This is a genomic window from Caballeronia sp. INML3B (assembly GCF_023631305.1).
Classification (GTDB): domain Bacteria; phylum Pseudomonadota; class Gammaproteobacteria; order Burkholderiales; family Burkholderiaceae; genus Caballeronia; species Caballeronia turbans.
Window position 1 is genome coordinate 171,297 of record NZ_JALQDI010000051.1, and the last position, 56,361, is coordinate 227,657.

Here is a 56,361-nt window from a genome sequence, read left to right on the forward strand (position 1 = left end):
ACCCCGAGCGCTATCTGGAGCTATCGCGCGCCGTCGTCGCCGATGTGATCGGTGCGGTGTTCTCGGAGTGGCGTCGCGAAGGATCGACCTGTGCGGGCGGCATCGTATGGAATCTGCTCGACGTGCGCCCGGGTGCGGGCTGGGGCGTCATCGACGTGCTCGGTGCGCCGAAGAGTGCGTTGCACGGACTCGCGCGCGTGCTGCGACCGGTGCAGGCGCTGATTATCGATGAAGGACTCGACGGCCTCGACGTGCATCTCGTCAACGAGACCGCGCGCGAGATTCGTGCGCGCGTCGAACTGACTTGCCTGCGTGAAGGCGCGGTCAAGGTCGCGGGCGGTTCATGCGATGTCGTGTTGCAGGCGCGCAGCGTGCAGCGCGTGTCGTCGAATGCGCTGATCGGTGCGTTCTTCGACATCACATATGCATACCGCTTCGGCCCGCGTGCACACGACGCAACGCATGTCGTCTTGCGTGATGCCGATACGGGCGATGTGATGTCGGAAGCGTTCCATTTCCCCGATCCGTCGATTGGCGAGCGCCGCGATATCGGCTTGAATGCGACTGTCGAAAAAGACGACGAGGGCTTTTGTCTCGTCGTCGAAACGGCGCAGCTTGCGCGCTGGGTGCACGTGGTCGATCCGAACTACTTCGCGCGCATCGACTGGTTCCACCTCGCGCCAGGCAGCACGCGGCGCGTTCCGCTCATTGCGCGGCACGCGAACGTGAGCGCCGCGCCCGAGGGCGATGTATGCGCGATCAATGCGATACGGAGCGCCGCCTATCGCGCCGTCTATCGCGCCGTCTAACGCCCGAATGCGTCCGTTTCAACGCGCCGTCCGTTGAGAAACGCATCGGCCACGAGACGCAGCGGGCGCACGTCGACATCGCTCGTCTTCGTTTCGATGAGCGCGTGAAAGTGCTCGTATAGCGCGGGATATTCGCGCTCGCGTCCGATGTCGATGTCCTTGCCCGCGATGGACAAGCGCTTGCCGCCCTCGCGCATCGACAGACGGCCCGCGTCCGTTTCCACGTCGATATCCCATTCCTCGACCGGCCCGTGACGCCAGTCGAACACAGCGCGCACCGGCGCGCCGTTCGTTGCGATGCAATCGAGTTGCGCCGCGATCGGCGTGGACGTATCGCTCGGCATGGTCAGCGTGGCTCCGCGCAACGCGACTTCATGCGGCAAGATGCGCGTGACGATCGACAGCGCGTTGATGCCCGGATCGAACACGCCGAGCCCGCCCGGTTCCCAGATCCATTGCTGTCCCGGATGCCAGCGGCGCACGTCTTCCTTCCAGCGCACTTCGACAGAACGAATCGCGCCTGCGTTCTTCGCAAGCCACTCGCGCGACGGTTCTACGGCGCTCGCCGCGCGCGAGTGCCACGATGCGAACAGCGTGCAGCCATGCGCCCGCGCGACCTCGTCCAGGGCCGCGACTTCGCTCACGCTCGCGCCCGGCGGCTTTTCCAGCATCACGTGCTTGCCCGCTTCGAGCGCGGCCAGCGCCTGCGCGTAGCGAACTTGCGGCGGCGCGCAAAGCGACACGGCATCGATTGCGGGCTCGGCGGCGAGCAGCGCGTCGATATCCGGATAGTTGCGCACGCCATCGACGCTCGCATTGCGGCTCGCGCACGCGACGAGTTCGAATCCTGGCTGCGCCGCGATCGCGGGCAAGTGCTGATCCCGCGCGATCTTGCCGATGCCCACGACGGCGAGCTTATAAACGCCTTTCATGCGATGTCTCCTTTCGCTCCGAGTGTGTTCGAGCGTAAAGATACCCTATCGCATCCATCACGCTGACACAGCCATCTCCACCCGCGCGCGATATCGTTCGATCAAACGCTCGCGCTTCTTCGCGACCGCCGCCATGTTGCGCTCCTTCACATGGCCAAAGCCGCGGATTTCATCAGGCAGCTTCGCGAGTTGCAGCGCCGTGTCGAAGCGGTCTTCATCGAGCGTCGAACAGAATTCGTCGACGAGCGCGAGATAATCCGCGATCATCCGGCGCTCCGTGCGGCGCTCGGCCGTCTTGCCGAATACATCGAGCGACGTGCCGCGCAAGCGTTTCATCTTCGCGAGGACGCGGAATGCGGGCAGCATCCACGCGCCGAAGGTCTGCTTCACGAGATGACCGTGTTCGTCACGCTTTGCGAACAGCGGCGGCGCGAGATGGAACATCAGCTTGTAATCGCGGCCCGGTTCGCCTTCGAACTGCTCGCGCAACTTGTCGAGATACGCGGGATCGGCATAAAGACGCGCGACTTCGTACTCGTCCTTATAGGCCATGAGCTTCGCGAGATTCACCGCGACCGCGCGCGTGAGCGGCAGCTTCGCGTTCAACGCCTTTTCCTTCTCGCGGAGGCGCTCGACCACCGTGCGATACGAGCGCGCATACGCTTCGCTTTGATACGCCGTCAGCAAAGCCTCACGCGTCGCGATCACGTTGTCGAGCGACTCGGGCATCTTCATGACGATCGCATGCTGCGCGGTTTTGAGCAAATCGCCCGCGCCATGTTGCGCGACGTATCGGCCCCAGTCGAATGCGAGCCAGTTCTTCTCGACCGCAACGCCATTCAGTTCGATTGCGCGCTTGAGGCTTTCGAGTTCGAGCGGCAACCAGCCCTTCTGCCATGCGAAGCCGAGCAAGAGCGGATTCGAATAAATGGTATCGCCGAGCAGCTTCAGCGCGAGCGCGTTGGCATCGACGAATGCGCAGCCCGCGCCGATGCTGTCCGATAGCGCCTGCTCCGTTTGCGCGGCGGGAAACGTCCATTGCGCATCGGTGACGAAGGCGGCGGTCGGCGTCGCGCCGCTGTTGATGGCGGCCTGCGTGATGCCATGCCGCGTGCGCGAGAGCACATCGTTCGATGCCGACACGATCGCATCGCAACCGATCACGAGCCGCGCCTCGCCCGTCGCGATGCGCGTCGCATGCAGCGCCTGCGGCTCCGGTGCGATCTGTACGTGGCTCAGCACCGCGCCACCCTTCTGCGCGAGACCGGCCATGTCGAGCACCGTGACGCCCTTGCGCTCGATATGCGCCGCCATGCCGATCAATCCGCCGATCGTCACGACACCCGTTCCGCCGACGCCGGTCACGAGAATGCCGTAAGGCTTCGACAATGCGGGCAATGCCGGCAACGGCAAGGCATCGAAATCGGGCTGCGCGCCCCCGGCCGCTTTCGGCTTGCGAACCTGTGCGCCTTCGGCCGTGACGAAGCTCGGGCAAAAGCCCTTCACGCACGAAAAATCCTTGTTGCACGACGACTGATTGATCTTGCGCTTGGTGCCGAGCGGCGTGTCCATCGGTTCGACGGACAGGCAATTCGATTGCACCGAGCAGTCGCCGCAGCCTTCGCACACGGCGTCGTTGATGAACGCGCGGCGTGCGGGGTCAGGATACGTGCCGCGCTTGCGGCGACGGCGCTTTTCCGTCGCACATGTCTGGTCGTAGATCAGAATGGTCGTGCCTTGCGTATCGCGCAACTCGCGCTGAATGCGATCGAGTTCATCACGATGATGCACGCTCACGCCTTCAGGCAATGCGACTTTCGCATCGTATTTCTGCGGCTCGTCCGTCACGATGACGATGCGCTTCGCGCCTTCCGCGAAGACCTGATGCGCGATCTGCGGCACCGTCAATACGCCGTCGACGGGCTGTCCGCCGGTCATCGCGACCGCGTCGTTATAAAGAATCTTATAGGTGATGTTCGCATTCGCAGCGATCGCCGCGCGCACCGCGAGCAAGCCCGAATGGAAATACGTGCCGTCGCCGAGATTGACGAACACATGCTTGTCGCCCGAGAAATGCATCTGACCGATCCATGCGACGCCCTCGCCGCCCATCTGGCTGAAGGTCTCGGTCTTGCGATCCATCCACATCGACATGTAGTGGCAGCCGATGCCGGCGAGCGCGCGCGAACCCTCGGGCACGCGCGTCGACGTGTTATGCGGACAGCCCGAGCAGAACCACGGCTTTCGTTCGACCTCGACGCGCGGCTTGATCGCCTCGCGCTCTTTTGCTTCGATGGTCTCGACGCGCGCGAGCATGCGCGCGCGCACATCGGCGGGAAGATCGGCGCGCGCAAGACGCCGCGCGATGGCCTTCGCGATCAGCGCGGGCGATAGCTCGTAGTGCGCGGGCAACAGCCAGTCGCCGCGCGGCACGGACCATTCGCCGCCTTCGTTGTCGCGCTCATCGAACTTGCCGTAGATGCGGGGACGCACATCCTCGCGCCAGTTATATAGCTCTTCTTTCAGCGCATATTCCAGGATCTGCCGCTTCTCTTCGACGACGAGAATCTCTTCGAGACCGGTTGCGAATGCGCGTGCGTCCTGCGCATCGAGCGGCCACACGCAGCCCACTTTCAGCACTCGAAGGCCGATCTGCGCGCAGGTTACATCGTCGAGGCCGAGGTCGACGAGCGCCTGACGCACGTCGAGATAGGCCTTGCCCGCGGTGATGATGCCGAAGCGCGGCTTGTCTGAATCGATTACTACGCGATTGAGCTTATTGGCGCGCACATACGCCAGGGCCGCGTACCACTTCTCGTCGAGCAGACGCGCTTCCTGCGCGAGCGGCGAATCGGGCCAGCGGATGTTGAGGCCGCCATCGGGCATTGCGTAGTCGGTCGGCGTGACGATCTCCACGCGGTCCGGATCGAGATCGATCGATGCGGTGGATTCGACCACATCGGTCACGCATTTCATCGCGACCCATAGACCCGAGTAACGGCTCATCGCCCAGCCGTGCAGACCGTAGTCGAGATATTCCTGCACGTTCGACGGATACAGCACCGGAATGCCCGCCGCAATGAACGCATGATCCGATTGATGCGCGACCGACGACGACTTGGCCGCGTGATCGTCGCCCGCGAGCACGAGCACGCCGCCGTGCCTGTCGGTGCCCGCGGAATTCGCGTGCTTGAAGACATCGCCCGTGCGGTCCACGCCCGGGCCCTTGCCGTACCACATGCCGAACACGCCGTCGCGCGTCGCGCCGGGCCACAGGTTGATCTGCTGCGTGCCCCAGATCGAGGTCGCCGCGAGATCCTCGTTCACGCCCGGCTGGAACACGATGTCGTTGTCTTTCAGATGCTGCTTCGCCTTCCACAGCGACTGATCGAGCGCGCCGAGCGGCGAGCCGCGATAGCCTGAAACGAAGCCCGCCGTATTCAGCCCGGCCTTGCGATCGCGCGCCTTTTGCAGCATCGGCAGACGCACGAGCGCCTGTGTGCCGCTGATATAGACGCGGCCTTTCTCCAGCGTGTATTTGTCGTCGAGGGAAATGGTTGCGGCTTCCAGCGCGGCGCGGTCGGGTGCATTCATCGGGGCTCGTCTCCGGGTTCGGGAATTTTGTTTTTTGCCGAGTATAGGAAGCCGATTCGACATCGTAAAATCACGAATAAACAACTCTGGTATCTGAAAATCAGATGGCCTTCGACCTCACGCTCCGGCAATTGCGCTACTTCGTGGCCGCCGCACAAACCGGCCAGTTCTCGATGGCGGCGGCGAACGAGCATGTATCGCAATCGGCGATCACCAATGCGGTGCTCGCGCTCGAGAGCGCGTTGGGCACGAAGCTCTTCGAGCGCCTGCCGCAAGGCGTGGCGCTGACGCCCGATGGTCAGGACTTTCATAATCACGCGCGCCGCGTGCTCGATGCCGCCCGCGACGCCATGCACATGCCGCCGTTCCGTGCGCACGACATGCGCGGCGTCGCGCGCATCGCGGCGTCGTACACGGTGCTCGGGTATTTTTTGCCGGAGTTGCTCGCGCGCTTCCGTGCGACGTATCCGTTCATCGATTTCGATCTGCGCGACATGGAGCGGCCGCAGATCGAAGAAGCGGTGGCGAATGGCGATGTCGATATCGGCGTCGTGCTGCTATCGAATCTGCAGCGACCGGACCGCTTCGACAGTCAGGTGCTGATGCGCTCGCGCAGGCAGTTGTGGGTCGCGCCGATGCATCCGCTCGCGCAGCAGCAGGCGGTGTCGCTGAAGGACATCGCCGAGCATCCTTACATTCTCATCACCGTCGATGAAGGCGAGCAATCGACGATGCGTTATTGGCACAAGAAGCGCCTCGAACCGAATATCGCGTTTCGCACGAGTTCGATGGAGGCGTTGCGCGGACTGGTGGCACACGGCTTCGGCGTCACCGTGCTGTCGGACATGGTGTTTCGGCCGTGGTCCCTCGAAGGCAAACGTATCGAGGCGCGGCCCGTGAACGATGCCATTCCTCATATGGAAGCGGGCATGATCTGGCGCAAGGGCGCGACCTTGAGCGCGCCGTCGACGGCCGTGCAGCAGTTCCTGATACACGCGTGCGGGGCCTGACGCACGCGCGATGCGCTCGATTATTGCGCGCCGGCCAGCGACGTGATGATTGCATACGCGGCCTTCACGCGATCCTCGTTCGGTATGTTCCGGTTCGCCAGCATCACGATGCCGATACGCTCCTTCGGCACGAACGCGATATATGTGCCGAAGCCGTTGGTCGAGCCGGTCTTGTTGATCCATACATCATCGCGCGGGGCTTGCGGCGGATCGATCCGCGTGACGGGCGTCGCGTTCAGGATCATCGCCGATGCGTTCCCGTCTAGCAGCGACTGCAATGCGGCCGGATACGGATACTGCTCCCAGATAAGATCCTGCGTCATCGGGCCGGCCTGGAAATAGCCCGTGTGCGTCGCATCGACGGCACGCTGAAATGCAGGGTCGATGCGGACCATCTTCATGTTGATCTGCAAGAAGCGCGTCATGTCGGCGGCCGTCGATCTCACGCCGTAGGCCTCGGACGACAGCACGCCGCCTTTCATGCGGATCGGCGTCTCGTCCTTCGCATAGCCTTGCGCATAGTCGCGCTGCTTCGACGCGGGCACGTCGATATAGCTGTGCTTCAGGCCGAGCGCTGGAAACAGGCGCGTTTGCATCAGCGTATCGAAGTTTTCGTTCATGCTCTTCGCCGCGATCAGCCCGAGCGTGCCGATGCCCGGATTCGCATAGGTGCGGATCGTGCCGGGCGGCCCGGCGGGACGCCACGTCCTGAAGTACTGCATGAGTTGGGCGTCGTTGTGAACCTCGTCGGGCACTTGCAGCGGCAGACCGCCCGGCGTGTGCGTGCCGAGATTCAATAGCGTTACCTTGCCGAACGCCGTGCCGTCGAGCGACGGAAGGTGCCTGCTCACCGCATCGTTCAGGGAAAGATCGCCTTCGATCTGCGCATAGGACGCGAGTGTCGCAGTAAACGTCTTGCTGACCGAGCCGAGTTCGAAAAGCGTATCGTGCGTGACCGGCTGCTTCGTCGCTTTCGACGCGACACCGTAATCGAACACATACGGCCTGCCATCCACGACGACGCCCACCGCCATGCCCGCGATGCCATGCAGTGCCATCAGCGGCCTGATCGTTCGATCGACCGTCTGCCTGATCTTCGCAGTGTCGCGATCGGCGGCGAGCGCGGCGCCGGACATCGCGCCAAAAGAAAATATGGCAGTCGCCAAGAGACTCAGCGCACGAAACTTCATCGTCTTGATCCTTCGTTCTGGTTTGCATGATTGGAACGAAGCGAAATATCCGCTCTTTTTCGTGCTTCGACAATCGAGGATAATTTGCCGCACGCAATAGAAAATCTTATGCGACCCATGCGTCCTCATCTTCCCCTGAACGCACTGCGCGCGTTCGAAGCATCCGCGCGGCATCTGAGCTTCACGCGCGCCGCGCAGGAACTGAACGTGACGCAGGCGGCCGTCAGCCAGCAAGTGCGCGCGCTCGAGGAACGGCTCGGCACACCGCTCTTCCGACGCCTGCCGCGCGGCCTGAACGTCACCGACGAAGGCCGCGCGCTCCTGCCCGTACTGAGCGATGCGTTCGGCCGCATCGAAGCCGTGCTCAAGCAGTTCGAAGGCGGCCATTTTCATGAAGTGCTGACGGTGGGCGTCGTCGGCACATTCGCGGTCGGCTGGCTGATGCCGCGGCTGAAGGCGTTTCGCGAGACGCATCCGTTCGTCGAATTGCGGCTGCTCACGCATAACAATCTCGTCGATCCGGCGTCGGAAGGACTCGACTTCGCGATTCGCTTCGGCACAGGCATCTGGCCGGCGACGTACAACACGCCGCTGCTCGATGCGCCGCTCGCCGTGCTATGCGCGCCGGATATCGCGCGCCGCCTCGGCAAGCCGTCCGATCTCGCGAACGAAGTGCTGCTGCGCTCCTATCGCGCCGACGACTGGACCGACTGGTTCCACGCCGCCGGCCTCGACGCGTGGACGATGAACGGCCCCGTCTTCGATTCGTCGCGTCTGATGGTGGAAGCCGCGGTGCAAGGCGCGGGCGTCGCGCTCGCGCCGCCGCGCATGTTCGTGCGCGAGCTGCAGGCCGGGCTGCTCGTGCAGCCGTTCGACATCGAAGTGAAGACCGGCGGCTACTGGCTCACGTGGCTCAAGTCGCGAAAGCTGTCGCACGGCATGCGGCTCTTTCTCGACTGGATCCTCGCGCAGGCCGCGCAAGCGCCTTGATGGATTTCATGGCGCCTCAACGCCGCGCGCGACGCCTGCCCGCAGCCCAGTCGTCCGCAAGCGGCACTGACGAGAACAGCAAGAGCAACGCGGCGAGCGGCACGGTCGTGGCAAAGCCGAGATGCGCGAAGCCGATCGCGCCCGCGAAGCCGCCGAGAATGAACATCGCGAAGAGCGAGCTCAGCAGCACGAGGCGCGCGTGATTCGCGCGCACATAGCTGGCATCGTGCCGCGCAATGCCGCGGTTCCAGTACAGACTCTTGCCGATTTCTATACCGATGTCGGTGACGAGACCGGTCACGTGCGTCGTCCGGATCTCGGCCTTCGAGATCTTTGTGATCATTGCATTTTGCAGGCCCATCACGAAACACAGCAGCGCGACGGTCAACGGCACGTCCCACACGCGATGCGTCTCGAGATTCGCGCCAAGAATGCCGAAAACGAGCAGGAGCGCGGCTTCGAGCAGAAGCGGCAAGGCGAACACGCTGTGCGCGCGCCGCTGTCGTCCCCAGCTGATCAGCACCGCCGAGGTCGCGGCGCCGCAGAGAAACGCGCCGACTGCGCCGATCGCTGAAAACACGAACGCCACCTGGCCGAGCACGAGGTTATCGGCGATCGAAGACACGAGCCCCGACATGTGCGACGTGTATTGCCCCACCGCGAGAAAGCCGCCCGCGTTCGCCGCACCCGCGACGAATGCGAGCGCGCAGCCCAGGCGCCGGTTGGCGGAATCGGTGCGGCTGGGCGAAGTCAGGCCCCGGAGGTAGGCGATCGGCATGGCGGCGCGGGCATAAGAACTGAGTGGAAAAGATAGCACGACAATTTGCGTGCCCGACCATCCTTTCACCGAACGCGAAGTGAAAAAAAATCATAAGTCGATAGCATGCTAACGAATAGAGTTCTCGTTATAATCCGGCCGCATGACCCATCTCGACATCCTGCGCCGCTCCGTGAGCAGCACGCTCGTGCTTGCCGCGCGACGCTGGCGCCGCACGAGTCACGGCGTGCTCGCCTCGTACGGCGTGTCGGAAGCATGCGCGGTGCCGCTGCTCACGGCCAATCGGCTCGGCGAGGCGGTGCGTCAGGTGACGCTCGCGGAGCATGTCGGCATCGAAGGGCCATCGCTCGTGCGGCTGCTCGATCAGCTTTGCGCGGCAGGCCTCGTGCGACGCGACGAAGACCCGGAAGACAAGCGCGCGAAAACCATCACGCTCACCGATGAAGGCCGCGCGGTCACCGCGCGCATGGAAGAGCGCCTCGTGACGCTGCGCGCGCGGCTGCTGAAGGGCGTGAGCCGCGAGGATCTCGAAACCACGCTGCGCGTGCTCAATGCGTTCAGCGCATCGCCGGATGCAAAACTGCTCGCCGCGCTGGAAGCGCTCGACGACGCCGCAAAGCCCGTCCGCCCAGCCGGCAGGCGCGGAGCATAGCGCCATGTCCTTTCCTTCCGCGCGCGAGTGGCTCTTTTCCGCCAAGACCTTCGCCGCCGCGATGATCGCGCTTTACATCGGCCTCGCGCTCGAACTGCCGCGTCCGTACTGGGCGATGGCGACCGTCTATATCGTGTCGAATCCGTTCGTCGGCGCGACGCGCTCGAAGGCGCTCTATCGCGCGCTCGGCACGATGATCGGCGCGGCGGGCGCGGTGCTGATCGTGCCGCCTTTCGTCGAGTCGCCGTTTCTCTTCAGTGTGATCGTCGCGTTATGGACGGGCACGCTGCTCTATCTCTCCATGTTCGACCGCAGCGCGCGCAGCTATGTCTTTCTGCTCGCGGGCTATACGCTGCCGTTGATCGCCCTGCCCGCCGTCACCAACCCGATCACGGTCTTCGATCTCGCGATCACGCGCACCGAGGAGATTCTGCTCGGCATCGTGGTGGCGAGCATCGTCGGCAGCGCGGTGCTTCCTAGCCGGCTCGCGCCGACGCTCATCGAACGAACGGACGCATGGTTTCGCGATGCCGCGTTCTATGCGTGCGAGACGCTCTCGGGACATATCGCGGGGGCATCGATTTCAGCGGCACGCCAGCGGCTCGCGGCAACGGTCAACGGCCTCGAATTCCTGCTGAGCCAGCTGACTTACGATCACACGCGGCCCGATATCATCCGACGCGCGCGCGCGTTGCAGGGCCGCATGCAAATCTTCCTGCCGCTGATTTCGTCGATGGCCGATCCGCTCATCGAACTGATCGACAAGCACGGCGCGCATCCTCGAGGTCTTGAACAACTGTTGAAGGACGTGGCCGCATGGGTCGGCTCGCCGATGCCGCGCGCGGAGCAGGATGTGGAAGACGAGCGCGAGCCCGATGCGCTGCGCGAACGCATCCAGGCGATGCGTCCCTCCGTCGAAGCGCTGGCGAGCGCCGACGGCGCACTGCTGTCGAATGCGCTGTGGCGTCTCGGTCAGGTCGTCGATGTATGGCAGGACATTCGCGCGCTGCGTGCGGCGATTCTCAACGAGACGAGCGAATGGCGTCCGCACTTCCGTCACTGGCGGCTCGGCGGCACGGCGCGCTTCTTCGATCGCGGCATGATGCTCTTTTCGACGGGCGTCGCGGTCAGCGCGATCATCGTCGCGTGCGCACTCTGGATCGAATCGGGCTGGAACGATGGCGCTGGCGCCGTGACGCTCGCCGCCGTCGCGTGCTGCTTCTTCGCCGCGCTCGACGAGCCCGCGCCGCAAGTGTTCACCTTCTTTCTCGCGACCTGCATGAGCGTCGTGTTGGCCGGCCTCTATGTGTTCGCCGTGCTGCCCCACGTGCACGACTTCCCGATGCTCGTGCTGATCTTCTCCGTGCCCTTTCTCATCATCGGCACGCTCATTCCGCGGCCGCGCTTCACGCTCGTGACGATGCTCACGGCCGTAAACACCGCGACGTTTATCAGCATTCAGAGCGCCTACGAAGCGGACTTCTTCGTGTTCATCAACAGCAATCTCGCGGGCGTCGCGGGCCTGCTCTTCGCGTTCATCTGGACGCGCATGACGCGGCCCTTCGGCGCGGAACTCGCTGCCGCGCGGCTCACGCGTTCGGCCTGGGCGGATATCGTGTTGAGCGCGTCGGCAGCGGAAGTCATTCAGGACCAGCGCGAACTCTATGCACGCATGCTCGACAGGCTGATGCAACTCTTGCCGCGTCATGCCGCAACGGACTCGCATCGTCACCCATCGATCGAAAGCTTTCGCGATTTCCGCGTCGCGTTGAATGCGCTCGATCTGCGCCGCACGCGCCGCAAGCTGCCGATCGAATTGCAGACCTCGGTCGATACCGTGCTCGATGCATTGCGTCATTACTTCGAACTCTGCATCGCGCGCCGCACGCGTCAGCCGGTGCCTGTCGAACTCATTCGCAGCATCGATGCGACGAGCGCGCAGGTCACATCCCGCGCGATCACGCAGTCGCAAGACGTGGTCGCGGAGAAATGGCTGCGGGACACGCTGCACGCGCTCGTCGGCATGCGCCTGTCGCTGCATCCACCCGCGACGCAGACGCAGCCCGGCATCGCGAACGGCGCGCCGCCGCGCGAGGAGCCGGCATGATCTTTAAATTTGCTCTTTCATCGGAACGCCACACATGATCGGCGAAATCGACATTCTCGGCGTGTTCGTGCCTGCGGTGCTCGTGCTGATGTTCATCGCCTATCTCTTGAATCTCGCGATCCGCACCGTGCTCGCGCGCGTCGGCTTCTATCGCTTCGTGTGGCACCGTTCCATTTTCGATCTCGGCATCTATGTTCTGGTGCTGGGCGTTGTCGTCATCGTTTCGCAGCGGCTCATCTCGTGAAAAAAACCTGGTTCTCCCTCGGGCAGATTCTGCTTACGCTCATCGTCGTCGCGATTGCGTGCGTCGTGTTATGGAAGCTCGTCGATTACTACATGTTCGCGCCGTGGACGCGCGACGGTCACGTGCGCGCCGACGTGATCCAGGTCGCGCCCGACGTGTCCGGCCTCATCACCGACGTGAAGGTAATCGACAATCAGCAGGTCAGAAAGGGCGATGTCCTCTTCGTGATCGATCAGGCGCGCTACACGCTCGCGCTGCGCAATGCGCAGGCTACCGCGCAGCAACGCCGCGCGACGCTCGATCAGGCGCGGCGCGAAGATGCGCGCAATCGCGCGCTCGGCAATCTCGTCGCGCGTGAAGTCGTCGAGGAAACGCATTCGCGCGTCGAGCAGGCGACCGCCGCGCTCGCCGATGCCGAAGTCGCCATCGACACGGCGCGTCTCAATCTGCAACGCACCGAGATTCTCAGTCCCGTCGACGGTTATCTCAACGATCGCGCGCCGCGCGTCGGCGAATTCGTGTCGGCGGGACGCGCGGTACTCTCGGTCGTCGACATGCATTCGTTCCGCGTCGATGGCTACTTCGAGGAAACGAAGCTCGGCGGCATCGATATCGGCCAGCCTGTCGATATCAAGGTGATGGGCGAGCCGGGCCTCCTGCGCGGACATGTGCAGAGCATCGTCGCGGCAATCGAGGATCGCGACCGTCAGCAAAGCTCGAGTCTTCTGCCGAACGTGAATCCTGCCTTTAGCTGGGTGCGTCTCGCGCAGCGCATTCCGGTGCGTGTGACGCTCGATGAGATTCCGGCGGACTTTCGCATGATCGCGGGCCGCACCGCGACGGTCTCGGTGCGCGGCATCGGTCCGAAGATCGGCAAGCGCGCGGCGTCGGAGACCTCGCCGGCTTCTGCGCCTGCGCCGACTTCGAGCGTGTCGGCCCCCGCGTCGGGCGCATCGCAATGAAAGCGGTCGCCATCGCTGTTTCGTCTGCCATCGCGCTCTTCGGCTGCACCACGGTCGGCCCGAACTACACGCTGCCCGATCACGCGGCGATCAAAGCGCCCTACGCGAACGCGGCCATCGACGGCGCGGATCGCGCGCCCGTCACGCAAGGCGAAGTGCCCGCCAAATGGTGGCGCCTCTATGACGATCCCGTCGTCGATCAACTCGTGGCCGCGGCGCTCGCGTCGAACACCGACCTGCGCGTGGCCGCCGCGAATCTCGCACGCTCGCGCGCCGAAGTCGAATTTGCGAACCGGCAAGGCGGATTCTCGGGCAAGACATCGGCGGCGTTTCAGCGCGCGCAGGAATCGGCGGAGCAATATCTGTTGACGGAGAAGATTCCTGTCGTCAATGAAGGCGCGCTCGATCTTTCCATTTCATATGAGATCGATCTCTTCGGCAAGCTGAAGCGCGGCGTCGAAGCGGCGAATGCCGACGATGAAGCCGTCGAAGCCGCGCAGGACCTCGCGCGCATCACGGTCGTCGCGGATGTCGTGCGCGCGTATGTCGAAGCGTGCTCGGCGGGCGAAGAGCTGGAGATCGCACAGAAGTCGCTCGATTTGCAGAAGCAGCGCGTGAAGCTCACGCAACGTCTGCGCGACGCGGGCCGCGGCAATCAGTCGGAAGTCACGCGCGGGCAGACTCAGGCCGATACGCTCGCCGCCGACATTCCGCGCTTCATCGCGCGCCGCCGTGTCGCGCAGTATCGGCTTGCGATGCTGCTTGCGCGCGCGCCTTCGGACTTGCCCCGAGCCGCCCTCGCCTGCAAGCGGCTGCCGAAGCTGCGCGCGCCGATTCCTGTCGGCGATGGCGCAGCGCTCCTCAGACGCCGCCCCGACGTGCGTCAGGCGGAGCGGCAGCTCGCGTCATCGACGGCGCGCATCGGTGTGGCCACCGCCGCGTTGTATCCGTCGGTGAGCCTTGGTGCGTCGGTCGGGTCGGTGGGTGTCGTGGAAGATCTTTTCGGCGCGAACACGAACCGCTGGGCGTTCGGGCCGCTCATCAGCTGGAGCTTTCCGATCAACGGTCAACGCGCGCGCGTGCATCAGGCCGAAGCGGCGACGGGCGGCGCGCTTGCACAGTTCGACGGCGTCGTGCTGAAGGCGCTGCAGGAGACGCAGAGCAGCCTCGCCACATACGCATCCGATACCACGCGCGCCGATGCATTGCGCACCGCGTATAAATCGGCGATCGAATCGGCCGATGAAACGAACCGGCTGTATCGCGCGGGCCGCGAGTCGTTCCTCAACGACCTCGACGCGACGCGTACATTGACCGGCGTCGCGGCGCAGGTCGCGGCCGCCGAAGGCCAGGTCGCGATCGATCAGGTGAACCTCTTCCGCGCGCTCGGCGGCGGCTGGGAAACCGACGAAGCAGTCGCGAAGAACTCGAAGCAAAAATGAGGCGATCGTGCGTGCGAGCGAATATCGATTCATTACCGTCTGGAGGATCGCGGCGCCGCTTCAATCCGTGTGGGACGCGATCCACGATCCGTCGGCGTGGCCGCATTGGTGGGCGTGCGTCGAACGTGTGATCGAAGTGGAAACGGGCGCGCGCGATGGCGTCGGCGCGTTGCATCGTTATACATGGAAAGGACGTTTGCCGTATCGCGTGCGCTTCGACATGCGTGTTACGCGCGTCGAGCCGCTGATGTCGCTCGAAGGGGAAGCGAGTGGCGATGTCGAAGGCTCGGGGTGCTGGCACTTTTCATCGCAGAATGACGTGACGATCGTGCGATACGAATGGCGCGTGCGCGGCTCGTGGGCGTGGAGCATCGTGAAGCGCAGAGGTGAGGCGGGCTTGGCACCGGATCACCCCCGCACCGCAATCATGTCCTCGTCGCGGATATTCCACGTATTGATCCTCATCCGTTTTAGCCTTATCCCGCCGGCCTTAACGATTACACGGCAAGCGCCGCGCAATCACGCCGCGCCGCGACGATGCGCCCGCCATTGCGCACAGAAACCTCGTGAGGTCCGCGGCGGGCATCGGCCGGCACAGTCCGTCTGCATCCCATTGCGCGATATTGCGGCACACATTGCGCAACACCCAGTCGCCGATCTGAACGATGAGGCACGAGCGCATCGCGAAAGGGCGAGCTCGCGCAACGGGATCGATTCATAGCGACGTCGCCTGATCCAGCACCGATGCCAGAATCATCGCGCCCGCGTTGCCCGGAACCGGCCGCGGATTCGGCCCGTACACACGGTCGCCCGGACGGATCTCGACGCCGCTCATCGCGCACACGCCGGCGGTGCGCGCGCGCATCGCGCGCCACACCTGATCGCCATAGCAGCAGCGCGTCGGATCGCGCCATTCGATCGTCGCCGTGGTGCTCGACGGACGCTCGATCAGCTTCACGGTGACGCGGCGCTCGCCCGTTTGACTGAAGGGACGCCTCGCCGAAGGCGCCTCGAAACTCACGCCATCATTCAGCGACGTCAATCGAAAGATCGTCTGTGCCCACGGATCGAGCGCGATTGCAGCTTCGGCCATAGCCGGCTCCTTATTGAAGAATGGGGTGAACCGATCCGCTCACGCCGCCTCGAGCGGGTTTGTCTGCCAGTGCCTCGCCGTCGCGGCGACGAAGCGCCTGCGAAGGCCGCAGCGAAGCGCGATATCGAGAATGCGCATCGCGACCACTCCAAATTAATCAAACGAAAATCACGCGCCTAGCCGTACATACGGTTGACGAGACCGCCCATTGGTTGAGTCAACCTATATGAAGGTTTGATTCGCGCAGGGCTCGGCGAGGAGCTAACACCTTCGTATGAGCGCGTCAGACGCGCGCATGAGACGGCTCATCCGCACGTCGCATGCGATGCAGCCGGACGGTTCGATCCACGGCGCACGCGCCATGCGAACGTTTAGCCGATGCACCGATGGTTGGTGCGAGCACGCTCCTTCGTAGGTGTAGTCGAGGCGCGCGCCGGGCGATACATTGTCATCAAGGTCGCAACACGAACACAGACCGACGGCCTTGACCAAGGGAAACCGAAGAGAATATTTATTTCGGATACCCGAATACATACGCATCATCCACCAGGAATAGATCATGAAAAAATACCTCGTCAGCTTCACCCTCGTTGCCGCCACGCTCGCCGCGCCCGCTCTGGCATTCGCGCAGTCGAACGGTCCCGTCACACGCGCACAGGTCCGCGCCGATCTCGTCGCGGTCGAAAAGGCAGGTTATAACCCCGCGCTCGCGAGCGATCCGTACTACCCGTCCGACATTCAGGCGGCAGAAGCGAAGGTCGCCGCGCAACATGCCGACGCAGTGCGGACGTACGGGGGCGCGCAAACCGGCACGAGTGCATCGGGTGCACCGAAGCATGTCTCGATGAACAACACGTGCGTCGGCCCGATCGACTTCTGTCAGCCGTTCTTCGGTAGCTGATGCGCGCGTCCGGATCGATGATCTCTCATTCGCACAAGCGGAGTCCTTCATGAAGCGAATCTTGCAAGCAGCCTCGGTGCTGGCGCTGTCGGCCGGTGTGTTCGCATCGGCTGGCGCAATGGCTCAGAATGCCGCCCCGGCCGCCGATGCCCATGCGCCCGTCAGGAACATCGTCCTCGTTCACGGCGCGTGGGTCGATGGCTCGGGATGGAAGCCGGTCTACGACATCCTGACCCGGGACGGCTATCACGTCACGATGGTCCAGGAACCCCTGACCTCGCTCGAAGGCGATGTCGCCGCAACCAGGCGCGTGCTCGACCTGCAAAACGGTCCGACCATTCTCGTCGGCCATAGCTACGGCGGGTCGGTCATCACGGAAGCGGGCGTGCATACGAATGTCGCCGGGCTCGTCTACGTCGCGGCGCATGCGCCGAATGTGGGCGAGGACGAAGGCGCGCTCGGCAAGAAAACGCCCAGCTTCCTCGCGAAGCAGACGGACGCCGTCGAAAAGACAGCGGATGGCTACACGTACCTGAACCCCGCCGTCTTCCCGAAAGACTTCGCCGCGGATCTGCCGCTCAGGCAGGCCACGTTCGAATCGCGCTCGCAGATTCTGACATCGGCGCAAGTCTTCACGACGCCGCTGACGGCTGCAGCATGGACGTCGAAGCCGAGCTGGGGCATCGTCGCGGGCAGCGACAAGATCATCAATCCGGATCTCGAACGCTGGTACTACGAGCGCGCGCATAGTCACATCACGGTCATTCCCGGCGCGAGCCATTCCGTGTATGAATCGAAGCCGCAACAGGTCGCGGCGGTGATCGAAGATGCCGCGAAGCATGCGGTGCAATAGGTGACGCGATCGCGCGGCCGTCGTGCCCTTGCACGGCAGCCGCGCGTATTCGTCTGCGGTTTTCCCTTCTTGCCGCTTTCGCCGTCGATGCCTTATAACGTGTGTGGCCGCGCATGTGCCGCACGAGGTATCGAATGATGAGACGGAGGAAGCGATGGTTCGGCTGGTGATGATTCTTCTCGGCGTGGACTATCTGCGCACGCGATGGCGCTCGGTGATGACGCTCGGGCTGCTCAGCATCGCGCTCGGCGGCGTCATCTTCACCGACGCGCTCGACGGCTCGCTCTACTTTCCCATCATCCCCTTCGCGCTGATGATGCTGCTCGAAGGCCTCGCCACACTCGCCGTCGCGTGGACCGGCATGGGCGGTCAGCGCAAGCTGCGCTACGTGAAAGGCACGACGTTCTGCCTCTCGGCGCTGCTCGTGCTGTTCGGCGGCGAGCACGGCAACTTCGTGCTGTCGCTCATCTTCGGCACGCTCTTTCTCGTCGATGGCGCGTTGCAGATCGTCTCCGCGCGCGTGGTCCGCTATCGCAAATGGCGTCTCGCCACGGCAGGCGGCGTGCTCGAAATCGCAATCGCAATCTTTTTCTATCAGCCTTATCCCGATCACTATGCGGGCACGGTCGCCTATTGCGTCGCGTTCGGCCTCTTCTTCGGCGGCTGGAACATGATCCTGCTCGCGGCGCGCGTGCGGCGCATGGCGGCGAATCCCGCCGTCGAAGGCGAATCGGCTACGGCGGCGCAGGCAGAACCCGCGCGCGCCGCGCCGTCGTTCGCCGGCGCGGTCTTCGACGGCCCGCCCGCACCCGATGAAGCCGCGCTGACCGTGCACGTATGGACGCCGGTCGGCACGGCGAAGTCGCAGCCGAAGCGGCAGTTGCTGGTCGATCGCTATATCGCCGCTGTCGACAGGAACGGCACCATCTCGACGGGCCACGCGGCGCTGGAAACGCCCGAAGGCGTCTACATCAGCCTGTATCCCGCGGTCGAGATCGACCGCTCGCCGAACGAATTCACGCGCACGCTGCGCGCGACACGCGAGAACGACGTGCCCGGCCTCTTTCAGCCCGACTATGAAACCGAGTCGAAGGCGTGGTGTCCGTCGACGCAACAGGTGCGCATCCGCAACTACGATCCGGTGAGGCTCGCGCGCTTTTGGCAGGCGTATCGGCGTGACACGACCTATAACCTCACTTACCGCAATTGCTCGAGTTCCGTGGCGCGGGCGCTGGAAGCGGCGATCGAGGGTGCGTCGGCGCGCGTATGGGGCAAGGGCGGCGGATGGAAGCCGCTCGTGCGCATCATGACGACACCGGAGCTATGGGTCGCGGCGCAAGTGCGAAAGCGTGCCGCGACGATGGCCTGGACGCCGGGCCTCACGCTCGATTACGCGCGCGCGCTCAGCATGCTCGCCGACCCGCGTCACTCCGGCTGGGTGAAGATGGCGCGCATCGCGGTCGCGACGATGTATCGCTCGCGGCAGCGCTGGCGCGCCGAAGAGCATGCGGCGGCGCGCGCGCAAGGAGAAGCGTCGGTGGAAGCGGAACGGCGCACCGGATGAAGCGATGATTCGATGCGCGCGATTTACTGATCGCTCGCCTTGTCGATGGCCTTGCGCGAGCGGCTGCCGCGCGATGACGATTTGCGCGATGGCTTTTCCGCCTTCGATTCGGCAACCGGTCCGGCGGCGATCACCGCGCTTTCGTTCGATACATCGGCGACGCTCTGCTTCGTCGCAGTCTTGCGCGCACGGCTCCGCGCGGCCGGCTTTTTCGGCGCGGATGCGGGCGCGGGTGTAGCTTCCGCTTGCGGTTCGAACGTCTCGCGTTCGACCGGCATCGGTGCCTCTTCCACGAACGCGACCGGTTCGTGCGCGGCTTTCCTTGCGTCTCGTCGCTCTCTGCGGCTGCTTTTCCCCGCGCCTTCGTGTTCTGTCGGAGCGACCGGCGTCGATGCTTCTTCCTCGAACACGACGGGCTCGGGCGCGGCCGCGTGCGCACTCTTCCTTGCGCCGCGGCGCTCTCGGCGTCGGTTGTTCCCAGCGCCTTCGTTTTCTTTCTGGACGACCGGCGCCTCGGGTTGCCTCACATCGACCGCCGCGGCCTGAGCGGACTGAGCGGAGCGAAACACGAATGCGCCGGATTTGTCGTCGCGGCCCACTTCGAGCAGACCGCGCGACTGCGCTTCATCGAGCAGATTGCCGAACGCACGAAAGCCATATTGCGTTTCGCTGAAGCCCGGCTTGCGGCGCTTGATCGCGCTCTTCAACACCGACGCCCAGATCTTGCCGCTCTCGCCGCGCTCCGATGCGAGCGCCTCGAACGTCTCGACGGTGATCGCGATGGCCTGCGACTTGCGCGAGTCCGTCTCCTGCCTGGGATGCCGTTCTTCATCGGGCGCGCGTTTCGATTCGCGCTGTTCGCGCTTGGCGATGGCGCGTTGCTGCTCGCGCACGAGGTCGTCGTAGAAGATGAACTCGTCGCAGTTCGCGACGAGCAGGTCGGACGTCGATTGCTTCACACCTACGCCGATGACCTTCTTCGCGTTCTCGCGCAGCTTCGACACGAGCGGCGAGAAGTCGGAGTCGCCGCTGATGATGACGAACGTATCGACGTGTGATTTCGTGTAGCAAAGATCGAGCGCATCGACGACGAGGCGAATGTCGGCCGAGTTCTTGCCCGACTGGCGCACGTGCGGAATCTCGATCATCTCGAAGCTCGCCTCATGCATCGCCGATTTGAAGCCTTTGTAGCGATCCCAGTCGCAATAGGCTTTCTTGACGACGATGCTTCCCTTCAGCAGCAGGCGTTCGAGCACCGGCCGGATATCGAATTTCTCGTACTTCGCATCGCGAACGCCGAGCGCGACGTTTTCGAAGTCGCAGAACAACGCCATGCTGACGCTTTCCTGAGGTCCAGCCATATGATTCTCCAGCCCGTGCGGCTTGTTTGGAATGCGCACATGATAGCTTGTCGGCCCGATGGCCGTTCATGACTCGCCGCCCCCGACGTTCAAGGTCTTCTCGCGTCGCGCCAGCAGATCGTCGAGCGTCTCGTTCGCCTCGCGCATCAGACGTTCGACGACTTCGCCCGCGGATGTCCGCTCGCTCACCAGCGCCGACGATTCCCCCGCGAAAAGCGCCATTTTTTCGAGATCGCCGGTCGTCGATCGCAGCGGAGAGATCGTGCTGTATTTTTCGACGGCACCCCATTCGTCATGCGCGATGACTTCGCGCGGCAGCGCATAGGGATCGTTGCCGAAGAGATGATCGCGCGCCGCATCCGTCAGGCTGTTCGCGAGCACGCGCACCGGTGAGCCGGCGGGCCAGTTGATCGCGTAGAGGTCGGTGTGGACGGTGTCGCCCGCGCGCGCATCGATCACGCGTTGCTTGTGATAATCGTGCGCATAGGATTCGTGCGTCGGCAGGAAGACAGTGCCGCAATGCACGCCGCTCGCGCCCAGCGCCAGCGCCGCAACGAGCCCCGCGCCCGTCGCGATGCCGCCCGACGCGACCACCGGCACACGGATATGCGCGGCGATTTCGGGTAGCAGCGTCATGATGCCGGTCGAGCCGCGCACATGGCCGCCCGCCTCGACGCCTTGCGCCACGATCACATCGGCGCCGGCCTTTTCCGCGCGAAGCGCATCTTCGAGCGAGCCGACCTGATACAGCACGAGCGCGCCGCCGTCTTTCGCGCGCGCGACGATATCGGGGTACACGTCCCAGAAAAAGCAGATCGCCGGCACCGCCAGTTCGAGGCAGGCGTCGAGCTCGGCGGCCAGCAAGCCGGGTTTCGTGCCCGTCGGAATGAGGTTGACGCCGAATGGCCGATCCGTCGCGGCGCGCACGGCGGCGACTTCGTCGGCGATCGTCTCGGGCGATTCGCGCACCATGCCGAGCAATCCGAAGCCTCCCGCACTCGACACCGCCGACGCGAGTTCCGCACGCGCGGGGCCTCCCATGCCGGCGGAGATGATCGGATAAAGGCAGCCGAGCACGCGGGTCAACTCGGTATCGAAAGGCGCAGCGTTCGCGGTCATGTCGTCCTCGCGCGATGAACGGCCCGAAAGCAAGTGCCGGACCCTCGCCAAAGCCTAGTCCCGACCGGACTGGCTTTCAAGCTGACTCATGACGGATGGCGCTTCGTCGGCGAGAGCGCTTCGCGGACTGTGGCCTGAGAAGCGCAGTCAGGGCTTCGCATGACGCGCGGCGAGCGCGGCAAGGTCGCGGCGGACCCAGTCGGCGTCGGCGGCGAATTTTTCGTCGGACATGCCGGGCTGGCGGAACAGCGTGAGCGCCACTTCGGCGCCCGCGCCGTTCTGATAAACGCGCAATGGTACGTAGACCTCTTCACCGTTCGGCAGACCGACGTAATGATCCATCACGCCGAGCGCGTTGTGACCGGTGAAGCGGATCGTCACATCGCCTTCGGGACCGCGGGCGCGCCAGTGGTCGCCCAGGTCTTCGAGCGTGGACTGCGCGAGTCCGGACGCCCATGTCGGAAAGACCTCCGGATGCCAGATCGCTTCATAGAGCTCGCGCCAATCGCGATCGATCGTGACGGTGAGGGTCTGCGTTTGCATCGTCACATGAAGATCACGTTTCGATCTTCGACATCACCGCGGTCGCCGGATCGTAGCGATAACCCTTTTGCGCGAGCTGCTGCGCCATCTTGTCGCCGATCATCTTCTGCTGCGACTCGCGGAACACGAGTTCGTGATCCGGCTTCAGGCGCTCCAGCTCGACCGCGAGCCTGCGCATCAGCGCGACTTCGCCGGTGCTGCGAGCATCGATAAAGAGGATCTTCTCGTTGGCCACATCGAGACGCTGGCGCAAGTCCTTCGCGTAGGTGACCCATTGCTCGGCGTTGGCGCGGAGATCGTCATAGGCCTTCGAATGCGCCTTCGCCTGCGCCGAGATCTGACGCTGCAGCGACGCGAGCTCCGACTCGTCGCCCTGCTCCTTCTCGACGAGGCGCTTCGCGAGATCGGTCGCGTTCTTCTCGGCGGCCTCGGCGCGCTCGCGCAACGCGTTGACATCGTTCGACACGCGCGCGAGTTCGGCGCCCTGCTCGGCCTTCTCTTCCATGAACGCGCTGATCTGCTTGCGGGCTTCATCCAGCTCGGCGCTGACACGGCCAGCGTGATCGCGGTACGCGGTAATTTCGGCGTTTCGCGCAGCTGCGTTCTCACGCTCCGCCGCGAGCGCGACGCGCACTTCGTTCAACTCCACCTCCAGTGCGGCGACGTGCGCGAGGCTTTCGCTCGCCTGCGCCTCGGCGGCCTGCGCGCGCCCGTGCGCGGCGATCGCATCCTGCGACCAGCGTTCGACTTCAGCCGATTTCTCCTGCGATGCGAGGCTCAACGCTTCATGCTGTTGCCGCGCCTGATCGCGCTCTTGTGCGATGCGCGCGAGCTCGTCGTCCTTGCCCGCCATCAATGCATGCAGTTGCGCGTGATCCTGAAGCACGCGGTCGCGCTCTTGCGCAATGCGCGCAAGCTCTTCGTCCTTGCCCGCGAGCGATGCGCTCAACTGCTCGTGCTGCTCCCGCGCCTGATTGCGCTCGTCGGCGATGCGCGCGAGTTCCTCGTCCTTGCCAGTCAGCGACGCGTGCAAATTGCCGTGCTGCTCGCGTGCCTGATCGAGCTCATCGGCGAGACGCGCGAGCGCTTCGTCCTTGCCCGACATCGACGCATGCAATTCCGAATGGTCCTGCCGCGCCTGATCGCGCTCTTGTGCGATGCGCGCGATGTCTTCGTCCTTCGCCGACAACGCCGCGTTCAGCGCATCCTTCGCGCGCCGCTCTTCTTCGAGCGACGCCTTCACGGCTTCCAGTTGCGCCTCGCCCGCCGATACGCGCTGCAACGCTTCCTCGACGCGCGTCTCTGCGGTCTGCGCGCGCGCCGTGACGGCTTCGAACTCCTGGCGCAAGCGCGCGACCGACTCTTCCGATGCCCGCAACGCGCTCACCATCTCCGTCATTTGCTGGCGGCTCTTCGCGGCCTCGTCGCCGGTCTTCTGGAACTCGGCGAGCGCCTCGTCACGCTCCGCGAGCGCGGTCGAAAGCCGCTGGCTCACCGCAGACAGACGCTGGCCGGACATCCGTTCGGTTTCGTCGCGAGAAACGGTCCAGAGCCGCCGCGCGACGTTCACGAGCGTCTCGGCGAGGTCGTCGGGGAGTCCGGTCGGCGCCTGCTGCTGCGGCACGTCCGGGGAACGCGCCTCGCGCCAGCGTTGCAGGCCTGCCGCGATGGCGACGACCGAGCCGCTGCCGGCCTCCGTCCAAACGGTCACGGGGGAAACCTTGCGGCCTTCTTGCGTCAGGCGGTCGGCGATCGACGCGATTTGCTCGTCGGTAATGATGTCTACGTCTGTGGGCATAAGCGCCTCGAAAATCAGTGGCGTCGCACTCAAAAAACTGCGATACGTTGTTACATTCGGCTGAATCCGCGCCAGGGCGGAACGGGATGATACCCATTTTCCACGCCTCGCCATTGCGCAGCGCGTCACGTGCCCTCGAAAACGGGATTTTGCAGCGAGAGTGTATCGCTTGAGAGGCGATAATTTCGAGACGTAATACGTTATTCACAGAAACGCATCGAGCCCGGACGGGCCATCCGTCCGGGCTTCATTGAATCGAGCAAACCGCGCGCTTACGGCCTTGCGAAAACCGGACCGAGCCCGATGACGTTCGCATCTGTCGAACGCGCGCCCGATGCAAAGGCGCCGTTCACCGGCGCACCGTAGGCGGTCAGGCCCTTCGCGGCATCGACGCGCGCCTGCGCGGCCTGGATGTTTTGCGGATACTGCGTCTGGTCGCTCGCCGGATCGTAACCGGCCTTTTGCAGCTCGACGAGCTGCGCGCGTACTTCCGCACGGGTGATCGGCTGGTTCGACTGCGCGAACGAGAAAGCCGGAAGCGCGACAGCGGCAGCGACGATAAGCGATTGGATGACTTTCATGATTGACCTCCAGAGAATGGGATGGAAACCCGTCTTGTCGATCCGCGCCGTGTTGCGAATCGTTCGGGCATGGAGGTATTAGAACCGGCGCACGTATCTGGCTTGTTTCGCGGCACGCAGGTTATGAAACGCCGTGTGTCGGGCTTCACTGCGGATACAGTGCGATACAAAGAGGACGGCCCGCCGCGCCGTCTACAATCGGCTTGCCGTATCGAAACAGGACACGATCGGGACCACACAGGGAGGAGACCCATGCAGACCCCGCGCCCTTCGCTGAACGCCCTGCGCGCGTTCGAGGCCGTGGCGCGCCTGCGCAGCATGACGCTCGCCGCGCAGGAGCTGTGCGTCACGCACGGCGCGATCAGCCGGCAGGTGAAGGCGCTCGAGGACACGCTCGGCCTCACGCTGCTCGTGCGCTCCGCGCAGTCGTCGGACCCGACGCCCGAAGGCAGGCGCCTCGCCGAGGGACTTACTACCGCGTTCAATCTCATCGACGCGAGTATCGAGCAGTTGAAGCCCGAGCCGCTCACGCTGTCGTGCTCCGCGACCATCATGATGAACTGGCTGATTCCGAGGATCGCGGGGTTTCATCGGCGCTATCCGCAGACCGAGCTCAAGTTCAACATGAACTACGACCAGATCGATTTCGTGCGCGACAAGATCAGCGTCGCCATTCGCGCGAACACGATCGAGCCGCCGAAGGACGCGGTCACGCGCACGCTCATCGACGAATGGATCGGGCCGGTGTGCTCGCCGGAGTATGCACAGTCGATCGGACTCGCAACGCCTGCCGATCTCGCGCGCGCAAAGCTGCTGTCCACCCGCACGCGCCCGGAGGCGTGGACGGACTGGTATCACGCGACGAACCTCGCGCCGATCGCCGGCGCGAGCGCGGATGCCTACGATCACTTCTATCTGCTGATTCAGGCGGCCGTGTGCGGTCTCGGCGTGGCGCTCGTACCGCAGTTGCTCGTGATGAACGATCTCATGTCCGGCAAGCTCGTTGCGCCGTTCGGCTTCGCGCCGGGTCCGCGTCAGCTCGTGCTGTGGGTCGCGCCGCATCTGCGCGCGCATGCCGACGTCGCGCAGCTGGAGCGCTGGCTGATCGAAGAGATGAACGAAAGTCTGGAGCAGATGACCGCGTTCCTGCGCGCGCGGGACGACGAAGCGCTCAGGACGTGAAGAACATGCCGTAGAGCGCGCTCGCACGCGAGAGGCGCGCGTGCATCGCGATCGCCGCGGCGATGCTCTCGTTGATCCGCCGTGCCTCGCAGAGCCATCGAAATCGCCCGTCTTCGATGAAACCTCACGAAGCCCCGGTCCATGAAGCGCCGTCGCGCACGTCGCCGAAGAAAGACGCGCGGCCGATCTGTCCGCCTTTCAGCACGATTTCGATCCCGTCGCGCGCCGGATCGTCGGACCACGCGCGGCACAGCGGCGCGCCCGGCGCCATGGCCGCCGCGACGCTCAATGCCGTGATGCCGAGCCTGCTCGCCACTTCGCCGGAACTGTCGCCGCCCGCGACGACGACGCGGCGCAACGGCGTGCGATCGAGCAGCCGGCGCATCACCTCGGCAAGCGCTTCGCCAACCCGGCGCGCGGCGTCCGCGCGGCTCAGTCCGGCGTGCGACGCCATGTCGTCGAATGCGAGCACGGCGGGGTCGTCCGGGCCTTCGGCGCTGAAGACGATCGGGCTTTCGCCAGCGCACACCGCACGAACCGCGGCGCCGGTCACGCGTTCGATTTCGGCTTCGCGAGATTGCGCATTATCGAGTGCGCGGCGCAAGTCCAGGCGCTCGACGCAAAAGCCGTGCTCGCGCGCCCAGCGAATCTGCCCCGCCGTCACGGGCGAACAGCTTCCGCTGACGGCCGCGATCACAGCGGCGGGCGATGCGTCGGGCAAGCCCGGCGTCTGCGGCACGAGCCCGTTCGCGCGCCAGTGCGCCGCGAGCGCGTACTGCAGTCCCGACGACGACGCCGTGAACACGCCCTCGCCGCGCGCCTCCCACACGAGCTTGCCCGCGGCGGCGAGCGTCTCCTCGTCGAGCACGTCGATCATGACGACGGGCGTGCCGTCGTTCGCGAGCGCGCTCAGGCGTTCGCGAACATCCGGCGAACGCAACTGCACGAAATCGATCAGGCGGATGCGCCGCTCCGTCTGCCGGCCCAGATGCACGCGCAGGTCCGCTTCGTCCATCGGCGTGACGGGATGACGCGACATCGTAGGATGACGGTCGAGCCGATGGCCCTCGCCGTCCACTGCCGCGAACAGATTGCCGAAGGCCTGATAGCGCTTGAGGCGCGGCGCGCCGACGATCATCGGCGACCACCTGCCGCGCATCTGCGCGACGCCGATGTCGATCGCGCGGCCTATCGAACCCGTGTGCGGCGATGAATCGAAAGTCGAGCAGACCTTGTATTGCAGGATGGGCGCGCCCAGCGCGGCGAGGCTCGCAAAGGCGTGCGGCAACTCGTCGTCCATCCATTGCGGACTGCGCCCGCGCGATGATCCCGCCAGCCCGACGCAACGCACATCGGGAAAGCGCGCGAGCAGTTCGGGCGCGGGCGCTTGCAGGCACAGAAGCGTCGGCACGCCGGCGGCGGTCATCGCTTCCATCGCGTCGGTGGAACCGGTGAAGTCGTCGCCGTAGTACGCGAGCAGCAGGCCGTCCGGCCATTGCGTGCTCATTTCCAGAACTCCAATGCGCTCTTCAGCGCAGGGCTGCGTTGCGCATGACGGGCGAGCGGCACGCCTTCGATCGCAGCGACCCAGGACTCGCGCAATGCCTCGACGCCCGCCGCGACGCCGCCCGGATGCCCGAAAATGCCGCCGCCCGCCGTGTGAATGAGATCCGCGCAGCCGATTGCGGCATACGTGTCCGCCGCCTGCAAGCCCGTCTGGCCCGAGCTGAACACGGGCATCGCGGTCAATGGCGCTTCGTCCATCACCGGCGACAGGACCGCGCGGGCCGCCGCGATCACGCTTTCGTCGGATTCGCTGAACTTGTTGCGCAGGCCGTTTACGTGCAGATGATCCGCGCCCGCGAGCCGCCACAGCATCTGCCACGGCGCATAGTCCCAGCCGAGCGCTTCGGCGCGCGTCAGATAACCCCAGCCCGCGCGATGCGCGTGGATCGGCAACTGACTGTGCTTGCGCAACTCGGTCATGCCGACGAGACCGATCGAATTGAGCACCGCCATCACGCACGTGCCGCCCTGTTCGAGCACGAGATCGTGACGACGCTTCATCTGATCGAGATCGCCTGTCACGTTGAACGCGACCATCACCTTCTTGCCGGTGCGCTCGGCGTGATCGTTCACGACGCGCATCACCGCGCGCACGCGTTCGTCGAACGGGCAATGCGAGCCGTCGCCTTGCAATTCGTCATCCTTGATGAAGTCGATGCCGCCCGCCACCAGTTCCTTCACCTGCGCGGCGGTTTCCTGCGGCGAAAGCCCGACGCTCGGCTTGATGATCGTGCCGATGAGCGGACCGTGCGACACGCCCGACAGCTTGCGCGTACCCTCGATGCCGAACGCGGGCCCCGGATACGCCGCCGCGAATGACGCGGGCAGGCGCAGCCCGGTCAGACGCAAGCCCGACACCTGCCGCAATTCGAAGAGATTGCCCGCGATCGTCGACATCAGATTCGGCAGCGACGGCCCGAAGTTACCGATCGGCCACGAAAGTTCGAGCACGCATTGCGTATAACGCTTCGATGCGGCGCCTCCCGGGAGACTCGGCGTCTCGGCATGGCCCAGCACTTCGAGCCGTTCGATGCGCGCGCCCGAGCGAGCCTTGAGTTCGGGCGTCTCGTTGGGCAGCGCGATGAAGGTGCCGCTCGACTGCTCGCCCGCGATGGTCTCGGCGGCAAGGCCCGGATCGACGCCGGTTTCGAGCCAGTAAGTGGCGTGGATGCGTTCGGTCACAGTCAGTTCCTCGATGGCGATTCGGTTGCGATCTTGCTCGTGCAGCGCGCAATTTTCAGGTGATACGGCGAATGCTCTCCGCGATTTCCTCGCGGTCGAACACCTTCTTCCAGTCATCGCGCATCAGGCGCGGCTTGCCGAATTCGATCGCCTTGTTGCACGCATCGGAGAATGCGCCGGGAATCTCGTTGAAGATCACTGCGCCGAGAATGTTCATGTGGCCGAGCAGGAAGTCGCGCGCCGCCTGTTCGGGCACGCCGCGCCTGATCGTCTCATCCATCGCTTCGCGCATCACGTAGAGCAGCGTCGCGCAGATGGTTTCCGACAGGCCCGGCTCCAGGATCGCCATCTGATCGACGGTCAGCCGATACGAACGCAGGATCGGCGCGTAGATCACCTTCGCGACGGCCTCGCCCAGATCGAACGCTTCCTCCGGCCCTTGCATCAGCGCGCTGACGATCGACTGCTTCGCGTGCGCGCCGCCGAAGTGGTCATGCAACGACTTCTCGTCGAGGTCGTAGTTGAAGATGATCGGATGGCACGGATGCGCGACGAAATACGTCAGATCCTTGCGGTCCGGAAGATGGCCGGCGAAAGGCGCGGCGGCATCGAGCGTCATGACCATCGTGCCCGGCGACAGCTTGGGCGCGATGTCGTGCGAGAGCTTGCCGATCAGCGTATCGGGCACGGCGAGGATCACGACCTGCGCACCGTCGAGCGCGGCATCGGCGCTGACGCATTCGATACCGAGTTCATCCTTCAGCCGCTTCTGTCCGGCCGCGCCCGGCTCGACATGCGCGACGCGATAGTCCGACTTCAGCAGGTTGCTCGAGAGGCGCACGCCCATCTTTCCGCCTGCTCCGAATAACGCGATCTTTTCCTTCATTTCGATGACTCCGGTGTGAGGTGAGTGTTCAATGTGCGTTGGCCGCGACGGCATCCGGCGCGCGTTCCTGACTCGTGCGTCCGATGGCGAAGGCGAGCGCGGCGGACATCAGCATCATTGCGCCGACGATCAGCATCGGCAGTTGATACGAGCCCGTCGCGTCCTTCGCCATGCCGGTGATGTACGGCGCGACAAAACCCGCGAGATTTCCGACCGTGTTGATGAGCGCGATGCCCGCTGCCGCCGCCGCACCCGAAAGAAAGCGCACGGGCAGCGCCCAGAAGTTCGGCAGCGCGGAGAAGATCGCGCAGGCCGTCACGGTGATCACGGCGATGGTCGCGGCGGGCGAGCCCATCTGCATCGCGAGCGGCACGCTCAACGCGCCGATCAGCGCCGGCACGCCGATATGCCACGAGCGCACGCCGCGCTTGGTTGCGTCGCGGCTCCACAGGAACAGGGCGATCGCGGCCGGCAGATACGGAATCGCGGTGATCAAACCCTTCTGGAACACGTTGAAGTGCGTGCCGAAGCGCGCCTCGAAGCCGCCGATGATGGTCGGCAGGAAGAACGCGAGCGCGTAAAGCCCGTAGATCAGGCCGAAGTACATCAGCGCGAAGAGCCAGACACGGCCACTCATCAGCGCGGCGACGGGGTTGCCGTGGACCTTGCTGGCCGATGCGCCTTTCGCGCGGTCTTCCTCGTCGAGGCGCGTCGTGAGCCAGTCGCGCTCGGCGGCCGTGAGCCAACGGGCGTCAGCGGGTTTGTCCGCGAGATAGAACCACGCGATCACGCCGACCAGAATGGCAGGAATCGCGACGCCGAAGAACATGATGCGCCAGCCGGCGAGATCGAAGAAGCCGTGCGCCTGGATCAGAAGCGCGGCGAACGGCGCGCCGATGACGATCGTGAGCGGTTGCGCGAGATAGAAGAGCGCGAGGATGTGGCTGCGATGCTTCGCGGGCACCCACGTGCTCAGGAAGAGAATCGCGCCGGGAAAGAAACCCGCTTCGGCAACGCCCAGCAGAAAGCGCAGCGTATAGAGCCCGTTTACGCTGCTCACCCAGGTAAAGAGCAATGCGACGATGCCCCACGTCACCATGATGCGCGCGAGCCAGCGGCGCGCGCCGAACTTGTGCAGCGCGAGATTGCTCGGAATCTCCAGCACGATATAGCCGATGAAGAACACGCCCGCCGCGAAACCGAACTGTGCGGCGGTGAGGCCGAGATCCTTGGTCATTCCGTTCGGGCCGGCGAACGAGATCGCGGTCCGGTCGAGAAAGTTGATGAAGAACATCAGCGCGACGAACGGCACGAGCCGCCACGACACTTTTCTGATCGCCGATCGCTCGACGGACTGCGTTTGCACAACGTTCATGTCTCCTCCAGGCGTGGCGCACGAGTGTGGTCAACTGGTGTGACGAGTAGACCATCGCCGGAGGGATGCGAGACATAGGTGCAAACGCCGAATCGGATCGATTTTTTCTCACAGCTTACGGCGATATATTCACGTCTTTATCCATAAACCGCCATAGTGGTGCTGCGAAAATCTCACAGCGTTCGGTCTCCGGGCCGAGCCGGTCGTCGAGCCGAAGTGTCGCCGGCTGCCGCTCACGAATTCAGCGGCGTCGCGGGTGACCCAAAGCCTCATCGACGCGTGCATACCGAACAGGCATCGACCTTCATCGGGATGACTCGCCGATGAAGGTCGTTCGCGTCAGCGCCTTCACGCCGCGACGCGCAATGCCCGCGTTCCGCCTTTCCCCCGGCTCACCGCTGCCAGCGCCGCGAGGCTGATCACCGCCGTGAACATCATGTAGAAGCTGGGCGCCGCCTTGCTGCCCGTCGCGCTCAGCAACCAGATGATGATCGCGGGCGTGAATCCGCCGAACACCGTCACGCCGATGTTGTAGCCGATCGACATGCCCGTCGCGCGCGTGGACACCGGAAAGATTTCCGACATCAGCGCAGGCAGCGCGCCGAAGTAGATCGCCTCGAGCAACGCGAGCCACGCGACGAGTGCGAACAGTGCAGGCACCGACACATGCGACACGACATACGCGAACGCCGGATAGCCCGTCGCGAAGAGCAGCAGCGCCGCCGTCGACATCTGCTGCTCGCCGCGAAACCCGTCGATGCGTCGAGATGCAGCTCGCGGATCGCGAACGTCGGCACATACTGCAACAGGTAGTTCACCGCCGTCGATACCGTCAGCGCGCCGATCGAGACGAGCAGCAACGCCTTCTGCTGCGTGAATACATCGCGCACGGGCGTGGCCGTGTGGTCGGCTTCGGTGTAATCGGCCGCGTCTCGCAGATAGCGTCGCAGGAACAGGCCCGCCGGTCCGATCAGCAAGCCGAAGAAGAACGGAATGCGCCAGCCCCACGCTGCGAGCTCCGTGGCGGGCATCATTTCGGCGCGCTCACCGGCGATCACGCTCGGCAGCGCGGTCGCGCTCGAAGGCGACCCCCGCCCGCCGACGCTCGTCGCCACACCCATCGACGAGCCTTTGCTCAACGAGCGCCTGTTGCAGGTCACCGTGATGCGCGAGCGCCGACTTGCGCCTGCGGTCGATCAGTTTCTGAGCACGCTGACGAACGCGTTGCGCGAAAGTCTGGGCGCGCCGCCCGCCACGCGCGAAGAGAAAAAAACGTTAGGCGGTCATTGCGTGGCGACCCACCACGTGGTGCCGGCGGCGTCGCAAAAGCCGCCTCTGAAGTCGTCATCGGCGCGTTTGCGCGTGGGCGCTTGCACGCTTTGCGCGCCGTTGTGGATGGCGCGGTCGTAGACGGCCTGTACGTCGCGCACGTAGACGTGGATATGCGGCCCCGGCGATTGCTGATCCGTTGCGCCACCGCCGATCATCACGATGCTGTCGTCGATGCGCACTTCGGCGTGCATCAGCGAGCCATCAGGACGATCGAAGCGGCGGACCAGTTCGGCTTCGAAGACTTTCTGCAGAAATGTGATGGTCGCTTCCGCGTTTTCGCAGATGAGGTACGGACTGATGGAGGGGTAGGTCGGGGGTTTCCAGGCGTTCATGGCCATGCCTCGTTTGATCGTCGCGGCTCATCAGGGTAATGGAATCCCGCGTGGGCTTCAAACCCCTTCCACCTCATCCACCTCATCCACATCGACCAACTTCTTCGACACTGCCTTAGGCACCTCGGCCGTCGCTTGCGGCGCGGGCTCATACCGATGCACATCGTGCGTCACGAAGCCCAGATCATGACTCGGCACTTCGAACCACTCCGGATGCCCGAACGATCGACGAATATCTTCCAGCCCGCTTGCCCAGTGCTCGTCCATCGTGTCGTTGCTGAACTCGTAGTCCTTGTAGTGCCCTTCGAAGAACTTGTTCTTGTAGATGAGATGCACGACGTTCACCGCGCCGCCATCCGCGATTTTCTGCGCCTCGCGCAACAGCGGATGCGAGCGCCGCGTCTTCTCGGGAACGTGCTCCAGCAGTTCCTTGATAAGCCGCGCATGCTTTTGATTATGCGAAACGAAATCGGTGATCGCGCGTGTTCGGCTCGAATACTGAATGTCCTTCGTGCGTTCGCTCACGTCGAGAAAATCGCCCGGCAGCGTGCCGCGCGCGCTCCACAGATCCACCTGGAACACGAGCGTGTCCTTGTGCTGGCTTTCGCGAATGATCTCCGTCAGCGGGGTGTTCGACACGAGACCGCCGTCCCAATAGAACTCGCCCTCGATCTCGACAGCAGGAAAGCCCGGCGGCAACGCGCCCGACGCCATGAAGTGCTCAGGCGCGAGACGCATCTTCGTATTGTCGAAGTAGACGAGGTTGCCCGTGCGCACATTGACCGCGCCCACCGACACACGCATGGCGCCATCGTTGATGCGGTCGAAATCGGCGAACTGCAGCAGCGTCGAGCGTAACGCGGACGTATCGTAGTAACTCACGTCGCTCGGGCGCTTGCTCTTCGTGACCGGTCCGAGATCGGGCACATGCACGCGCGGCGAAAAGAAGCCCCTCTGTCCTTCGGTCAGCGCGCGCGCCGCCGCCCACATGCTCGAAAACTTGCGGCCGATATTGCCGAAGCCGAACGCCGCAGGCAGGAACGCGCCGACATGTCCGATCAGATCCGCAGGCTGGCAGATCGTGTTCCAGAACCCGCGCAGCGCGGCCACGCGGTTTTCGGGCGCATTGCCCGCGATGATCGCAGTATTCAGCGCGCCGATGGAAATGCCCGATGTCCATGTCGGATCGACGCCGACTTCCGCGAGCCCTTCGAACACGCCGGCCTGATAGGAGCCCAGCGCGCCGCCGCCTTGCAGCACGAGGCAGACGTCATCGTAATCCGGCAGCGCGACGTGGTTCGCCTGCGTGAGTGTGTTGCGTTGACTGCGGCGCATGGATTCCCCTTATTGCATGAACCAGCCGTGGCTCACCACGACCGACTGCCCTGTCAGCGCATTCGATTCGAAGCCCGCGAGGAACGCGACCGTGTTCGCGACATCGGCGACGGTCGTGAATTCGCCATCGACCGTTTCCTTCAGCATCACGTTCTTCACGACTTCTTCTTGCGAAATGCCGAGCGCCTTCGCCTGCTCGGGAATCTGCTTCTCGACGAGCGGCGTGCGCACGAAACCGGGGCACACCACATTGGCGCGCACGCCGCGCGATCCGCCTTCCTTCGCGACGACACGCGCGAGTCCCAGCAAACCATGCTTCGCCGTGACATAAGCCGACTTCAGTTTCGATGCCTCATGCGAGTGCACCGATCCCATGTAAATGATCGAGCCGCCCTTGCCCGATGCGTACATGTGCTTGATCGCGGCTTTCGTCGTGAGGAACGCGCCGTCGAGATGGATCGCGAGCATCTTCTTCCAGTCGGCATACGCATACTCTTCGATCGGCGCGACGATCTGAATGCCCGCGTTCGACACCAGCACGTCGATGCCGCCCAGCTTGGCCACCGCCTCTTCGATGCCGGCGTTCACCGCGTCTTCGCTCGTCACGTCCATCGATAAGGCGATCGCCTTGCCGCCCGCCTCTACGATGCTGTCCGCAACTTTCTGCGCATTCGCGAGGTTCAGGTCGGCGATGACGACCGCCGCGCCGTCGGCCGCGAGCTTGCGCGCCGTCTGTTCGCCGATGCCGCTCGCTGCGCCCGTGACGAGCGCGACTTTTCCTTGCAGTGCCATGTGCTTGTTCCTTAACGATTCGAAGTTATTGATTGACGGCGAGCCTGAGCTCATCCGGCGGCGCGAGATAGTCATAGGCGACTTCGCCGATATCGAGCGTGAGATTCGCGATGACATGCCGCGCGCCGACCACCTTGCGCACCGGCAGATCCGCGACGGGCGCGAGCGCATGCGCATGCAGTTCCAGCGCGGCCGGGCCTTCCCATGCGCCGAGCACGCTCACGTCGCGCAGAAAGAAGCGAACCAGTTCGCACACGCGCGCGGTGCCATCGACATGCGGCAGCACCTTCAGCAAATAGTTCGGCGTATCGGCGAGCTTCTTGCGCTCGGCTTCGAGATCGAGCGGACGATACTTGTAGCCCATCGTGCCCGTCGCGATCCGCTGCGTGCCGTAGTCGAGCGTGCCGAGCAGCGTGTCCTTGCCGTCGACTGAAAGACGCGGCGATGCGAGCTTCTTCGGAAAGCCCCAGATCTCGCGGCCGCCCGCAATCGGCCCTTCGTCGTCGAGATACATCGCGTGCGTGTAGCTGCCCTTCCGGCCATCCGGATCGATGACGGAGATCACCTGGCCACTTTCGGTGTAATCGCCGAAGCCGGATGAATCCGGCATGCGAATGAACTCGTAGTGCACGAGACCGTTGTCGACTTCGAGCGGCTCGGGGACCACGGCGCGCAACGCATCGAGATCGGTCTCATAGGAGATGATGAAGTACTCGCGATTGAGAAAGCGGAACGGCGGGCGCGGATAAGCAGGATTGTGCACCGGCATGGCGAACGCATTCCTGCGGATGTCATCTTGTTTCACTGGGTCGCCCCTAAGTTGAGAACAGGCACGATAGTAGATGCAGTCAATGACATTTGTCGCAGACGGCAGGCAGCGAACGCACGCATGCCGGCGCACTGCAACCGGCAAATATCCCGCTGCGTCAAAGTCTTATGCACGCCCGCTGATGAATTGCAGTTTTTTGTGCAATATACTGTTGCCTCAGCGGCGCAGACACGGAACGAGCGTGACGTTGCCGCCCGGCTCACACACGCATGAGCGTGATCGGCCGGTGTACCCCAGGTTGAAGCGGAATATCGAGTCTTTTGTTTCTTGCGGTGCGAAGCAACGGCCCACGCGTTGCTTTGCCTTTTCGAAGGCCATCTCCTCCAAGCGAGTCTCCGATGAAAACGTCCTTGAAAAAATCCCTCGTGCTTTTGGTGCTGACGGCATTCGCGGCGCCGACGCTGTCATTCGCGGCCGCAGAGTACCCCGACAACAAGCCGCGGCCCGCGTATCACAAGAAAGGCCAGAAGCATCATCACAAGAAGTCGACGCCGCCCGCCTCGCAATCGCAATAAGCGGCACTGCTCACACACGCACGGGCGTCCGTTATGGACGCCCGTACATTTTCTTCTGGCGCCGTCCGGCGCGATATCAGCTTGCCTGGATACGGTGCGCCGCGAGACTCAGCACGCGTTCGGGCACATCGACATCGATGGGCTTCACGAGATGTTGCGCAAGCGATCCACCGCGATGTGATGCTCGCCATTCGGCGAGTTGCCCGTCGTTAGCGCAAATCGGCACGGCGCGCGACAAGATCCAGCCCAGCGAGCCATGCGCGCGCACCACGCGATGCTCCGGCTCGAACAGGCTCCGCGATGCGAGCGCCGCTTCGATCGCGCGCAGCACGGGCTGATGCTCGGGACGACCGTAAGTACCGAGCCATTCCGCGTTCTCGGACAAGGTGTCCGCGAGAAAGCCGCGACCGTCGAGCGCGCGCATGCGGGTCCAGTCGGCGCTCATGCGATACACCGCATACGACCCGGATGCGACCAGCGCCCTGAAGCGCGATTCGCTCACACGCAGCGCTTCCTCCCTCACGGCGCGTTCGACGAGATCCGCGGCCTGGCGCGGCACGAGCCCGACTTCAAACAATTGCGTCTGATGGACGCACGCGCGCGGAAACTATTGCCCGCTCGAGACGAGACGTGCGCGCATTGCATCGAGGCGCGCCGCGTCGATATGGCCGCGCGTTGCCATCGCTTCGAGCGCCGCCAGCACAGATGCCGTGCCACAAAGCGATGCCGCTTTCGCGTCCGCATCGAGCTCGAAGGCGGCGGAGCGTTTTGCGCCGCGCGCGCGCCAGATTTTCGCGCACGCGAAGAACGCCGCGACGAAGGCGAGTCCGGGGAGGCTCACGCGCCACACATCTTCATCGGATGAGATCGCGAAAACGATGCAGGGTATCGACAAGAGCGCCGTCACCGAAAGCACGGTCCATGCAAAATCGAGCAAGATCGTTTTGCGTTGCGTCGCGTGCCCGACTTCGTGCGCGACGATGATCTGAAGCAAGGGCTCCGGTAACGTCAGCGTGGCGCGATCCACATCAATGCGATTGAACAAGGCTTCGTAGCAGGGCCCGGCGCAGCCCGTGACGAAGCGCACATGCGGCGGCGTAACGTGCAGCGCGGCGGCATCGGCGGCAACGAGCGCGAGGATATGCTGTTCTTCCACGCGAAGCCGCTTCATGATCATTGCCCCGGATGATCGGTCCACTCGCTGCGCGCCTGCCACGCATCGATCTCGGCGGTCAGCTTCGCCAATTTGGCGCGCACGAGCTCGAGCCCGGGGCCGCCCAGCACGAGATGCCCCGGCGGCTCGGACGACGTGACCGCTTCGATGATGACCTGCGCGGCGCGCGCCGGATCGCCCGGCTGCTTGCCGCTGCGCTCCGCGATGGCCGCGCGCCGGCTACCCGAGGTCTGTGCGTAATCGTCGATCGGCCCGCGCGTCTGTTTCAGCGACCGGCCTGCCCAGTCCGTGCGGAACGGGCCGGGCTCGACCGCCGTGACCTTGATGCCGAGCCCTTCGGTCTCGCGGGCGAGCGCTTCGCCCAGGCCCTCGAGTGCGAACTTGGTCGCCGCGTAATAGCCGCTGCCCGGATTGCCGACGAGCCCGCCCACCGACGTGATGTTGACGACATGCCCGGAGCGTCGCTCGCGCATGCGCGGCAGCACGGCCTTGATCATCGCGGCGGCGCCGAAGAAATTCACTTCGAACATCGCGCGCACTTCTTCGTCTTCGCCCTCTTCGACTGCCGAGAGATAGCCGAAGCCCGCGTTGTTCACGAGCACGTCGATATGGCCGAATGCTGCGTAGGCATCGTCGATTGCAGACTTGATCTGGTCGGTGTGCGTGACGTCAAGCGGCACCGCGATTGCGCGGCCCTGGGCGCGTTCGACGATATCGGCGACGCTCGCCGGATCGCGGGCGGCGACGACGGCGCGCCAGCCCTTGTCGATCACGGCGCCGGCCAGTTCGCGGCCGAAGCCGGTCGAGCAGCCGGTGATGAACCAGACGGGGGTGTCGTTATTGCCGTTGGAAGCGGACATTGCGCTACTCCATGAAAAACGCGCGCACACCGCTCATTCTGACCGGAATGCGCGACGCGTGTGTCGCAGGGATCGAAACGAATATGCGGGCCTATCGCAGCGCGGGCATGCGAATCGCCCGATGATTGCGCGGCTCGAACAGAACCGTCTGCTCGATGCGGGCAGCGATCTGCTTCCAGCCGGCGAGCTCCTCGTCGAGCACGGCGAGCGTCAAAAGAATCCGCTCACGATCGTGTTTCGTGGGCGCGGCTTGTGCGTTTTCGCGCAGCGACGCAAGCGCCGCCTCACGCGCGGCAATCTGTTTCGCGATTCGTTCCCGAAGGCACTTCAGTGATTGGTCCATTTTCGTATGACAGGATGATGTCACCGATGACCTCAGCAAACCGCGCGCCTTGCAGTGCGCTTTCACGAGCGCGCCGCGTTGACGCGTTTCTGCAGCGTTATCCGGCATCGCCCGAACTGATCACGGATTGCATGCTCTTCAATAGCTTCGTCAGATAGCGAAGCAAGCCGACCGTATCGCCAAATTCGACGAAGCCGGGCCTGACACCATCGCTGAAGAGCAGCGTGCCGTCCAGCGTGTTATCGACAATCAGCCCGGCGTACGCGGCGTGTGGTCTGTATTCGTCGGCAGCGAGGCTGAACGTATTGCCGTTCACAGCGGCATCACGCAGACGCATGAGAAATTGCACTTCGGGCGCGCGCGACGCGGATAACCGGTGAAGATCGAAGTACTCGGCGACCGCAAGAATTGCATTCGTGCACGGGACGAGCAGCGCAAAAGCGATGCGCTTTTCAGCCGTGTCGAACGATGGCCACGACAGCGCGTCTTGCGGCTGCGGGCTTTTGGTCGGCGTGCCGTCTTCGCTATGCGTATGCGCTTCAGGATGCGAACGTTTGCGCGCAAGTAAGGGCTGTGCCTTCGCGAAGTCCGGCGGCGGCGCACCGTGCTCGATCCAGTCGGAAAAGAGGCTCGCGTAAGCGTAGAGCGTCGTCAGTTGCGCTTCGATGAAGGCGACGCCCACTCTGCAGGCGTCTGGATGGCGACTTTCGGACATGGCGTCTCCTTTGCGTTTCCTCCCTGTATGCAATCACCGGGCCTGATTCGAAGTCGGTTTGCGTCATTGACAGTTAGTTGCGAGAAGGGACAAAGCTGGCCAACGCGAATCGTTCTATATATTTTGGATACCGAATCAATTTCAGCCACGCCAAACCGCCTCCGACACAAGGCGGAGTCACGCGAATACAGAAGACATGCGATGCGTTCGATCTGAAATCGAAGCGTACGAAAGGAAAAGGGGCAATGACGCGCGCGGGTCGGACCGCGCGCGGCGCGTCGCGTTACTTGGCCGCTTCCTCGGTCTTCGGCGCAGGAGCCGATCGCGCGAGGCGATTCGTTTCCAGGTACACGGCGCGTTCCGCATCCGCCGCCGAAACTTCGCCGGCCGCGCCGCCCGTGAGATCGATTCGGGGCGCGCCCTGCACGAGGCAGGTCCAATAGCGATTGCCGCGGCACCAGACCTTGATCGCGCTACGCAGTTCCTTCTCGTTGAGCCCGAGCTCCTCCGCGTGCGTCATCAGATCCTCGAAAATGCCGACCTTCAGCGGAACCTTCGGCGCAGGATTCTTCGGAAACGCGAGCGGAAACCGCTTCTGCAGCTTTCCGATCGTATGCACGACAGGGTCCACCGGTTTCGATGGAGTCCCGGATTTCGCGGACTTAGCGGGATCGGCCGGCTTCGACGCAGCCGGCGGCGCGGGACGCCGCGCGCGCGGCGCCTTCTTCTTCGCTGCATTGCTTGCAGCCTGTTTTGCGAGTTGCTCTTTCAGTCCGGCGAGTTGTTCGAAGCCCATCACATCGTGCCTGTAGAAAACGTACCCGGATTTTAACAGCCTCCGGTGACGACCTCGTGGCCGCCGGCGGCGGCCTCATCGGACAAGCATCTGGCCCCGAAAAGACCGCCCTGCCGACATCGCGCTTACTGGCCGCCCGAATAGACGTTGCAGAATGGTCGCGGCGCGCAGTTGTTCGACATGGCGCCAGTCCAGTTCGATGTTCGCCCGCTCGCGCTCTGGCCCATCGCCACGCCGCCGTATGCGGTGTCGCCGGAAATTGGTGTGCTTTGGACGTCTTGCTGGCGGGGTGCGGGAATGGACTGCAATGTGTCGGTGGGTTCTTGTGCCTGAGTCAGAGTTCCGATTGAAAAGGCGGCCACGAGCGTGGTCGTAACGAGGAAGGTCTTCATGACTTTCTCCTTCAACGAAAGACTTGCCGCTGCCTGACGATACAGCCGCCAGGTGAACCAGGTGCGCATGAAACGCGCACCTATCAAACATATACCCAAGCCGCCGCGAAGTTAAATCTGAAAGTTCGTGCGACTGGTCTGGCGAGCCGAATCCCCGCATGAACGTTCGTCCGCGCATCGATCAATTGGATGCCCGCGACGGCCCTTCACTCTCCTTGAGCCGTGCCCGATGCGCGGCAACCTTTGCCCGATTCCCGCAGATGGCCATGCTGCACCAGCGCCGCGCATGCCCGCGCGTGTGATCCGCGAAAAGCAGCGTGCATTTCGGGCCTTCGCACGCCTTCACGTAAGTAAAGTCCTCTTCGCAGACGAGTTTCGCAAGCGCTTCGACCACCGGCATCAACAGCGATTCGGCGTTCGGCCAACGTCGCTGCATGCTGAACGCGAGACCGCTTGCAGCATTCGCATCGGCGACGATCACCGCATGTTGCTCGTCGCGCTGCAACACGCTGTTTAGCGGCTCGAGTTCGGCCAGATCCTTCGCCGATAACGGCCGCCCTTTCCTCTTTCGCACGAACGCACGAAACCATTCGCGCAGTCCGCGCGCCTTTGCTGCGACCTCGTCCAGCTCGGCAGGCGCGATTTGCGAACGCATTTGCGCCAGCACGTCGGCGGGCACCAGTTCCGCCTGTTCAAGCCATGACAGCAAGCCTTCGCCATCGCCGATCCAGTCGACGGGCTCATCGACCGGCGTCGCGATCGAGTTGAGGAAATGGAGGCCGGGCGCGTCGGCCACAAAAATCGCCGGGATGGGGCGGTAGTCCATTTTGCAATTCAGACGTGTTTCTAGGATGCCCCCATCGTAACCACTAAAAATACTCTTGACAAGTTACGGCGTTCATCCGTAACCTTCTTCACAGGCTTTTAACGGTTACACAACTTTTCCTGACCCTGCGGAGAAACGCTCATGTCCACCATTGCGCATCGTCATATCGACGTCGACGGTTTCAACGTGTTCTATCGCGAAGCCGGTCCGGCAGACGGCCCCAAACTGCTCTTGCTGCATGGCTTTCCCAGTTCGAGCCACATGTTTCGCGATCTCATTCCGCTGCTCTCCGAGCGCTTTCATATCGTTGCGCCCGATCTTCCGGGTTTCGGCCTGTCCGATATGCCGAGCCGCGACGCGTTCTCGTACACGTTCGATAACATCGCGAACGTGATCGATCGCTTTACCGAAGTGATCGGCTTCGATCGCTATGCGGTATATGTCTTCGATTACGGCGCGCCGACCGGCTTTCGTCTTGCGCTCAGGCATCCAGAGCGCATCACGGGGATCGTTTCGCAAAATGGCAACGCCTATGAAGAAGGATTGAGCGACGGCTGGAATCCGATTCGCGCGTACTGGCAAGCGCCCACGCAAGCGAACCGCGATGCGCTGCGCGCGCTGCTCACGAAGGAGACGACGAAGTGGCAATACACGCACGGCGTGCCCGACCTCTCCACGATTTCACCGGATGGCTACGCGCTCGACGACTACTACATGAGCCGCCCTGGCGCGCATGAAGTACAACTCGATCTCTTCGGCGACTACCGCAACAACGTCGCGCTATACCCCGCGTTTCAGGCCTATTTCCGCGAGCATCAGCCGAAGTTGCTGGCGGTGTGGGGCAAGAACGATCCGTTTTTCCTGCCGCCGGGCGCGGAAGCATTCAGGCGCGATATCCCGCATGCGGACGTGCGCTTCTTCGATACAGGCCACTTCGCACTCGAAACGCACGCGGCGCAGATCGCGGCAGCCATCACCGAATTCCTCGCTCACTAAAACGCGGACCTTCACCGCGCTCATCCGTTACAGGAGAAAGATCATGCGTGCAATCGTGCTCGACAAGTTCGGCGGAATCGACAGCCTCGTGTATGCCGAGATTCCGGATCCGGAACCGCTGGACGGACATGTCGTCATCGAGATCAAGGCATTCGGCATCAATCACGCCGAGATGCACATGCGGCGCGGCGAATGGGCCGAAGCTGCGAGAGTGAGCGGCATCGAATGCGTGGGCATCGTGAAGTCGTGTCCGGGCGGCGAGTTTCCCGTCGGCGCGAAAGTGGCCGCGTTGATGGGCGGCCTCGGGCGCACGATCAACGGAAGTTATGCGCAATTCACGCGCGCCCCGGTTTCGAACGTGGCGCTGATCGAATCCGATCTGCCTTGGGCCGAACTGGCCGCCATTCCCGAAACCTATGCGACGGCGTGGACGTGTCTCTTTCGCAATCTCGAGATCGAGGCAGGGCAAACCGTGCTTATCCGCGGCGCCACATCATCGTTCGGGCAGGCCGCAGTGAATCTCGCGGTGAATGCGGGCGCGAAGGTCATCGCGACGACGCGCAATCGCGATCGCATCGCGAAGCTCGAAGCGTTGGGCGTGTCGCGTGTCGAACTCGAAGGGCCTGCGTTGAGCAAGCGCATTACGGAAGCGAAAGAAATCGATGCGGTGCTCGATCTCGTCGGCAACAGCACGATCCTCGACTCGCTCGCGATGCTGCGTCGCGGCGGACGCGCGTGTCTCGCGGGCTGGCTCGGCGGCCTTGCGCCGATTGCGGATTTCAATCCGCTGCTGCAGATGTCGAGCGGTGTGCATCTGACTTTCTTCGGCAGCTTCGTGTTCGGCACGCCCGGCTTTCCGCTGTCCGATGTACCGCTGCAAGCCATCGCCGCAGACGTTGCCGCGGGACGTTTCAACGCGAAGCCGTCACGCGTCTTTTCGTTCGACGAGATTCACGAAGCGCATCGCGTGATGGAAGCGAATGAAGCCAACGGCAAGATGGTCGTCGTTCATTGAAAACAATCGCGCGTTTTCCAGTCGAAACGGGTATCGCGCATTACGGCACGCCGGAAGAGATCGCGGAGTTGATGGCGTTCCTCGTGTCGCACGCCGCAAAATGGATGACGGGCAGCACGCTGAGAATGGACGGCGGCGAAGTCAAGTCGATATGAGCGGCGATCGGCCAACCCAGAGTCCATGAACCCCGTGCGAACCTCGAACGTGCGCAAACGCGAGCGAACGAGTAAGGTGCTATTTTTCCGCTCATTCGAGGCACTCCGCACGATGCAGCCAACCGATCCCGACTTCGTCACGCTCCTTTGCGAAAGCTATGCGCGCCTCTTGCGCAAGCCGCTCGTTCCCGATAAAGACCTGACGCCCGCCGAAGCCGCGCGCTGGCTTTACGAGGACGCACCGTTCGGCATCCTCGCGCACGACACCCGGCCCGATCCGGTCTTCGTCTACGGCAACTTGCGCGCGCAACGCCTGTTCGGCTATACCTGGAACGAGTTGACTGCGTTGCCGTCGCGCCTGTCGGCCGAGGCGCCCGAGCGCAGCGAACGTCAGGCGTTTCTGGAACAGGTAACGCGCGATGGCTATGTCGACGGCTATCGCGGCGTTCGCGTCACGAAATCCGGCAAACGCTTCTGGATCGAACGCGCGACCGTGTGGCAATTGTTCGATCGGGACGGCGTGTATCGCGGACAAGCGGCGCTGATTCCGCATGTCAGCGACATCGGCTGAAGCATGACACGCGTTTCAATCAACGCGCGACAAGCTTGCGAATCACGTCGACGAGTTGCGTCTTGCCCTTGACGATCGCTTCCCGGTGACCTTCGAAGTCGATCCAGCCTTGATTGAAACCGTCGAGCATTTGAATGCGCGGCATCGGGTACTTCATGCCCTGGCCCACGAACAGTGCTTCCCACGTTTCGCGCGGGACCGCCTGTGCGCGCACCGGCTTGCCGAGCACTTGCGCGAATGCGGCGGCAATGTCATCCGGACTCGTGCGCCGCGGCCCTTCCAGTTCGACGATCCGCACGCCCGCCCATTGCTCCTGCATGAGCTTCGCCGCGAGTTCGCCGATATCGTCGGTGGCGATCATCGGAATCGCGCGATCGAGCGGTTGCAGAAATGAATGCACGATGCCTTCGTTACGCGCCGAGTCGATATCCCACCCGCAATTCTCCATGAACCAGCCCGGACGCAAAAACGTGACGGGTATCGGCTGCTTGCTGAGCGCCTCTTCGAGCAGCGTGCGCTGCGTCAGCAGATTGGTCTGCGTGGCCTGCGCGCCAATCGTCGACAGACATACGATCTTGCGCGGCTTCGCACGCGCCACAGCCGCGACGATCGTATCGATGACTTCCCGTGCTTCCGGAAAGCCAGGCGCGGGATCGAATTCCGGCGGCGGGAGAATGAACGCGGCTTCGGCGCCTTCGAAGGCTTGCGCGAGCGCATCGGCGTCGGTCATGGTGGCGAGGGCAAGCTCGCAACCGCGCGCCGACCAGACCGCGCCCTTCTTCTCATCGCGTACGACAGCGCGAACGGGCTTGCCCGCTTCCAGCAGCGCGTGTGCGAGCGCCCCGCCGACTTGTCCTGTGATTCCGGTGATGACGTACATGGTCCGATTCCTTTGTGCAATTCATATGGATAAGATGGATTGCATGTTAGCGGGCGGACTTCCCGCGAAAAATGACTTGCAGGTTATCGGATCGATGCCTCGGCGTTATGGATCGTGCCGCGGTCCGCTCGCGGGCAAGCGTGAACAGGTTGATCCTCTGCCCGGCACATGAAACGGGTATTGCCACTCAGCGAAACATTTCCTTAAAGTCTGCCTATCCACCAGGATCCGCTGGCCGGCTCCAGCAACGGAGACGACACCATGAAAACGGAAAGCGCCGCCGATATCGTCGCGCCCACCTCCGTCGCGGCGCTCGCCACCACGCTCGATTACGATGCCGCGCCGAACGAAGGCGACGCGCTTGCGCCCTTGTGGCACTGGATTTTCTTCAGGCCGATCGTGAGGCAATCGCTCATCGCCGAGGACGGGCATCCAAGGAAAGGCAGCTTCCTGCCGGAACTCGGCCTGCCGCGCCGCATGTGGGCCGGCGGGCGTTTGCGCTTTCCCGCGCCGGTGATCGTCGGTGAACGCATCACGCGCGAATCGAGCATCTTCGATGTCAGCGAAAAGCAAGGCCGCACGGGCAAGCTCGGTTTCGTGACGGTCGGCCATCGCATTTGCTGTGGCGATGTCACCGCGATCGAAGAAGAGCACGACATCGTGTATCGCGAGCCGGCCGCGCCCGGCGCGCCTGCACCGGCCCCGACCGCCGCGCCCCGCGACGCGCGATGGCAGCGCGACATCGTGCCCGACGAAGCGCTGCTGCTGCGCTATTCGGCGCTGACCTTCAACGCGCATCGCATTCACTACGACAAGCCGATAGTACGCTCGCGACGATTCGATCGCACTGCGCGCCGCCGAAGTCGAACACGTCGCGTTCGGCGAGATCGAATGCCTGCGCCAGCGCTTCACGCAACATGCTGCGCGCGCGAAAATGCCGGCTGCGCACCGTCGCCTCGGGAATGTTCAGCCACTGCGCGGTCTCCTCGACGCTCATCTCCTCGATCGAACGCAACACGAACACGATGCGAAATAGCTCCGGCAATTCGTCGAGCTTGCGTTCGAGCAGCGCCCGAACTTGGGAACGCGCGAGTGCGTCATCGGGCGCGGGGTCATCGTGCGTAGTCGTCGCTTCGACCTGTTCCGCTTGGATGTCACGTCGGAAACCCGCGTTCCCGGCTTCCGGACGATGCGTTCAGCCTTGCGAGCGCTTGAGCCGCATCGACACGGAAAAGCGCTCCGCCGGGTGCACCGTCACCGACACTTCGAACGTCGCGCCGCTCGCATCGAGATAGCGGCGCACGATTTCGAGGGCAGCCGTTCCCGCCTCCACGCGCAGGCGCCGCGCCATTTCCGCCGGCACGTTGATGGCGCGCACGTCCTGCTGAATCTCGTCGATGCAGCGCCCATAGCGCGCTTCGATCAGCGAGCTGATGAGCGTGTCCGGATTCTGCTTCGCGGCTTCGGCCACATCCTCGTATGCCGGATCGATATACACGTCCGTCCATCCGAGGGGCGGGCTGTCCTTGTCGCCGTCGATACGCAAGCTCGACACCCGCAGCCACGGCGTGCCCTGCGCGCAGCGCAAAGTCTTTGCGAGCCGTGCCGATGCCTCGATGTGCTGCGTCGATTGCACGAGACGCAAGTGCTCCGAGCCGAACTGCACCAGATCGTCGACGGACGCGAGTGACGGGCGGAAGTCATTGCGCGGCTGCATCGACTCGACACGCGTGCCCGCATTCTTGCGCCGCGACACGAGGCCCAGTTGCTGCAGCTCGTGCAACGCGGCGCGCACCGTATGCCGGCTCGTCTGATAGTGGTCGCGAAGTTCCAGCTCGGTCGGCAGATAGGAGCCCACGGGAAAGCGGCCCGACGTGATTCCTTCGGTCAGCTCGCGCGCGATATCGGCGAAATGCGGTCTGTTCATGCTGTGATGGCGATGTTTTCGGGTGGTCAGGGTAAATCATAGCTTGATCGATATGTTCGAACATATTAATCTGCATATGTCCGGACATATTGCATGTCCTGCCCCGTTTATTTCGTTTGAACATGAGGTCACGATGACAATTTCCGTTTCTCCCCTCGCCAGCACCGTGTTCGATTCCGTGCTGTTTCGCGACGCCTTCGGCACCGCGAAAATGCGTGCGCTGTTCTCGGATCACGCGCTGGTGCAGCGTTATATCGACGTCGAAGTGGCGCTCGCAAAGGCCGAGGCGCGCACGGGCGTGATCCCGGCGGAGGCCGCCGAAGTGATTGCGCGCGAATCGACGATCGAGCGCATCGACTTCGATCACATGCGCGAGGAGACGGACATCGTCGGCTATCCGATCCTGCCGCTCGTGCATCAGATGGTCGCCATGTGCGGCGACGCCGGACGTTATGTTCATTGGGGCGCGACGACGCAGGACATCATGGATACCGCTGTCGCGCTGCAAGTGCGCGATGCGCTCGAATCCATCGAGGGCGACATTCGCGAATTGCGCGCGATTCTCGCGGACCTCGCGAAGAAGTATCGCGATACGCCGATGGCCGGCCGCACGCATTTGCAGCAGGCGCTGCCCGTCACGTTCGGCTACAAGGTCGCGATCTGGCTCGCAATGTTCGATCGACATCAGGAACGCGTCGCGCAGATGCGTCAGCGCGTGGCCGTCGTCCAATTCGCGGGCGCGGCGGGCACGCTGGCATCGCTCGCAGACAACGGCTTCGCGGTGCAGAAGGCGCTCGCCGATGAGCTGAAGCTCGGCGTGCCCGCGACGACCTGGCATGTCGCGCGCGATGGATTCGCCGAGGCCGTCAACCTGCTCGCGCTCGTCACCGGATCGCTCGGCAAGATCGCGATGGACATCATGATCATGGCGTCGACGGAATTCGGGGAAGTGTACGAGCCCTTCGTCAAGGGACGCGGCGCGAGCAGCACCATGCCGCAAAAGCGTAATCCGATTTCGAGCGAACTCATGCTTGCCGCGGCGAAAGCGGTGCGACAACACGCAGGGCTCATGGTCGACGCGATGATCCAGGACTTCGAGCGCGCCACCGGGCCGTGGCATGCGGAATGGATCGCGATTCCCGAGAGCTTCATTCTCACGTCGGGCGCGTTGCATCAGGCGAAGTTCGCGCTAGGCGGCCTGATCGTCGATGAAGCGCGCATGAAGCATAACCTCGGCATCAGCCGCGGCCTGATCGTGGCGGAAGCGGTGATGATGGGCATGGCGCCTTACACGGGACGCCAGCAGGCGCACGACATCGTGTACGACGCATGCCGCACGGTGAACGAACGAGGCGGCACGCTCGCGGAAGCGCTCGCTGCATTGCCCGAGGTGACGAAGCACTTCGACCGCGCCGCGATCGATCGCATGACCGATCCCGCGAACTATCTCGGTCTCGCGCCGCAAATGGTGGATCGGGCCATTGCGCTGTCGAGAGACATCTGATTACCGAAGGTCATGGAGGAGCATGCGATGCAAAACGAACACGCCTCACACGACGACACGACCGTCGCACCGCCGAAGAAGCTGCCGTGGTATCGCAAGCTCGGCATGCAAGTGCTTTTATCGCTCGTGATCGGCATTGCGGTCGGTCTCGTCTTTCCGAAGTTCGGCGCGCAACTGAAGGTGCTCGGCGATATCTTTCTCGCGCTCATCAAGGCCGGCGTCGCGCCGCTCGTGTTTCTCACGATCGTGCACGGCATCGCTTCGGCGGGCGATGTGAAGAGCGCGGGGCGCGTCGGCTGGAGATCGATCGTCTACTTCGAAGTCGTGTCGACTATCGCGCTCGCGGTCGGCCTGCTCGCGGGCAATCTGCTGCAAACGGGCAAGGCGATGACATCCGTCACGGTCGGCGCCGTGCCTGTGACAGCCGCCAAGGCCGCGCCACAAGGCTTCACCGAGTTCGTGATGCATGTCGTGCCGGACAACTTCATCGGCGCGTTCGCGAAAGGCGAGCTGCTGCAAGTGGTCGTGCTCGCCGTGATGGTCGGTATCGGCATTCTCGCCATTCCCGAGCGCCGCCGCATGCGCATCAACGAAGGGCTGGATCTCGTTTCCGAAGTGCTGTTCTCATTCATCAACCTCGTGATGAAGCTCGCGCCGCTCGGCACGTTCGGCGCCGTCGCGTACTCGGTGGGCAGCAACGGCACGGCCGTGCTGGTCGCGCTCGCACAACTCGTTCTGAGCTTCTATGCGGTGGTGGTGCTGTTCATCGTCGTGGTCATGGGCATCATCGCCAGGCTCGCGGGCTTTAGCCTCTGGCGCTTCCTGCGCTATATCAAGGACGAGATCTTCATCGTGCTCGGCACGGCTTCTTCGGAAAGCGCATTGCCGCGTCTTCTGATCAAGCTCGAACGGCTCGGCTGCGCGAAGCAGACCGTCGGGCTCGTGCTGCCGACTGGCTATGCGTTCAATCTCGACGGCACGTCGATCTTCATGTCGATGGGTGTGATGTTCATCGCGCATGCATATGGCGTGCCGATCACGCTCGAGCATCAGATCGGCATTCTGTTGCTGATGCTGCTGACGTCTAAGGGCGCGGCCACGGTCTCGGGCGGATCGTTCGTGGTGTTCGCCGCGACCGTCACGTCGACGGGCATCCTTCCCGTCGAAGGTCTCGCGCTGATCTTCGGCGTATACCGCTTCATGTCGATGGCGATCGCGACATGCAACACCATCGGCAACAGCCTTGCGACGGTCGTGATCGCGAAATGGTCACGCACGTTCGATGCCGCCATCAGCGAACGGCATCTCTATCCCGAGCGTTATCCGGAGATCGCGGAAGCGGACCAGCGGCTCGCGGACGGCAACCTTCTTCCGGAAGACATGAACGACGCGAATCCCCATCCGGACGGAATCTCGCTGAGAAGCGCGGGAACGCGATAAACCCGGCACGTCGTAATTTTCGCAGCGCGGCAATGCCGCGCTTTTTTCACTTCGCTTATCATCGGAGAACCGCGCATCGAACCCATTGGATGGCTATCCGGACCGGAGATCGCATGCCACCGCTACGCGCAATCCATCTCTTGCAAACCAAAGAAGGCGCTCGCCTGCATGGCGCCGAACTCGGCCAGTGGCGACGCTGGGGACCGTATCTGAGCGAGCGTCAATGGGGCACCGTTCGCGAGGATTACAGCGAATACGGAACCGCCTGGGATTACTTTCCGCACGATCATGCGCGCAGCCGGATGTATCGCTGGGGCGAGGACGGCATCGCCGGATTCGGCAACGACCCGCTTGACTGGTGTGCGTCGCTCGCATTGTGGAACGGGCGTGACCCGATCATCAAGGAACGGCTCTTCGGCCTCACGAACGAGCAAGGCAATCATGGCGAGGATGTGAAGGAGCTGTACTTTTATCTCGACGGCACGCCGACGCATTCGTACATGAAGATGCTGTACAAGTATCCGCACGACGCCTATCCGTATCAGCAGCTCATCGACGAGAACAGGCGGCGCGGCCCGGCGCTTCCCGAATACGAAGTGCTCGATACCGGTGTGTTCGATGGCGATCGTTACTTCGATGTCTGCGTCGAGTATGCGAAGCACACGCCCGATGACATCGTGATGCGCGTAACCATCGAGAATCGCGCGAACGAGGCCGCGACGCTGCATGTGCTGCCGCAGTTCTGGGCGCGCAACCGATGGTCGTGGTCGAGCAAGTGGGGCAAGCCTTCGCTGACGTTCGAGCAGCACGCGCGGGAAGGGGCGCGCGTCGTCGCGCACAATCCTTCGTATGGCGCGATGCTGGTTACGGCCTCGGCAGAAGCGCCCATCGAATGGCTCTTTTGCGAAAACGAAACGAACGTTCGTCGCATCTTCGGCATCGAAGGCGCGGGATCATTCAAGGACGGCTTCAACGACTATATCGTCGAAGGCGACGAGCACGCGATCCGGCGCGACCGCGGCACGCGCAGCGCCGCGCATGCGTGTCTGCAACTCGGTCCGCATGAGCGCTCGGCGATGTATCTGCGCTGGCGCCCGGCATCGGTTTCGAACGATCCGCCGCTCGACCTGGCGCAGCTTTTCGCGCGCCGCGAAGCGGAAGCCGACGAGTTCTACGCGACGCTGCAACACGACATCGACGATGCCGACGCGCGTCTCGTGCAGCGCCAGGCGCTCGCCGGCATGTTATGGACGAAGCAGTATTACCAGTTCGACGTCACGCGCTGGCATGACGGCGATCCGGGCCAGCCCACGCCGCCCAGAGAACGTCGGCATGGCCGCAATGCGGACTGGCGGCACATGTGCAACGGCGACGTCGTATCCATGCCCGACAAATGGGAGTACCCATGGTACGCGTCGTGGGATCTCGCGTTTCATGCGGTCGCGTTCGCGACGATCGATCCGGACTTCGCGAAGAAGCAATTAGCGCTGCTCGTGAAAGAGCGCTACATGCATCCGAACGGGCAATTGCCCGCGTACGAATGGGCCTTCGGCGATGCGAATCCGCCCGTTCACGCATGGGCGACATGGCGCGTGTTCGAGCTCGATCGCGAGATGACCGGCATCGGCGATCACGCGTTTCTCGAAGTGATGTTTCACAAGCTGCTGCTCAACTTCGCGTGGTGGGTCAACCGCAAGGACGCCGACGACCGCAACATTTTTCAGGGCGGTTTTCTCGGGCTCGACAACATCGGCATCTTCGACCGCTCGCAGCCGCTGCCGACGGGCGGACGCATCGATCAGGCAGACGGCACCGCATGGATGGCCTCGTATGCGCTCGACCTCATGCAGATCGGCCTCGAGCTCGCGATGACCAACGAGTCGTATGTCGAGATCGCGGTGAAATTCTTCGAGCACTTCCTGTATATCGCGGAAGCAGTGAGTTGCGGCGAAGTCTGCAACACGGGCCTGTGGGACGGCAGCGACGAATTCTTCTATGACGTGCTGCATCTGCCAAATGGCACGCGCGTGCCGATGCGCATTCGATCCATCGTCGGGCTGATACCGCTTTTCGCGGTGCATGTGCTCGAAGAGCGCGTGTACGGCGATCTGCCGGGACTGCGCGAAAGGCTTGCGTGGTTTCTCGATCATCGGCCGAATCTCGCGAAACTCGTGTCGCGCTGGACCGAGCCCGGCAAGGGCAACACCACCCTGCTTTCGTTATTGCGCGGACATCGCATGAAAGCGCTTTTGCGGCGCACGCTCGATCCAGGCGAATTTCTTTCCGACTATGGCGTGCGCGCATTGTCGCGCGTGCATTGCGACAAGCCTTATGTCTTCGATCACGATGGCGTGAACGTCTGCATCCGGTACGTGCCCGCGGAGTCGGATTCGCGCGTGTTCGGCGGCAATTCGAACTGGCGCGGACCGATCTGGATGCCGGTCAACTATCTACTGATCGAATCGCTCTACGAGTTTCATCGCTACTATGGGGATGAATTTCGCGTCGAGCATCCGACGGGATCGGGCAAGATGCATTCGCTGAATGAAATCGCCGACGATCTGTCGCGGCGCGTCAGCACGCTCTTCCTGAAAGATGCCGATGGCAAGCGGCCCGTGATGGCTGCATATCCGATGCTGCAAGCCGATCCGCGCTCGCAGGATCTCATTCTCTTTCACGAGTACTTTCACGGCGACAGCGGACGCGGCGTCGGCGCTTCGCATCAGACGGGTTGGAGCGGGCTCGTCGCGCTGCTGCTGCAACCGCGTCTGATGAAGCTGTCGCACGTGGGGCCCGAAGCGCCCGTCATGACCGTGCGCCTGCATGAAGAGGCTGCGGCGGCGATGGGCCGCTAGCATTCATCGCGTGCGCTGAAGGGAGCCTGGGCGGATGTGATTTTCGTGCAGGCTGCCCGGGCGCTCGCCTATACTGGAATTTCCCTCATGTCCCCAGAGAACCGGAGGACGTCATCATGTTCAACCATCTGCTGGTTCCCACGGACGGTTCCGCGCTATCGGAAGCGGCGGTGCGCATGGCGGTTGCGCTCGCCAAAGAGAACAACGCGCGCATTACCGGTCTTTATATGGTGCGGCCGCTTCATACGACCGTGTACAGCGCCGAGATGGCCGGAGCGAATCAGGATGAGCTTCAGGTCGCCGATCAGGCGCGCGCCCGGCTCTACCTCGATAATCTCAGGAGCATCGCGGTGCAGGCGGGCGTGGAGTGCGACACGGAAACGCCTACGGGAACGCACCCGTATGAGGCGATCCTCGATACGGCGAAGACGCGGCACTGCGATCTCATCGTCATGGCCTCACACGGTCACGGCGGCATTCGCGGGCTATTGCTCGGAAGCGAAACGCAAAAGGTGCTGACGCATAGTCATTTGCCGATTCTGGTGGTGAGGCCGCCGGAGTGATGGCGGGTCGAAGCCCTACCGCTCCAGATTTCCGAAACAGACGTACTTCGCCTCCAGATACTCCTCGACGCCCGAGGACGCCCCCTCGCGTCCCATCCCGGACTCCTTGATGCCGCCGAACGGCGCGACTTCGTTGAAGACGAGGCTGTCGTTTACGCCGACGACACCGCATTCGAGCGCTTCCATCACGCGAAACGCGCGGCTGATATCCGCCGTGTAGAAGTAAGCCGCGAGCCCGGTGCGCGTGTCGTTCGCGAACGTGATGACGTCGTCCTCGTCCCTGAACGGGAGCACGCTCGCGATCGGCCCGAGGACTTCGTCGCCGCACACGCTCATCGACGGATCGACGCCCGTCAGCACCGTCGGCCTGAAGAAATTCGATCCGGGCGCGACACGCGAACCGCCCGCCGCGACCGTCGCGCCGAGCCTGACCGCTTCATCGACGAGACTTTCGATGCGCGTCACCGCCGCGTCGTCGATGAGCGGGCCGATCTGCGCGCCTTCGTCCAGCCCGTCGCTCACCTTGAGCAACGCGACCTTCGACACGAGCTTCGCGACGAAGGTCTCGCACACGTCTTCATGCACGAAGAAGCGATTCGCGCACATCGCCGCCTGGCCCGAGTGACGGAAACGCGCATCGAGCGCGCCTTTAACGGCAAGGTCTATGTCCGCATCGTCGAACACGATGAAAGGACAGTTCGCGCCCAGTTCGAGCGACATCTTCTTCACGGTGGACGCGCACAGGCTCATCAGCCGCTTGCCTTCGTCGATGGAACCGGTGAACGACACTTTGCGCACATCCGGGCTCGCGAGCAGCGTGCTTCTGATCGGCTCGCCCTCGCCCGTGAGCACGGACAGCACGCCGCGCGGCAAGCCTGCGTTCTCGCCGAGCGCGCACAGCGCGAGCGCCGAGTACGGCGTCTGCGGATCCGGATGATGAATGACCGTGCAGCCCGCCGCGAGCGCGGCGCCGACGCGTCGCGCGACCATCGACGAGGGAAACGTCCATGACGTGATCGCGCCACATACGCCGACCGGCTGATGCAGCACGCGGATGCGCTGATTGCGGCGCGGCGCGGGAATGTTGTCGCCGTAGATGCGGCGCGCTTCCTCGGCGAACCAGTCCAGATAATTCGCGGCCTGCGTGATTTCGGAGCGCGCTTCGTGCAGCGGCTTGCCTTGCTCGCTGCACAGAATGATGGCGAGATCGTCGCGATGATGCTCGACGAGGCGTGCCCACTCCCTCAGCACCGACGCGCGCTCGCGGCTGCTCCAGTTGCGCCAGTCCTGCAACGCCGCACTTGCGCACTCGATGGCATCGGTCACTTGCTCCGCCGTGACTTGCGGCACGGAGCCGATGATCTCGCCCGTGGAAGGATTCGTGACAGGCACGCGCGGCAGCGAAGTGTTGTCGACCCAGGCGCCGCCGATATAAGCCGACTGCTCGAAAAGACTGGGGCACTGCAATTGCATGGCTCGCTCCAATGCGTAAGGCGCTTCCTGCACGGTTCCATCGAGCTTAACGCATTTTTTACTCGCCATTCGCGACGCGCGCGGCATCTCCGGTATACGAATGCGGCGGCGCATCGGACAACGCGCCGCCGCTGGGCGATCAGTGGCTCGCGCCCTCGACCGCGCCGATGCCCGTTTCGGAACGCACCGTCTGCGCTTCGAAGCCGGCCTTGTCGATGCGCGCACGCGCGGATTGGTCGGTCACCGAGAAGAGCCAGATGCCGATGAAGCCGATCGCCATCGAGAACAGCGCGGGCGATGCATACGGGAACGGCGCGCTCGCGTAGTGGAATACATCGACCCACACGGCTTTGGAGAGCACGGTCATCACGACCGCCGAGAGCAGGCCGAGGAAGCCGCCCACGGCCGCGCCGCGTGTCGTGCAGCCGCGCCACAGCACCGACATGAAGAGCACCGGGAAGTTGGCCGACGCCGCCACCGCGAACGCGAGCGACACCATGAACGCGATGTTCTGCTTCTCGAACACGATGCCGAGCACCACTGCGACGATGCCGAGCACGATCGTCGTCATGCGCGACACACGCAGTTCGCTCGCGCTCGACGCCTTGCCCTTCTTGAACACGGTCGCATAGAGATCATGCGAAACCGCCGATGCGCCCGCAAGCGTGAGACCCGCGACGACCGCGAGAATCGTTGCGAACGCAACCGCCGAGATGAAGCCGAGGAACACGTTGCCACCGACCGCGCTCGCCAGATGCACCGCCGCCATGTTCGTGCCGCCGAGCAGCTTGCCGCCCGCATCCTTGAAGATCGGGTTGGTGCTCACCAGCACGATCGCGCCGAAGCCGATGATGAACGTGAGGATGTAAAAGTAGCCGATCCACGTGGTCGCCCAGAACACGGACTTGCGCGCTTCCTTTGCGTTGGGCACGGTGAAGAAGCGCATCAGGATGTGCGGCAGGCCGGCCGTGCCGAACATCAGCGCAATGCCGAAGGAGATCGCCGAGATCGGGTCCTTGATGAAGTTGCCCGGCCCCATGATCGACGCCTTCTTCTCGTGCACATCGACGGCCTTCGCAAAGAGCGCTTCCGGACTGAAGTGGAATTGCCACAGCACCATGAACGCCATGAACGAAGCCCCCGCGAGCAGCAGGCATGCCTTGATGATCTGCACCCACGTCGTCGCGGTCATGCCGCCGAAGAGCACGTACACCATCATCAGCGCGCCGACGATCACCACCGCGATCCAGTATTCGAGGCCGAACAGCAACTTGATGAGTTGCCCCGCGCCGACCATCTGCGCAATCAGATAGAACGCCACGACGACGAGCGTGCCCGACGCCGCGAACGCGCGAATCGGCGTCTGCTTGAAGCGGTATGCGGCGACATCGGCGAAGGTGAAGCGGCCGAGATTGCGCAGACGCTCCGCCATCAGGAACGTGATGATCGGCCAGCCGACGAGAAAGCCGATCGAATAGATGAGGCCGTCATAGCCATTGCTGTAGACCGCCGCCGAGATGCCGAGAAACGACGCCGCCGACATGAAATCGCCCGCGATCGCGAGCCCGTTCTGAAAGCCGGTGATGCCGCCGCCCGCGGTGTAGAACTCGGCCGCCGAGCGTGTCTTTTTCGCGGCCCATTTGGTGATGAAGAGCGTCGCGATCACGAACGCGATGAACATGGAGATCGCGGTCCAGTTGGTCGCCTGCTTCACCGCCTGACCGAGGTCGCCGCCCGCGGCGAAGGCGCCGGCGGAGGCCGCGAAGAGCGCGCCTGCTGCGAAGATACGTTGCGGCTTCATGCGGCCTCCCGCTTGATCTGGTCCGTGAGTTCGTCATATGTGCTGTTGGCGTGGTGCACGTAGAGGCCCGTGATCACGACCGTGAAGACGATCACGAACAGGCCGATCGGCATGCCCCAGGTCATCACGCCCGCGCCCATCTTCGCGGCGAGCAGATCCTTGTTGAACGCGATGAGCAACACGTAGCCGTAGTAGACGACCAGCACGAGCGCCGTCAGCGTCCATC

Annotated in this window: 53 protein-coding genes and 3 pseudogenes (2 of these 56 running past the window's edge); 24 read left to right on the forward strand and 32 right to left on the reverse strand. The window is 63.6% G+C overall.

Features of this window, described 5'->3' with window-relative positions:
- Positions 1-809: the end of a glycosyl hydrolase 2 galactose-binding domain-containing protein gene (locus tag NCS58_RS23555; protein ID WP_061117168.1), read on the forward strand. The gene continues 1,672 nt to the left of window position 1, outside the view; 809 of the gene's 2,481 nt are visible here — the last part of the coding sequence; the start codon falls outside the window, past its left edge; its stop codon occupies positions 807-809.
- Here NCS58_RS23555 and NCS58_RS23560 read toward each other — a convergent pair.
- Together NCS58_RS23560 and NCS58_RS23565 are read right to left on the reverse strand one after the other, a co-directional pair.
- Entirely contained in the window at positions 806-1,741 is a 936-nt protein-coding gene (locus tag NCS58_RS23560; RefSeq protein WP_061117169.1) for a Gfo/Idh/MocA family protein, read from the reverse strand. The two genes, NCS58_RS23555 and NCS58_RS23560, sit on opposite strands and share 4 nt — an antisense overlap.
- Before the next feature lie 57 nt (positions 1,742-1,798).
- A complete protein-coding gene (locus NCS58_RS23565; protein ID WP_250477693.1) occupies positions 1,799-5,335 on the reverse strand; it encodes an indolepyruvate ferredoxin oxidoreductase family protein in 3,537 nt (1,178 codons plus the stop codon).
- Positions 5,336-5,439: 104 nt separating this feature from the next.
- Between NCS58_RS23565 and NCS58_RS23570 the strand changes: the two genes are divergently transcribed.
- Entirely contained in the window at positions 5,440-6,345 is a 906-nt protein-coding gene (locus NCS58_RS23570) for a LysR family transcriptional regulator (RefSeq protein WP_061117171.1), read from the forward strand.
- 20 nt (positions 6,346-6,365) lie between these two features.
- Here NCS58_RS23570 and ampC read toward each other — a convergent pair whose 3' ends face one another.
- Positions 6,366-7,535 carry a class C beta-lactamase gene (ampC, locus tag NCS58_RS23575; RefSeq protein ID WP_061117172.1) on the reverse strand — a complete coding sequence of 390 codons (1,170 nt, stop codon included), beginning with the start codon at positions 7,533-7,535 and terminating at the stop codon, positions 6,366-6,368.
- 108 nt (positions 7,536-7,643) lie between these two features.
- Here ampC and NCS58_RS23580 point away from each other — a divergent pair, with 108 nt between their 5' ends.
- Entirely contained in the window at positions 7,644-8,525 is an 882-nt protein-coding gene (locus tag NCS58_RS23580) for a LysR family transcriptional regulator (RefSeq protein WP_061117173.1), read from the forward strand.
- Between the two features lie 16 nt (positions 8,526-8,541).
- Here the strand turns inward: NCS58_RS23580 and NCS58_RS23585 are convergent, their stop codons facing one another.
- Positions 8,542-9,303, reverse strand: coding sequence for a YoaK family protein (locus NCS58_RS23585; protein WP_061117174.1), 762 nt, complete (start codon positions 9,301-9,303; stop codon positions 8,542-8,544).
- A 142-nt stretch (positions 9,304-9,445) separates the two neighbouring features.
- Between NCS58_RS23585 and NCS58_RS23590 the strand changes: the two genes are divergently transcribed.
- The 6 genes from NCS58_RS23590 to NCS58_RS34380 all read left to right on the forward strand — a co-directional run bounded on the left by NCS58_RS23590 (position 9,446) and on the right by NCS58_RS34380 (position 15,431).
- Positions 9,446-9,955 carry a MarR family winged helix-turn-helix transcriptional regulator gene (locus tag NCS58_RS23590; protein ID WP_061117175.1) on the forward strand — a complete coding sequence of 170 codons (510 nt, stop codon included), beginning with the start codon at positions 9,446-9,448 and terminating at the stop codon, positions 9,953-9,955.
- 4 nt (positions 9,956-9,959) lie between these two features.
- On the forward strand, positions 9,960-12,062 hold the full coding sequence (locus NCS58_RS23595; RefSeq protein ID WP_061117176.1) for an FUSC family protein: 2,103 nt from the start codon (positions 9,960-9,962) through the stop codon (positions 12,060-12,062).
- A 34-nt stretch (positions 12,063-12,096) separates the two neighbouring features.
- Positions 12,097-12,306 carry a DUF1656 domain-containing protein gene (locus NCS58_RS23600; protein ID WP_061117177.1) on the forward strand — a complete coding sequence of 70 codons (210 nt, stop codon included), beginning with the start codon at positions 12,097-12,099 and terminating at the stop codon, positions 12,304-12,306.
- On the forward strand, positions 12,303-13,268 hold the full coding sequence (locus NCS58_RS23605) for an HlyD family secretion protein (RefSeq protein ID WP_061117178.1): 966 nt from the start codon (positions 12,303-12,305) through the stop codon (positions 13,266-13,268). The genes NCS58_RS23600 and NCS58_RS23605 overlap by 4 nt, the downstream gene beginning before the upstream one ends.
- Positions 13,265-14,710 carry an efflux transporter outer membrane subunit gene (locus tag NCS58_RS23610; protein WP_061117179.1) on the forward strand — a complete coding sequence of 482 codons (1,446 nt, stop codon included), beginning with the start codon at positions 13,265-13,267 and terminating at the stop codon, positions 14,708-14,710. Before NCS58_RS23605 ends, NCS58_RS23610 begins: the two co-directional genes overlap by 4 nt.
- 67 nt (positions 14,711-14,777) lie before the next feature.
- Entirely contained in the window at positions 14,778-15,431 is a 654-nt protein-coding gene (locus NCS58_RS34380; RefSeq protein WP_409241828.1) for a hypothetical protein, read from the forward strand.
- Here the strand turns inward: NCS58_RS34380 and NCS58_RS23620 are convergent.
- The gene (locus tag NCS58_RS23620) at positions 15,426-15,803 is read right to left on the reverse strand and encodes a DUF3331 domain-containing protein (RefSeq protein WP_061117182.1); all 378 of its coding nucleotides are present in this window, start codon (positions 15,801-15,803) and stop codon (positions 15,426-15,428) included. The two genes, NCS58_RS34380 and NCS58_RS23620, sit on opposite strands and share 6 nt — an antisense overlap.
- 559 nt (positions 15,804-16,362) lie before the next feature.
- On the opposite strand from NCS58_RS23620, the gene NCS58_RS23625 reads away from it, so the two are divergent.
- The 3 genes from NCS58_RS23625 (at position 16,363) to NCS58_RS23635 (ending at position 19,121) form a co-directional block, all read left to right on the forward strand.
- Complete coding sequence (locus tag NCS58_RS23625) at positions 16,363-16,704, forward strand: DUF4148 domain-containing protein (RefSeq protein ID WP_061117183.1); 342 nt, start codon at positions 16,363-16,365, stop codon at positions 16,702-16,704.
- 49 nt (positions 16,705-16,753) lie between these two features.
- On the forward strand, positions 16,754-17,557 hold the full coding sequence (locus NCS58_RS23630; protein WP_250477694.1) for an alpha/beta hydrolase: 804 nt from the start codon (positions 16,754-16,756) through the stop codon (positions 17,555-17,557).
- Positions 17,558-17,711: 154 nt separating this feature from the next.
- Positions 17,712-19,121: an HdeD family acid-resistance protein gene (locus NCS58_RS23635; RefSeq protein ID WP_061117280.1), complete on the forward strand. Its 1,410-nt coding sequence runs from the start codon at positions 17,712-17,714 to the stop codon at positions 19,119-19,121.
- A 23-nt stretch (positions 19,122-19,144) separates the two neighbouring features.
- Here the strand turns inward: NCS58_RS23635 and NCS58_RS23640 are convergent, their stop codons facing one another.
- The 5 genes from NCS58_RS23640 to NCS58_RS23660 form a co-directional block, all read right to left on the reverse strand.
- Positions 19,145-20,482 (reverse strand): NYN domain-containing protein, encoded by a 1,338-nt coding sequence (locus tag NCS58_RS23640; RefSeq protein ID WP_061117185.1) that lies wholly within the window; start codon positions 20,480-20,482, stop codon positions 19,145-19,147.
- 66 nt (positions 20,483-20,548) lie between these two features.
- Entirely contained in the window at positions 20,549-21,601 is a 1,053-nt protein-coding gene (locus NCS58_RS23645) for a nitronate monooxygenase family protein (protein WP_250477695.1), read from the reverse strand.
- A 147-nt stretch (positions 21,602-21,748) separates the two neighbouring features.
- Entirely contained in the window at positions 21,749-22,144 is a 396-nt protein-coding gene (locus NCS58_RS23650; protein ID WP_061117187.1) for a hypothetical protein, read from the reverse strand.
- 13 nt (positions 22,145-22,157) lie between these two features.
- Positions 22,158-23,942 (reverse strand): DNA-binding protein, encoded by a 1,785-nt coding sequence (locus tag NCS58_RS23655; RefSeq protein WP_061117188.1) that lies wholly within the window; start codon positions 23,940-23,942, stop codon positions 22,158-22,160.
- Positions 23,943-24,214: 272 nt separating this feature from the next.
- Positions 24,215-24,523 (reverse strand): DUF4148 domain-containing protein, encoded by a 309-nt coding sequence (locus NCS58_RS23660; RefSeq protein ID WP_061117189.1) that lies wholly within the window; start codon positions 24,521-24,523, stop codon positions 24,215-24,217.
- A 252-nt stretch (positions 24,524-24,775) separates the two neighbouring features.
- Between NCS58_RS23660 and NCS58_RS23665 the strand changes: the two genes are divergently transcribed.
- Entirely contained in the window at positions 24,776-25,705 is a 930-nt protein-coding gene (locus NCS58_RS23665) for a LysR substrate-binding domain-containing protein (protein ID WP_061117190.1), read from the forward strand.
- A gap of 124 nt (positions 25,706-25,829) precedes the next feature.
- Here NCS58_RS23665 and oiaK read toward each other — a convergent pair whose 3' ends face one another.
- The 9 genes and pseudogenes from oiaK to NCS58_RS23715 form a co-directional block, all read right to left on the reverse strand.
- Positions 25,830-27,212 carry a 3-oxo-isoapionate kinase OiaK gene (oiaK, locus tag NCS58_RS23670; RefSeq protein ID WP_061117191.1) on the reverse strand — a complete coding sequence of 461 codons (1,383 nt, stop codon included), beginning with the start codon at positions 27,210-27,212 and terminating at the stop codon, positions 25,830-25,832.
- A complete protein-coding gene (locus NCS58_RS23675) occupies positions 27,209-28,453 on the reverse strand; it encodes a ribulose-bisphosphate carboxylase large subunit family protein (RefSeq protein ID WP_061117192.1) in 1,245 nt (414 codons plus the stop codon). The genes oiaK and NCS58_RS23675 overlap by 4 nt, the downstream gene beginning before the upstream one ends.
- A gap of 55 nt (positions 28,454-28,508) precedes the next feature.
- Entirely contained in the window at positions 28,509-29,339 is an 831-nt protein-coding gene (locus NCS58_RS23680; RefSeq protein WP_061117193.1) for a phosphogluconate dehydrogenase C-terminal domain-containing protein, read from the reverse strand.
- A 28-nt stretch (positions 29,340-29,367) separates the two neighbouring features.
- The gene (locus NCS58_RS23685; RefSeq protein WP_061117194.1) at positions 29,368-30,714 is read right to left on the reverse strand and encodes an MFS transporter; all 1,347 of its coding nucleotides are present in this window, start codon (positions 30,712-30,714) and stop codon (positions 29,368-29,370) included.
- 348 nt (positions 30,715-31,062) lie between these two features.
- Positions 31,063-31,790: pseudogene (locus tag NCS58_RS23690) on the reverse strand (MFS transporter); the annotation flags it as partial.
- Between the two features lie 207 nt (positions 31,791-31,997).
- Positions 31,998-32,378 (reverse strand): VOC family protein, encoded by a 381-nt coding sequence (locus tag NCS58_RS23700; RefSeq protein WP_061117281.1) that lies wholly within the window; start codon positions 32,376-32,378, stop codon positions 31,998-32,000.
- A 57-nt stretch (positions 32,379-32,435) separates the two neighbouring features.
- A complete protein-coding gene (locus tag NCS58_RS23705) occupies positions 32,436-33,713 on the reverse strand; it encodes a patatin-like phospholipase family protein (RefSeq protein WP_061117195.1) in 1,278 nt (425 codons plus the stop codon).
- A 9-nt stretch (positions 33,714-33,722) separates the two neighbouring features.
- Entirely contained in the window at positions 33,723-34,505 is a 783-nt protein-coding gene (locus NCS58_RS23710) for a 3-hydroxybutyrate dehydrogenase (protein ID WP_061117196.1), read from the reverse strand.
- Positions 34,506-34,530: 25 nt separating this feature from the next.
- The gene (locus NCS58_RS23715; protein WP_311394676.1) at positions 34,531-35,310 is read right to left on the reverse strand and encodes an acetoacetate decarboxylase; all 780 of its coding nucleotides are present in this window, start codon (positions 35,308-35,310) and stop codon (positions 34,531-34,533) included.
- A gap of 362 nt (positions 35,311-35,672) precedes the next feature.
- Between NCS58_RS23715 and NCS58_RS23720 the strand changes: the two genes are divergently transcribed.
- Positions 35,673-35,849, forward strand: a complete 177-nt coding sequence (locus NCS58_RS23720; protein WP_250477697.1) for a hypothetical protein — start codon at positions 35,673-35,675, stop codon at positions 35,847-35,849.
- Positions 35,850-35,925: 76 nt separating this feature from the next.
- On the opposite strand, the gene NCS58_RS23725 is transcribed toward NCS58_RS23720, so the two are convergent.
- The 3 genes from NCS58_RS23725 to NCS58_RS23735 are packed head-to-tail and all read right to left on the reverse strand — an operon-like array spanning position 35,926 to position 37,883.
- On the reverse strand, positions 35,926-36,426 hold the full coding sequence (locus NCS58_RS23725) for a PAS domain-containing protein (protein ID WP_061117197.1): 501 nt from the start codon (positions 36,424-36,426) through the stop codon (positions 35,926-35,928).
- A gap of 30 nt (positions 36,427-36,456) precedes the next feature.
- The gene (locus NCS58_RS23730; protein ID WP_250477698.1) at positions 36,457-37,020 is read right to left on the reverse strand and encodes a M48 family metalloprotease; all 564 of its coding nucleotides are present in this window, start codon (positions 37,018-37,020) and stop codon (positions 36,457-36,459) included.
- Between the two features lie 2 nt (positions 37,021-37,022).
- On the reverse strand, positions 37,023-37,883 hold the full coding sequence (locus tag NCS58_RS23735) for an oxidoreductase (RefSeq protein ID WP_061117199.1): 861 nt from the start codon (positions 37,881-37,883) through the stop codon (positions 37,023-37,025).
- A gap of 121 nt (positions 37,884-38,004) precedes the next feature.
- Here NCS58_RS23735 and NCS58_RS23740 point away from each other — a divergent pair, with 121 nt between their 5' ends.
- Positions 38,005-38,217, forward strand: coding sequence for a hypothetical protein (locus NCS58_RS23740; RefSeq protein WP_061117200.1), 213 nt, complete (start codon positions 38,005-38,007; stop codon positions 38,215-38,217).
- A 106-nt stretch (positions 38,218-38,323) separates the two neighbouring features.
- On the opposite strand, the gene NCS58_RS23745 is transcribed toward NCS58_RS23740, so the two are convergent.
- The 4 genes from NCS58_RS23745 to NCS58_RS23760 form a co-directional block, all read right to left on the reverse strand.
- The gene (locus NCS58_RS23745; protein ID WP_250477699.1) at positions 38,324-38,941 is read right to left on the reverse strand and encodes a hypothetical protein; all 618 of its coding nucleotides are present in this window, start codon (positions 38,939-38,941) and stop codon (positions 38,324-38,326) included.
- 283 nt (positions 38,942-39,224) lie between these two features.
- A complete protein-coding gene (locus NCS58_RS23750; RefSeq protein ID WP_061117202.1) occupies positions 39,225-39,737 on the reverse strand; it encodes a ProQ/FinO family protein in 513 nt (170 codons plus the stop codon).
- A gap of 125 nt (positions 39,738-39,862) precedes the next feature.
- On the reverse strand, positions 39,863-40,198 hold the full coding sequence (locus tag NCS58_RS23755; protein WP_061117203.1) for a hypothetical protein: 336 nt from the start codon (positions 40,196-40,198) through the stop codon (positions 39,863-39,865).
- Between the two features lie 112 nt (positions 40,199-40,310).
- Positions 40,311-40,955: a CGNR zinc finger domain-containing protein gene (locus NCS58_RS23760; protein ID WP_061117204.1), complete on the reverse strand. Its 645-nt coding sequence runs from the start codon at positions 40,953-40,955 to the stop codon at positions 40,311-40,313.
- A gap of 141 nt (positions 40,956-41,096) precedes the next feature.
- Here NCS58_RS23760 and NCS58_RS23765 point away from each other — a divergent pair, with 141 nt between their 5' ends.
- From NCS58_RS23765 to NCS58_RS23780, 4 genes are all read left to right on the forward strand, one after another.
- Positions 41,097-41,951 (forward strand): alpha/beta fold hydrolase, encoded by an 855-nt coding sequence (locus NCS58_RS23765; protein WP_061117205.1) that lies wholly within the window; start codon positions 41,097-41,099, stop codon positions 41,949-41,951.
- Between the two features lie 43 nt (positions 41,952-41,994).
- Positions 41,995-42,966, forward strand: coding sequence for a zinc-binding alcohol dehydrogenase family protein (locus NCS58_RS23770; protein WP_061117206.1), 972 nt, complete (start codon positions 41,995-41,997; stop codon positions 42,964-42,966).
- Complete coding sequence (locus tag NCS58_RS23775) at positions 42,963-43,121, forward strand: SDR family oxidoreductase (protein ID WP_250477700.1); 159 nt, start codon at positions 42,963-42,965, stop codon at positions 43,119-43,121. The genes NCS58_RS23770 and NCS58_RS23775 overlap by 4 nt, the downstream gene beginning before the upstream one ends.
- Before the next feature lie 112 nt (positions 43,122-43,233).
- Positions 43,234-43,692 carry an MEKHLA domain-containing protein gene (locus NCS58_RS23780; RefSeq protein WP_061117207.1) on the forward strand — a complete coding sequence of 153 codons (459 nt, stop codon included), beginning with the start codon at positions 43,234-43,236 and terminating at the stop codon, positions 43,690-43,692.
- Positions 43,693-43,711: 19 nt separating this feature from the next.
- Here NCS58_RS23780 and NCS58_RS23785 read toward each other — a convergent pair whose 3' ends face one another.
- Positions 43,712-44,572 (reverse strand): NmrA family NAD(P)-binding protein, encoded by an 861-nt coding sequence (locus NCS58_RS23785; protein ID WP_061117208.1) that lies wholly within the window; start codon positions 44,570-44,572, stop codon positions 43,712-43,714.
- Positions 44,573-45,049: 477 nt separating this feature from the next.
- Between NCS58_RS23785 and NCS58_RS34505 the strand changes: the two are divergent.
- Positions 45,050-45,130: pseudogene (locus tag NCS58_RS34505) on the forward strand (hypothetical protein); the annotation flags it as partial.
- A 229-nt stretch (positions 45,131-45,359) separates the two neighbouring features.
- On the opposite strand, the pseudogene NCS58_RS23795 reads toward NCS58_RS34505, so the two are convergent.
- Positions 45,360-45,716 (reverse strand): annotated as a pseudogene (locus NCS58_RS23795) (sigma-70 family RNA polymerase sigma factor); the annotation flags it as partial.
- A 51-nt stretch (positions 45,717-45,767) separates the two neighbouring features.
- A complete protein-coding gene (locus tag NCS58_RS23800; RefSeq protein ID WP_250477701.1) occupies positions 45,768-46,499 on the reverse strand; it encodes a GntR family transcriptional regulator in 732 nt (243 codons plus the stop codon).
- Positions 46,500-46,632: 133 nt separating this feature from the next.
- On the opposite strand from NCS58_RS23800, the gene NCS58_RS23805 reads away from it, so the two are divergent.
- The 4 genes from NCS58_RS23805 to NCS58_RS23820 all read left to right on the forward strand — a co-directional run bounded on the left by NCS58_RS23805 (position 46,633) and on the right by NCS58_RS23820 (position 52,861).
- Positions 46,633-48,003 (forward strand): adenylosuccinate lyase family protein, encoded by a 1,371-nt coding sequence (locus tag NCS58_RS23805; RefSeq protein WP_061117211.1) that lies wholly within the window; start codon positions 46,633-46,635, stop codon positions 48,001-48,003.
- Positions 48,004-48,030: 27 nt separating this feature from the next.
- Entirely contained in the window at positions 48,031-49,443 is a 1,413-nt protein-coding gene (locus NCS58_RS23810) for a cation:dicarboxylate symporter family transporter (RefSeq protein ID WP_250477702.1), read from the forward strand.
- Positions 49,444-49,556: 113 nt separating this feature from the next.
- A complete protein-coding gene (locus NCS58_RS23815; protein ID WP_061117212.1) occupies positions 49,557-52,298 on the forward strand; it encodes an MGH1-like glycoside hydrolase domain-containing protein in 2,742 nt (913 codons plus the stop codon).
- A 116-nt stretch (positions 52,299-52,414) separates the two neighbouring features.
- Positions 52,415-52,861, forward strand: coding sequence for a universal stress protein (locus NCS58_RS23820; RefSeq protein WP_061117213.1), 447 nt, complete (start codon positions 52,415-52,417; stop codon positions 52,859-52,861).
- 15 nt (positions 52,862-52,876) lie between these two features.
- Here the strand turns inward: NCS58_RS23820 and NCS58_RS23825 are convergent, their stop codons facing one another.
- From NCS58_RS23825 to NCS58_RS23835, 3 genes are all read right to left on the reverse strand, one after another.
- Positions 52,877-54,334 (reverse strand): NAD-dependent succinate-semialdehyde dehydrogenase, encoded by a 1,458-nt coding sequence (locus tag NCS58_RS23825; protein WP_061117284.1) that lies wholly within the window; start codon positions 54,332-54,334, stop codon positions 52,877-52,879.
- Positions 54,335-54,473: 139 nt separating this feature from the next.
- The gene (locus NCS58_RS23830) at positions 54,474-56,135 is read right to left on the reverse strand and encodes a cation acetate symporter (RefSeq protein WP_061117214.1); all 1,662 of its coding nucleotides are present in this window, start codon (positions 56,133-56,135) and stop codon (positions 54,474-54,476) included.
- Positions 56,132-56,361, reverse strand: partial view of a DUF485 domain-containing protein gene (locus NCS58_RS23835; RefSeq protein WP_061117215.1) — the 3' portion only. 76 nt of this gene lie beyond the right edge of the window; the window shows 230 of its 306 coding nt (coding positions 77-306); its start codon lies off the right edge, out of view; its stop codon occupies positions 56,132-56,134. Before NCS58_RS23835 ends, NCS58_RS23830 begins: the two co-directional genes overlap by 4 nt.

Excerpts from the sequence above, each read along its gene's own strand:
- NCS58_RS23700 (WP_061117281.1), bottom strand. The coding sequence starts at position 32,378 with ATGAACGCCTGGAAACCCCCGACCTACCCCTCCATCAGTCCGTACCTC.
- NCS58_RS23595 (WP_061117176.1), top strand. The coding sequence starts at position 9,960 with ATGTCCTTTCCTTCCGCGCGCGAGTGGCTCTTTTCCGCCAAGACCTTC.
- ampC (WP_061117172.1), bottom strand. The coding sequence starts at position 7,535 with ATGAAGTTTCGTGCGCTGAGTCTCTTGGCGACTGCCATATTTTCTTTT.
- NCS58_RS23810 (WP_250477702.1), top strand. The coding sequence starts at position 48,031 with ATGCAAAACGAACACGCCTCACACGACGACACGACCGTCGCACCGCCG.
- NCS58_RS23580 (WP_061117173.1), top strand. The coding sequence starts at position 7,644 with ATGCGACCCATGCGTCCTCATCTTCCCCTGAACGCACTGCGCGCGTTC.
- NCS58_RS23660 (WP_061117189.1), bottom strand. The coding sequence starts at position 24,523 with ATGAAAGTCATCCAATCGCTTATCGTCGCTGCCGCTGTCGCGCTTCCG.
- NCS58_RS23815 (WP_061117212.1), top strand. The coding sequence starts at position 49,557 with ATGCCACCGCTACGCGCAATCCATCTCTTGCAAACCAAAGAAGGCGCT.
- NCS58_RS23735 (WP_061117199.1), bottom strand. The coding sequence starts at position 37,883 with ATGTCCGCTTCCAACGGCAATAACGACACCCCCGTCTGGTTCATCACC.
- NCS58_RS23765 (WP_061117205.1), top strand. The coding sequence starts at position 41,097 with ATGTCCACCATTGCGCATCGTCATATCGACGTCGACGGTTTCAACGTG.
- NCS58_RS23785 (WP_061117208.1), bottom strand. The coding sequence starts at position 44,572 with ATGTACGTCATCACCGGAATCACAGGACAAGTCGGCGGGGCGCTCGCA.
- oiaK (WP_061117191.1), bottom strand. The coding sequence starts at position 27,212 with ATGAGCACGCAATGGCCGGACGGCCTGCTGCTCGCGTACTACGGCGAC.
- NCS58_RS23760 (WP_061117204.1), bottom strand. The coding sequence starts at position 40,955 with ATGGACTACCGCCCCATCCCGGCGATTTTTGTGGCCGACGCGCCCGGC.
- NCS58_RS23680 (WP_061117193.1), bottom strand. The coding sequence starts at position 29,339 with ATGAAGGAAAAGATCGCGTTATTCGGAGCAGGCGGAAAGATGGGCGTG.
- NCS58_RS23645 (WP_250477695.1), bottom strand. The coding sequence starts at position 21,601 with ATGACCGCGAACGCTGCGCCTTTCGATACCGAGTTGACCCGCGTGCTC.
- NCS58_RS23770 (WP_061117206.1), top strand. The coding sequence starts at position 41,995 with ATGCGTGCAATCGTGCTCGACAAGTTCGGCGGAATCGACAGCCTCGTG.
- NCS58_RS23800 (WP_250477701.1), bottom strand. The coding sequence starts at position 46,499 with ATGAACAGACCGCATTTCGCCGATATCGCGCGCGAGCTGACCGAAGGA.
- NCS58_RS23720 (WP_250477697.1), top strand. The coding sequence starts at position 35,673 with ATGAAAACGTCCTTGAAAAAATCCCTCGTGCTTTTGGTGCTGACGGCA.
- NCS58_RS23640 (WP_061117185.1), bottom strand. The coding sequence starts at position 20,482 with ATGGCTGGACCTCAGGAAAGCGTCAGCATGGCGTTGTTCTGCGACTTC.
- NCS58_RS23745 (WP_250477699.1), bottom strand. The coding sequence starts at position 38,941 with ATGTCCGAAAGTCGCCATCCAGACGCCTGCAGAGTGGGCGTCGCCTTC.
- NCS58_RS23590 (WP_061117175.1), top strand. The coding sequence starts at position 9,446 with ATGACCCATCTCGACATCCTGCGCCGCTCCGTGAGCAGCACGCTCGTG.
- NCS58_RS23630 (WP_250477694.1), top strand. The coding sequence starts at position 16,754 with ATGAAGCGAATCTTGCAAGCAGCCTCGGTGCTGGCGCTGTCGGCCGGT.
- NCS58_RS23685 (WP_061117194.1), bottom strand. The coding sequence starts at position 30,714 with ATGAACGTTGTGCAAACGCAGTCCGTCGAGCGATCGGCGATCAGAAAA.
- NCS58_RS23805 (WP_061117211.1), top strand. The coding sequence starts at position 46,633 with ATGACAATTTCCGTTTCTCCCCTCGCCAGCACCGTGTTCGATTCCGTG.
- NCS58_RS23610 (WP_061117179.1), top strand. The coding sequence starts at position 13,265 with ATGAAAGCGGTCGCCATCGCTGTTTCGTCTGCCATCGCGCTCTTCGGC.
- NCS58_RS23710 (WP_061117196.1), bottom strand. The coding sequence starts at position 34,505 with ATGGCACTGCAAGGAAAAGTCGCGCTCGTCACGGGCGCAGCGAGCGGC.
- NCS58_RS23730 (WP_250477698.1), bottom strand. The coding sequence starts at position 37,020 with ATGAAGCGGCTTCGCGTGGAAGAACAGCATATCCTCGCGCTCGTTGCC.
- NCS58_RS23635 (WP_061117280.1), top strand. The coding sequence starts at position 17,712 with ATGGTTCGGCTGGTGATGATTCTTCTCGGCGTGGACTATCTGCGCACG.
- NCS58_RS23830 (WP_061117214.1), bottom strand. The coding sequence starts at position 56,135 with ATGAAGCCGCAACGTATCTTCGCAGCAGGCGCGCTCTTCGCGGCCTCC.
- NCS58_RS23780 (WP_061117207.1), top strand. The coding sequence starts at position 43,234 with ATGCAGCCAACCGATCCCGACTTCGTCACGCTCCTTTGCGAAAGCTAT.
- NCS58_RS23755 (WP_061117203.1), bottom strand. The coding sequence starts at position 40,198 with ATGCGCACCTGGTTCACCTGGCGGCTGTATCGTCAGGCAGCGGCAAGT.
- NCS58_RS23705 (WP_061117195.1), bottom strand. The coding sequence starts at position 33,713 with ATGCGCCGCAGTCAACGCAACACACTCACGCAGGCGAACCACGTCGCG.
- NCS58_RS23740 (WP_061117200.1), top strand. The coding sequence starts at position 38,005 with ATGATTGCGCGGCTCGAACAGAACCGTCTGCTCGATGCGGGCAGCGAT.
- NCS58_RS23560 (WP_061117169.1), bottom strand. The coding sequence starts at position 1,741 with ATGAAAGGCGTTTATAAGCTCGCCGTCGTGGGCATCGGCAAGATCGCG.
- NCS58_RS23655 (WP_061117188.1), bottom strand. The coding sequence starts at position 23,942 with ATGCCCACAGACGTAGACATCATTACCGACGAGCAAATCGCGTCGATC.
- NCS58_RS23750 (WP_061117202.1), bottom strand. The coding sequence starts at position 39,737 with ATGGGCTTCGAACAACTCGCCGGACTGAAAGAGCAACTCGCAAAACAG.
- NCS58_RS23650 (WP_061117187.1), bottom strand. The coding sequence starts at position 22,144 with ATGCAAACGCAGACCCTCACCGTCACGATCGATCGCGATTGGCGCGAG.
- NCS58_RS23665 (WP_061117190.1), top strand. The coding sequence starts at position 24,776 with ATGCAGACCCCGCGCCCTTCGCTGAACGCCCTGCGCGCGTTCGAGGCC.
- NCS58_RS23600 (WP_061117177.1), top strand. The coding sequence starts at position 12,097 with ATGATCGGCGAAATCGACATTCTCGGCGTGTTCGTGCCTGCGGTGCTC.
- NCS58_RS23825 (WP_061117284.1), bottom strand. The coding sequence starts at position 54,334 with ATGCAATTGCAGTGCCCCAGTCTTTTCGAGCAGTCGGCTTATATCGGC.
- NCS58_RS23585 (WP_061117174.1), bottom strand. The coding sequence starts at position 9,303 with ATGCCGATCGCCTACCTCCGGGGCCTGACTTCGCCCAGCCGCACCGAT.
- NCS58_RS23570 (WP_061117171.1), top strand. The coding sequence starts at position 5,440 with ATGGCCTTCGACCTCACGCTCCGGCAATTGCGCTACTTCGTGGCCGCC.
- NCS58_RS23625 (WP_061117183.1), top strand. The coding sequence starts at position 16,363 with ATGAAAAAATACCTCGTCAGCTTCACCCTCGTTGCCGCCACGCTCGCC.
- NCS58_RS23620 (WP_061117182.1), bottom strand. The coding sequence starts at position 15,803 with ATGGCCGAAGCTGCAATCGCGCTCGATCCGTGGGCACAGACGATCTTT.
- NCS58_RS23820 (WP_061117213.1), top strand. The coding sequence starts at position 52,415 with ATGTTCAACCATCTGCTGGTTCCCACGGACGGTTCCGCGCTATCGGAA.
- NCS58_RS23565 (WP_250477693.1), bottom strand. The coding sequence starts at position 5,335 with ATGAATGCACCCGACCGCGCCGCGCTGGAAGCCGCAACCATTTCCCTC.